40 protein-coding genes are annotated in these 49,400 nt (G+C 74.4%); 19 read left to right on the forward strand and 21 right to left on the reverse strand.

Translation table 11 applies throughout. The features are described from left to right. Window positions 1–289: 289 nt before the first annotated feature. From ACZ4XJ_RS36200 to ACZ4XJ_RS36220, 5 genes are read right to left on the reverse strand one after another with little or no spacing between them, the layout of a single operon-like run. Window positions 290–1,462: an acyl-CoA dehydrogenase family protein gene (locus ACZ4XJ_RS36200; RefSeq protein ID WP_468498718.1), complete on the reverse strand. Its 1,173-nt coding sequence runs from the start codon at window positions 1,460–1,462 to the stop codon at window positions 290–292. Further along, on the reverse strand, window positions 1,459–3,378 hold the full coding sequence (locus ACZ4XJ_RS36205) for an acetyl/propionyl/methylcrotonyl-CoA carboxylase subunit alpha (RefSeq protein ID WP_468498719.1): 1,920 nt from the start codon (window positions 3,376–3,378) through the stop codon (window positions 1,459–1,461). Before ACZ4XJ_RS36205 ends, ACZ4XJ_RS36200 begins: the two co-directional genes overlap by 4 nt. An 8-nt stretch (window positions 3,379–3,386) precedes the next feature. Continuing rightward, complete coding sequence (locus ACZ4XJ_RS36210) at window positions 3,387–4,985, reverse strand: acyl-CoA carboxylase subunit beta (RefSeq protein WP_468498720.1); 1,599 nt, start codon at window positions 4,983–4,985, stop codon at window positions 3,387–3,389. Next, window positions 4,982–6,811, reverse strand: coding sequence for an acyclic terpene utilization AtuA family protein (locus ACZ4XJ_RS36215; protein WP_468498738.1), 1,830 nt, complete (start codon window positions 6,809–6,811; stop codon window positions 4,982–4,984). Before ACZ4XJ_RS36215 ends, ACZ4XJ_RS36210 begins: the two co-directional genes overlap by 4 nt. A gap of 59 nt (window positions 6,812–6,870) precedes the next feature. Continuing rightward, window positions 6,871–7,674, reverse strand: a complete 804-nt coding sequence (locus tag ACZ4XJ_RS36220) for a TIGR03084 family metal-binding protein (protein ID WP_468498721.1) — start codon at window positions 7,672–7,674, stop codon at window positions 6,871–6,873. A 373-nt stretch (window positions 7,675–8,047) separates the two neighbouring features. On the opposite strand from ACZ4XJ_RS36220, the gene ACZ4XJ_RS36225 reads away from it, so the two are divergent. After that, window positions 8,048–9,742 carry a CocE/NonD family hydrolase gene (locus ACZ4XJ_RS36225; RefSeq protein ID WP_468498722.1) on the forward strand — a complete coding sequence of 565 codons (1,695 nt, stop codon included), beginning with the start codon at window positions 8,048–8,050 and terminating at the stop codon, window positions 9,740–9,742. Between the two features lie 60 nt (window positions 9,743–9,802). Here the strand turns inward: ACZ4XJ_RS36225 and ACZ4XJ_RS36230 are convergent, their stop codons facing one another. Genes ACZ4XJ_RS36230 through ACZ4XJ_RS36240 form a run of 3 tightly spaced genes read right to left on the reverse strand, consistent with a single transcriptional unit; the run spans window position 9,803 to window position 13,985 of the window. Then, window positions 9,803–10,192 (reverse strand): DUF1801 domain-containing protein, encoded by a 390-nt coding sequence (locus ACZ4XJ_RS36230; RefSeq protein ID WP_468498723.1) that lies wholly within the window; start codon window positions 10,190–10,192, stop codon window positions 9,803–9,805. Continuing rightward, entirely contained in the window at window positions 10,192–11,205 is a 1,014-nt protein-coding gene (locus tag ACZ4XJ_RS36235; RefSeq protein WP_362876734.1) for an EamA family transporter, read from the reverse strand. Before ACZ4XJ_RS36235 ends, ACZ4XJ_RS36230 begins: the two co-directional genes overlap by 1 nt. Before the next feature lie 47 nt (window positions 11,206–11,252). Further along, complete coding sequence (locus tag ACZ4XJ_RS36240; protein ID WP_468498724.1) at window positions 11,253–13,985, reverse strand: FAD-binding and (Fe-S)-binding domain-containing protein; 2,733 nt, start codon at window positions 13,983–13,985, stop codon at window positions 11,253–11,255. An 85-nt stretch (window positions 13,986–14,070) separates the two neighbouring features. Between ACZ4XJ_RS36240 and serC the strand changes: the two genes are divergently transcribed. The 4 genes from serC (at window position 14,071) to ACZ4XJ_RS36260 (ending at window position 20,196) form a co-directional block, all read left to right on the forward strand. Then, the gene (gene serC, locus ACZ4XJ_RS36245) at window positions 14,071–15,189 is read left to right on the forward strand and encodes a phosphoserine transaminase (protein ID WP_468498725.1); all 1,119 of its coding nucleotides are present in this window, start codon (window positions 14,071–14,073) and stop codon (window positions 15,187–15,189) included. Window positions 15,190–15,491: 302 nt separating this feature from the next. After that, window positions 15,492–16,307: a hypothetical protein gene (locus tag ACZ4XJ_RS36250; protein ID WP_468498726.1), complete on the forward strand. Its 816-nt coding sequence runs from the start codon at window positions 15,492–15,494 to the stop codon at window positions 16,305–16,307. After that, on the forward strand, window positions 16,300–16,959 hold the full coding sequence (locus ACZ4XJ_RS36255; RefSeq protein WP_362876730.1) for a class F sortase: 660 nt from the start codon (window positions 16,300–16,302) through the stop codon (window positions 16,957–16,959). Before ACZ4XJ_RS36250 ends, ACZ4XJ_RS36255 begins: the two co-directional genes overlap by 8 nt. 75 nt (window positions 16,960–17,034) lie before the next feature. Continuing rightward, window positions 17,035–20,196: a sacsin N-terminal ATP-binding-like domain-containing protein gene (locus ACZ4XJ_RS36260; RefSeq protein ID WP_468498727.1), complete on the forward strand. Its 3,162-nt coding sequence runs from the start codon at window positions 17,035–17,037 to the stop codon at window positions 20,194–20,196. 42 nt (window positions 20,197–20,238) lie between these two features. Here ACZ4XJ_RS36260 and ACZ4XJ_RS36265 read toward each other — a convergent pair whose 3' ends face one another. Both ACZ4XJ_RS36265 and ACZ4XJ_RS36270 read right to left on the reverse strand, forming a co-directional pair. After that, on the reverse strand, window positions 20,239–22,692 hold the full coding sequence (locus ACZ4XJ_RS36265; RefSeq protein ID WP_362876728.1) for an HAD-IC family P-type ATPase: 2,454 nt from the start codon (window positions 22,690–22,692) through the stop codon (window positions 20,239–20,241). A gap of 122 nt (window positions 22,693–22,814) precedes the next feature. After that, window positions 22,815–23,090, reverse strand: a complete 276-nt coding sequence (locus ACZ4XJ_RS36270; RefSeq protein ID WP_362876727.1) for a DUF2530 domain-containing protein — start codon at window positions 23,088–23,090, stop codon at window positions 22,815–22,817. 139 nt (window positions 23,091–23,229) lie between these two features. Here ACZ4XJ_RS36270 and ACZ4XJ_RS36275 point away from each other — a divergent pair, with 139 nt between their 5' ends. Further along, entirely contained in the window at window positions 23,230–24,657 is a 1,428-nt protein-coding gene (locus ACZ4XJ_RS36275) for an NCS2 family permease (protein ID WP_362876726.1), read from the forward strand. Between the two features lie 35 nt (window positions 24,658–24,692). Here ACZ4XJ_RS36275 and ACZ4XJ_RS36280 read toward each other — a convergent pair whose 3' ends face one another. Beyond that, entirely contained in the window at window positions 24,693–24,875 is a 183-nt protein-coding gene (locus ACZ4XJ_RS36280; protein ID WP_266574969.1) for a ribbon-helix-helix protein, CopG family, read from the reverse strand. Window positions 24,876–25,020: 145 nt separating this feature from the next. On the opposite strand from ACZ4XJ_RS36280, the gene ACZ4XJ_RS36285 reads away from it, so the two are divergent. From ACZ4XJ_RS36285 to thpR, 3 genes are read left to right on the forward strand one after another with little or no spacing between them, the layout of a single operon-like run. Beyond that, window positions 25,021–25,458, forward strand: coding sequence for a MarR family winged helix-turn-helix transcriptional regulator (locus ACZ4XJ_RS36285; RefSeq protein ID WP_362876725.1), 438 nt, complete (start codon window positions 25,021–25,023; stop codon window positions 25,456–25,458). Between the two features lie 25 nt (window positions 25,459–25,483). Further along, the gene (locus tag ACZ4XJ_RS36290) at window positions 25,484–26,821 is read left to right on the forward strand and encodes an MFS transporter (protein WP_362876724.1); all 1,338 of its coding nucleotides are present in this window, start codon (window positions 25,484–25,486) and stop codon (window positions 26,819–26,821) included. 46 nt (window positions 26,822–26,867) lie between these two features. Continuing rightward, window positions 26,868–27,422 (forward strand): RNA 2',3'-cyclic phosphodiesterase, encoded by a 555-nt coding sequence (gene thpR / locus ACZ4XJ_RS36295; RefSeq protein WP_468498728.1) that lies wholly within the window; start codon window positions 26,868–26,870, stop codon window positions 27,420–27,422. Window positions 27,423–27,517: 95 nt separating this feature from the next. On the opposite strand, the gene ACZ4XJ_RS36300 is transcribed toward thpR, so the two are convergent. The 3 genes from ACZ4XJ_RS36300 to ACZ4XJ_RS36310 form a co-directional block, all read right to left on the reverse strand. After that, window positions 27,518–27,919, reverse strand: coding sequence for an MmcQ/YjbR family DNA-binding protein (locus ACZ4XJ_RS36300; RefSeq protein ID WP_468498729.1), 402 nt, complete (start codon window positions 27,917–27,919; stop codon window positions 27,518–27,520). A gap of 292 nt (window positions 27,920–28,211) precedes the next feature. Then, on the reverse strand, window positions 28,212–29,201 hold the full coding sequence (locus ACZ4XJ_RS36305) for an aldo/keto reductase (RefSeq protein ID WP_362876721.1): 990 nt from the start codon (window positions 29,199–29,201) through the stop codon (window positions 28,212–28,214). Between the two features lie 59 nt (window positions 29,202–29,260). Next, on the reverse strand, window positions 29,261–29,953 hold the full coding sequence (locus tag ACZ4XJ_RS36310; RefSeq protein WP_468498730.1) for a GDSL-type esterase/lipase family protein: 693 nt from the start codon (window positions 29,951–29,953) through the stop codon (window positions 29,261–29,263). 76 nt (window positions 29,954–30,029) lie between these two features. Between ACZ4XJ_RS36310 and ACZ4XJ_RS36315 the strand changes: the two genes are divergently transcribed. Continuing rightward, window positions 30,030–31,070, forward strand: coding sequence for a WD40 repeat domain-containing protein (locus ACZ4XJ_RS36315; RefSeq protein WP_468498731.1), 1,041 nt, complete (start codon window positions 30,030–30,032; stop codon window positions 31,068–31,070). Window positions 31,071–31,120: 50 nt separating this feature from the next. Here ACZ4XJ_RS36315 and ACZ4XJ_RS36320 read toward each other — a convergent pair whose 3' ends face one another. After that, on the reverse strand, window positions 31,121–32,038 hold the full coding sequence (locus tag ACZ4XJ_RS36320; RefSeq protein ID WP_362876718.1) for a DUF3027 domain-containing protein: 918 nt from the start codon (window positions 32,036–32,038) through the stop codon (window positions 31,121–31,123). 315 nt (window positions 32,039–32,353) lie between these two features. Here ACZ4XJ_RS36320 and ACZ4XJ_RS36325 point away from each other — a divergent pair, with 315 nt between their 5' ends. The 4 genes from ACZ4XJ_RS36325 (at window position 32,354) to ACZ4XJ_RS36340 (ending at window position 35,955) form a co-directional block, all read left to right on the forward strand. After that, complete coding sequence (locus ACZ4XJ_RS36325; RefSeq protein WP_362876717.1) at window positions 32,354–33,727, forward strand: MFS transporter; 1,374 nt, start codon at window positions 32,354–32,356, stop codon at window positions 33,725–33,727. A gap of 105 nt (window positions 33,728–33,832) precedes the next feature. After that, window positions 33,833–34,324, forward strand: coding sequence for a DUF2771 domain-containing protein (locus tag ACZ4XJ_RS36330; protein WP_362876716.1), 492 nt, complete (start codon window positions 33,833–33,835; stop codon window positions 34,322–34,324). A gap of 13 nt (window positions 34,325–34,337) precedes the next feature. Continuing rightward, on the forward strand, window positions 34,338–35,063 hold the full coding sequence (locus tag ACZ4XJ_RS36335; RefSeq protein ID WP_362876715.1) for a futalosine hydrolase: 726 nt from the start codon (window positions 34,338–34,340) through the stop codon (window positions 35,061–35,063). A 64-nt stretch (window positions 35,064–35,127) separates the two neighbouring features. Further along, the gene (locus tag ACZ4XJ_RS36340) at window positions 35,128–35,955 is read left to right on the forward strand and encodes a 1,4-dihydroxy-6-naphthoate synthase (protein WP_468498739.1); all 828 of its coding nucleotides are present in this window, start codon (window positions 35,128–35,130) and stop codon (window positions 35,953–35,955) included. A gap of 70 nt (window positions 35,956–36,025) precedes the next feature. Here the strand turns inward: ACZ4XJ_RS36340 and ACZ4XJ_RS36345 are convergent, their stop codons facing one another. After that, the gene (locus tag ACZ4XJ_RS36345) at window positions 36,026–36,409 is read right to left on the reverse strand and encodes a cold-shock protein (protein ID WP_136225748.1); all 384 of its coding nucleotides are present in this window, start codon (window positions 36,407–36,409) and stop codon (window positions 36,026–36,028) included. A 200-nt stretch (window positions 36,410–36,609) separates the two neighbouring features. Between ACZ4XJ_RS36345 and ACZ4XJ_RS36350 the strand changes: the two genes are divergently transcribed. Then, on the forward strand, window positions 36,610–36,864 hold the full coding sequence (locus ACZ4XJ_RS36350; RefSeq protein WP_362876714.1) for a hypothetical protein: 255 nt from the start codon (window positions 36,610–36,612) through the stop codon (window positions 36,862–36,864). A 96-nt stretch (window positions 36,865–36,960) separates the two neighbouring features. On the opposite strand, the gene ACZ4XJ_RS36355 is transcribed toward ACZ4XJ_RS36350, so the two are convergent. After that, window positions 36,961–37,614: an HAD family hydrolase gene (locus ACZ4XJ_RS36355; RefSeq protein ID WP_362876713.1), complete on the reverse strand. Its 654-nt coding sequence runs from the start codon at window positions 37,612–37,614 to the stop codon at window positions 36,961–36,963. A 189-nt stretch (window positions 37,615–37,803) separates the two neighbouring features. Continuing rightward, a complete protein-coding gene (locus ACZ4XJ_RS36360) occupies window positions 37,804–38,826 on the reverse strand; it encodes a hypothetical protein (protein ID WP_468498732.1) in 1,023 nt (340 codons plus the stop codon). An 86-nt stretch (window positions 38,827–38,912) separates the two neighbouring features. On the opposite strand from ACZ4XJ_RS36360, the gene ACZ4XJ_RS36365 reads away from it, so the two are divergent. Beyond that, on the forward strand, window positions 38,913–41,384 hold the full coding sequence (locus tag ACZ4XJ_RS36365) for a helicase C-terminal domain-containing protein (RefSeq protein WP_468498733.1): 2,472 nt from the start codon (window positions 38,913–38,915) through the stop codon (window positions 41,382–41,384). A gap of 287 nt (window positions 41,385–41,671) precedes the next feature. Then, window positions 41,672–42,265 carry a DUF4291 domain-containing protein gene (locus ACZ4XJ_RS36370; protein WP_468498734.1) on the forward strand — a complete coding sequence of 198 codons (594 nt, stop codon included), beginning with the start codon at window positions 41,672–41,674 and terminating at the stop codon, window positions 42,263–42,265. A gap of 41 nt (window positions 42,266–42,306) precedes the next feature. On the opposite strand, the gene ACZ4XJ_RS36375 is transcribed toward ACZ4XJ_RS36370, so the two are convergent. Continuing rightward, entirely contained in the window at window positions 42,307–42,783 is a 477-nt protein-coding gene (locus ACZ4XJ_RS36375) for an N-acetyltransferase (RefSeq protein ID WP_468498735.1), read from the reverse strand. Between the two features lie 140 nt (window positions 42,784–42,923). On the opposite strand from ACZ4XJ_RS36375, the gene ACZ4XJ_RS36380 reads away from it, so the two are divergent. Then, window positions 42,924–44,570: a DNA repair helicase XPB gene (locus ACZ4XJ_RS36380; protein ID WP_362876708.1), complete on the forward strand. Its 1,647-nt coding sequence runs from the start codon at window positions 42,924–42,926 to the stop codon at window positions 44,568–44,570. 181 nt (window positions 44,571–44,751) lie between these two features. Here the strand turns inward: ACZ4XJ_RS36380 and ACZ4XJ_RS36385 are convergent, their stop codons facing one another. Beyond that, window positions 44,752–45,657 (reverse strand): glycosyltransferase family 87 protein, encoded by a 906-nt coding sequence (locus ACZ4XJ_RS36385; RefSeq protein WP_362876707.1) that lies wholly within the window; start codon window positions 45,655–45,657, stop codon window positions 44,752–44,754. Window positions 45,658–45,948: 291 nt separating this feature from the next. After that, entirely contained in the window at window positions 45,949–46,134 is a 186-nt protein-coding gene (locus ACZ4XJ_RS36390) for a hypothetical protein (RefSeq protein WP_468498736.1), read from the reverse strand. 345 nt (window positions 46,135–46,479) lie between these two features. On the opposite strand from ACZ4XJ_RS36390, the gene ACZ4XJ_RS36395 reads away from it, so the two are divergent. After that, entirely contained in the window at window positions 46,480–48,549 is a 2,070-nt protein-coding gene (locus tag ACZ4XJ_RS36395; RefSeq protein WP_468498737.1) for a HelD family protein, read from the forward strand. Window positions 48,550–49,400 lie beyond the last annotated feature (851 nt).

Consider the following 49,400-nt stretch of genomic DNA (forward strand, 5'->3'; position numbering starts at 1 on the left):
GGGGGGGGGGGGGGGGGGGGGGGGGGGGGGGGGGGGGGGGGGGGGGGGGGGGGGGGGGGGGGGGGGGGGGGGGGGGGGGGGGGGGGGGGGGGGGCCGGGGGGGGGGGTGCCGTCCGGGATGGGCATGATTTATGGCGCCCTTTCCGGGTCTGAGTGTGCGGGCGGCACCGGGCGCCAACAAATCACGTTTTACATCCCGGACGGCACCCCACCCCGTCCCCGCCCTCGGGTACGGGTCGAGCCCGGGGGGCGGGTCGCTTCGTCCCCGCTTCGGGCGCTGGTTGGGGGGTCAGTAGGACTTGGGGAGGCCCAGGGTTTGGTGGGAGATGAAGTTGAGGATCATTTCGCGGCTTACCGGGGCTATGCGGGAGACGCGGGCGGCGGTGATCAGGGAGGCCAGGCCGTACTCGCGGGTGAGGCCGTTGCCGCCCAGGGTGTGGACGGCCTGGTCGACCGCCTTGACGCAGGCTTCGGCGGCGGCGTACTTGGCCATGTTCGCCGCCTCGCCCGCGGCCATGTCGTCGCCCTCGTCGTAGAGGTGGGCGGCCTTCTGCATCATGAGGCGGGCGAGTTCGAGTTCGATGTGGGCGACCGCGAGCGGGTGCGCGATGGCCTGGTGGCTGCCGATGGGCTCGCGCCAGACCTGGCGGGTCTTCGCGTAGTCGACGGCCTTGGTGAGGGCGTGGCGGCCCATGCCGATGGCGAAGGCCGCCGTCATGATCCGCTCGGGGTTGAGGCCGGCGAAGAGCTGGAGGAGGCCGGCGTCCTCGTCGCCGACGAGGGAGGCCGCGGGCAGGCGGACCTCGTCCAGGGTGAGTTCGAACTGTTTCTCCGCCGCCTGGAGTTCCATGTCGATGACGGTCCGGCCGAAGCCGGGGGTGTCGCGGGGGACGATGAACAGGCACGGCTTGAGGGCCGGTGCGGCCCCGCTGGATGACGCGGTTTCGGTGCGACCGACGATCAGGGTGGCGTCGGCGATGTCCACGCCGGAGATGAAGACCTTGCGGCCGGTGAGGATCCAGTCGTCGCCGTCGCGGCGGGCGGTGGTGGTGATGCGGTGGGAGTTGGATCCGGCGTCGGGTTCGGTGATGCCGAAGGCCATCGTGCGGGTGCCGTCGGCGAGGCCGGGGAGCCAGGTCTGCTTCTGGTCGGCGGTGCCGAAGCGGGCGATGACCGTGCCGCAGATGGCGGGCGAGACGACCATCATGAGGAGCGGGCAGCCCGCCGCGCCGAGTTCTTCGAGGACGATGGAGAGTTCGGCGATGCCGCCGCCCCCGCCGCCGTACTCCTCGGGCAGGTTGACCCCGAGATAGCCGAGGCCGGCGGCGTCGGCCCACAGTTCGTCGGGGTGACCGCCCTCGCGGGCGACGCGGGCCAGGTAGTCGCGGCCGTACTTGCGGCCGAGGGCGGCCACCGCCGTGCGCAGGGCCTGGTGTTCCTCGGTTTCGACGGTGGGGCTCATGGCTGCGTTTCCTCCTGGACTACGGCGAGCAGGGCACCGAACTCGACCTGTTGGCCGGGGGCGGCGTGGAGCGCGGTGAGCGTGCCGGAGGCGGGAGCGAGGACGCGGTGCTCCATCTTCATGGCCTCCAGCCAGAGCAGGGGCTGCCCGGCGGTGACGGCGGTACCGGGGGCGAGGCCCTCGGCGACGCGGACGACGGTGCCGGGCATGGGGGCGAGCAGGGAGCCGGGCGCGGTGTGGTCCTCGGGTTCGGGGAACCGGGGGACGGGGAGCAGGGTGTGCGCGCCGAGGGGTGAGTCGACGTGGATCTCGCCGGTGTGCGGATTGTGTTTCACGTGAAACACGCGGCGGATCCCGTCGAGTTCGAGGGTGACGAGGGTGGGTCGGGCGGCGAGGACCGTGATGTCGGGGTGGTCGACGAGGACGCCGCCGTGTTGGTAGCGGGCCGTGTACGTGGCGCCGGCCACCGTGTAGCGGCGGGTCTGCGGTTGGGAGCGGACGTTGCGCCAGCCGCCGAGACGGCCGGCGAGGGAGGCGTCCGGGGCGGGGGCCGCCTCGGCGAGGGCGGCGGCGAGGACGGCCGTGGTGGGGTCCGGGGTGCCCGCGGTGAGGGCGGTGAGGTGGCGCTCGTAGAAGCCGGTGTCGGGCTGTCCGGTGGTGAACTCCGGGTGCCGCAGGGAGCGTACGAGGAGGTCCCGGTTGGTGGTCAGGCCGTGGACGCGGGCCCCCGCCAGGGCGTGGGCGAGGACGCGGACGGCTTCGGCGCGGGTCGGGGCGTGGGCGATGACCTTGGCGAGCATCGGGTCGTAGTGCACGCCGACGGTGTCCCCGGCGGCGAAGCCGGTGTCGACACGGAGGCCGCCGGGGACGTCCAGGGTGTGCAGGACGCCCGTCTGGGGCCGCCAGTCGTGGGCCGGGTCCTCGGCGTAGAGGCGGGCCTCGACGGCGTGGCCGGTGGGCTCGGGCGGGGTGGGCGGCAGGGCGGCGCCCTCGGCGACGCGCAGTTGGTGGGCCACCAGGTCGAGGCCGAAGACGGCCTCGGTGACGGGGTGTTCCACCTGGAGGCGGGTGTTCATCTCCAGGAAGTACGGGCGGCCGTCGGCGGTGACGAGGAACTCGACGGTACCGGCGCCCTCGTAGGACACGGCGCGGGCGGCGGCGACGGCGGCCTCGTGGAGGCCGGCGCGCAGGGCGTCGGACAGGCCGGGTGCGGGGGCCTCCTCGATGACCTTCTGGTGCCGGCGCTGGAGGGAGCAGTCGCGGGTGCCGAGCGCCCAGACGGTGCCGTGGGCGTCGGCGAGGACCTGCACCTCCACGTGCCGGCCGCGCTCCACGTACGGCTCGGCGAAGACCTCGCCGTCCCCGAAGGCGGAGAGGGCTTCGGCGGAGGCGGCGTCCAGGGACTCCTTGAGCGTGTCGAGGTCCCGTACGACGCGCATGCCGCGGCCGCCGCCGCCCGCCGCGGCCTTGAGCAGGAGGGGCAGGTCGGCGGCAGTGGCGGCGGCCGGGTCGACGGGGTCGAGGAGGGGGACGCCGGCGGCGCGCATGAGGTCCTTGGCCCGGGTCTTGGAGGCCATCGCCTCGATCGCCTCGGGGGGCGGGCCGATCCAGGTCAGGCCGGCGGCGCGGACCCGGCGGGCGAAGTCGGCGTTCTCGGAGAGGAATCCGTAGCCGGGGTGGACGGCGTCGGCGCCGGCCGTGCGGGCGGCCTCGATCAGCAGGTCGGCGCGCAGGTAGGTGTCGGCGGGGGCGGCGCCGGGCAGCCGGACGGCGGCGTCGGCGGACCGGACGTGCAGGGCGTCGGCGTCGGGGTCGGAGTGGACGGCGACGGTGGCGAGGCCGAGGGCGCGGGCCGTGCGCAGGATCCGTACGGCGATCTCGCCCCGGTTCGCGACGAGGAGGGAGGTGATGGTCATCTGCGGGCTCACATCCGGAAGACGCCGAAGCCGCCACGGGCGCCCTCGACGGGGGCGTTGTGGACGGCCGACAGGCACAGGCCGAGGACGGTGCGGGTGTCGCGGGGGTCGATGACGCCGTCGTCGTACAGCCGCCCGGACAGGAACGTCGGCAGGGACTCGGATTCGATCTGGGCCTCCACGAAGGCGCGCATCCCGGCGTCCTGTTCCTCGTCGTACGGGAGGCCCTTCGCGGCGGCGGACTGCCGGGACACGATGGACAGGACGCCGGCGAGTTGGGCCGGGCCCATGACGGCGGACTTCGCGCTGGGCCAGGCGAAGAGGAAGCGGGGCTCGTAGGCCCGGCCGCACATGCCGTAGTGGCCGGCGCCGTAGCTGGCGCCGATGAGGACGGACAGGTGCGGGACGCGGGAGTTGGAGACCGCGTTGATCATCATCGAGCCGTGTTTGACGATGCCGCCCTGCTCGTACTCCTTGCCGACCATGTAGCCGGTGGTGTTGTGGAGGAACACGAGCGGGATGTCGCGCTGGTTGGCGAGCTGGATGAACTGGGCGGCCTTCTGCGACTCGGCGCTGAACAGCACGCCCTGGGCGTTGGCGAGGATGCCGACCGGGTAGCCGTGCAGCGTGGCCCAGCCGGTGACGAGGCTGGGTCCGTAGAGGGGCTTGAACTCGTCGAAGTCGGAGGCGTCGACGATGCGGGCGATGACCTCGCGCGGGTCGAAGGGCGTCTTGAGGTCCGGCGGGACGATCCCGAGGAGTTCCTCCGGGTCGTACAGGGGCTCGGCGGCGGCCGGCGGGTCCTGGTACGGCTTGCGGTGGTTGAGGCGGGCCACGATGCGGCGGGCCTGGCGGATCGCGTCGTACTCGTCGAGGGCGTAGTGGTCGGCGAGGCCGGAGGTCCGGGCGTGCATGTCGGCGCCGCCGAGGGACTCGTCGTCGCTCTCCTCGCCGGTGGCCATCTTGACCAACGGCGGACCGCCGAGGAACACCTTCGAACGGTCCTTGATCATGACGGTGTGGTCGGACATGCCGGGGATGTACGCGCCGCCCGCGGTGGAGTTGCCGAAGACGACGGCGACGGTCGGGATGCCGGCGGCGGAGAGCCGGGTGAGGTCGCGGAAGATCGCGCCGCCCGGGATGAAGATCTCCTTCTGGGAGGGCAGGTCGGCGCCGCCGGACTCGACGAGGCTGACGCAGGGCAGCCGGTTCTGCCGGGCGATCTCGTTGGCCCGCAGGGCCTTCTTCAGGGTCCAGGGGTTGCTGGCGCCGCCGCGGACGGTGGGGTCGTTGGCGGTGATCAGGCACTCGACGCCCTCGACGGTGCCGATGCCGGTGACCATGGAGGCGCCGACCGGGTAGTCGCTGCCCCACGCCGCGAGCGGCGACAGCTCCAGGAACGGGGTGTCGGGGTCGAGGAGCAGCTCGACGCGTTCGCGGGCCAGGAGCTTGCCGCGGTCGCGGTGGCGGGCCGTGTACTTCTCGCCGCCGCCCGCGAGGGCCTTGTCGTGTTCGGCGCGCAGGGCGTCGAGGCGTTCCAGGGCGGCCGTACGGGCCGTCGCGTGCTCGGGGCTACGGGGGTCGACGGTGGTACCGAGGCGGGTCATGGACGGGTCCCCTCCGGGGCGGGCGGGAAGTCGGTCGGAGCGGCGGGGCCCTCCGGGGGCGGCGGGGGGTCGGTCGGAGCGGCGGGGCCCTCCGGGGGCGGCGGGAGGTCGGTCGGGGTGGCGGGCCGGGGGGCGTTCGGGGGTGGCAGGAGGTCGGTCGGGATGTCGAGTCGGCGGGCGCGGAGCCATTCGCCGAGGGCCTTGGCCTGCGGGTCGAATCGGTGGCCGGAGGCGACGCCGGCGCCGAGGATGCCGGTGACGGTGAAGTTCAGGGCGCGCAGGTGGGGCAGTACGTGGCGGGTGACGGGGAGCTGCGCGGTCTCGGGGAGCAGGGCGCGCAGCACGTCCACGGTGAGCGTGCGGAGCAACCAGTCCCAGGCGGGGTCGCTCTCCACCCAGACGCCGATGTTGGCGTCGCCGCCCTTGTCGCCGCTGCGCGCGCCGGCGACCGCGCCGAGGGGGGCGCGGGTGGTGGGGGGCGGCGGGGTGCGCGGGCGCGCCGGGCTCTCCGGGTGTTCCGGACTCGGCGGGGGTGTGGAGTCCGGCGGGTTCTCCCCCGCCGGGGCGGGGGGTGCTTCCGGTGGCTGTGGTGCCGGGCGCCGTCGCGGGGGGCTCGGGATGGGGAGGCGGGTGCCATCGGGGAGGACGGCGGTGTGGGGGACGGCGTCGGCCGCGATGGGGGCCGAGGTGAAGACCCCGTACGGCTGGGCCGGTCCCGGTGGGGCGGTGACGTGGAACCCGGGGTAGCTGCCGAGGGCGAGTTCCACGGCCGCCGAGGTCAGCGCGCGGCCGACCCGGTCCGGGGACGGGTCGCGGACGACCAGGCGCAGCAGGGCGCTCGCGGTCTCCTCGGTGTCGGCGTCCTCGTGGTCGGTACGGGCGAGGGTCCAGGTGGCGCTCTCCACCCCCGCGAGGAGCTCCGCGAGTTGTTCGCGGACCAGGGCGGCCTTGGCTTCGATGTCCAGGCCGGTCAGGACGAAGACCACCTCGTTGCGCCAGCCGCCGATGCGGGTCACGCCCACCTTGAGGGTGTCCGGCGGGGCCTCGCCGCGGACCCCGCTGACCCGGACCCGGTCGCGCGCCGCGGCGGTGAGGCGGACGGTGTCCAGGCGGGCCGTCACGTCCGGGCCGAGGTAGCGGGCGCCCTGGGTCTCGTACAGGAGTTGCGCCGTCACCGTGCCCGGGGTGACGGCTCCGCCGGTGCCCGGGTGTTTGGTGATGACGGCCGACCCGTCCTCGGAGATCTCGGCGAGGGGGAAGCCGGGCCGGCGGACGTCGTGGGCGGTGAAGAAGGCGTAGTTGCCGCCGGTGGCCTGGGTTCCGCACTCCAGGACGTGGCCCGCGACGACCGCGCCGGCCAGTCGGTCCCAGTCGTCGGCCGCCCAGTCGAACCACCAGGCGGCCGGCCCGCTGACCAGGGCCGCGTCCGTCACCCGGCCGGTGACGACGACGTCGGCGCCGGCCCGTAGGCAGGCGGTGATGCCGGCCCCGCCGAGGTAGGCGTTGGCGGTGAGCGCGCCCTCCTCGTACGGCGTCAGGTCGTCGCCCTCGACGTGCGCGACGCGGACGGGGACGCCCGCCTCGGCCGCGAGGCCGCGGACGGCGTCGGCGAGACCCGCCGGGTTGAGGCCGCCGGCGTTCGCGACGATCCGTACGCCCCGCTCGTGGGCCAGGGCCAGGGAGTCCTCCAGCTGGCGGACGAACGTCTTCGCGTAGCCGAGGCCGGGGTCCTTCAGGCGGTCGCGGCCGAGGATCAGCATGGTGAGTTCGGCGAGGTAGTCGCCGGTCAGGACGTCGAGGGGGCCGTCGGTCAGCATCTCGCGCATCGCGGCGAAGCGGTCCCCGTAGAAGCCGGAGGCGTTGCCGATGCGCAGGGGGCCGCGGCTCACCGCGACCCGGTCCGGGGACCGCGCCCGGGGCCGGCCGGGCCGGCGAAGGCCTGCGCGATGTCCAGCCACCGGTCGGCGTCGGCGCCGGTCGCCGTCAGCGCGAGGTCGTCACCGTGGGCACGCTGGGTGACCAACAGGCAGAAGTCCAGGGCCGGTCCGGTGACCCGCTGGTCCGCGTCCGGCGGGCCGTACGTCCAGGGTTCGCCGCCGTCCGGCGCCCGCAGTTCCACCCGGAACTCCGCCGGGGGCGCCGGCAGGCCCCGTACCGCGTACGCGTAGTCGCGGGCCCGTACGCCGATCCGGGCGACGTGCCGCAGCCGGCCGGTCGGGACGCGGCTCACGCCGAGGGCGTCGGCGACGTCCTGGCCGTGGGCCCAGGTCTCCATAAGGCGGGCGCCGGCCATCGAGTTGGCCTTCATCGGCGGCCCGTACCAGGGGAACCGGGCGTCGGGCGAGGCCGCGTCGAGGGCGGCGTCGAGGGCGACCCGGCCGGCCCGCCAGCGGTCGAGCAGTTCGTCGGGCGGCAGCGCGGCGCCCTCGGCGGCGCCGTCGTCGACGAAGGAGTCGGGGGCCTTGAGGGCCTCCCGCACCAGCTCACCGAAGCCGTCGGCGTCGGTGAGGGCGAGCAGCGAGGCCCGGTCGGTCCAGTGCAGGTGGGCGATCTGGTGGGCGATGTCCCAGCCGCTCGCGGGCGTGGCCCGCGCCCAGTCGGCGGCGGGCAACTCCGCTACGAGGGAGTCGAGTTCACCACCCTCCGCCCGGAGATCGGCGAAGACGGCGACGGCGGACGGATCGGGCACGGTTGCGCTCCCCTGCTCGGCGTGGGGGGAAGCCTGGCACTCGCGGCAGAAACAATCAAGCATGCTTGCATGATTTCTTGGAGCGACCCCGTCCCGCCCCGCGGACCGACCCCGTCCGGCCGCGCGGACCGCCCCCTTCCCGCCAACCGGGCCAACCGGGCCGCACGGGAAGGGATTTGCCCTAAGGGTCGGTCCGGCCGGGCCAGGGCCCGCCGCGGGCTCCGGGGCGGGTGGAGGGGTTTCGGTCGGGGCGGTCGGAGGGCCGGGGGCGCGCGTGCCGGCGCGTCGATACTGGGGGCTTCGCTCCGGGCCCGGGAGTGCGTCGTCGCAGCCGAACACGTCCATGTCACCTCGACGAAGAGGATGAACCGCCGTGAAGCCAGCCGACCCGTCCGACCCGGCCACCCCGGAAACCCCGCACGCCCCGCACGCCCCGCACGCCCCGCACGCCCCGCACGCCCCGCACGCGGACTCCCTCTACCCCGAGCTCGACGCCGTCGCGCTCGGGGCCTTCGCCGCCGCGCTGGAGAGCGGGGACGCCGGCGGGTTGCCGCCCGCGCGGGCCGCCGAGGTGGCGGCCGTCCGGTCCGTCGCCGTCTTCAGTCGGGGCCGGGTGACCGGCGCCGGCGGGGTACTGCTCGACGCCGCGCTGTGGCGGCGCAAGGGCTCCGGGCCGCGGCCGGTCGTGGTGATGCCCGCGCCGTGGACGAACCTGGGCTGGGTCGCGTACGCGGTCCGGGCCGGCGCGTTCGCGGCCCGCGGCTACGACGTCCTCGCCTACACCCCCCGCGGCTTCGGCGCCTCCGCGGGCCGGGCCGACGCCGCCGGTCCGCTCGACGTCGCCGACGGCAGCCGCGCTCTGGACCACCTGCTGGAACGCGCCGCCGGGCCCGTCACCCGGATCGGGTTCCTGGGCGTCTCCTACGGCGCCGGCATCGGCCTGCTCGTCGCCGCGCACGACCCCCGGGTGGACGCGGTCGGCGCGTTCAGCGGCTGGGGCGACCTCGGCGAGGTCCTCGTGGAGAACGCCACCCGGCGCGTCGGCGCCGTACGGGCCCTGCTGACGGCGGCCGGCCGGGCCCGGCTGAGCCCGGGGACGGAGCGCGCGCTGGAGGACGTACTGGCCGGCCGCGACCTCGACGGCGCCCTGCGCTGGGCGGAGGAACGTTCCCCCTTCGGTCACGTCAAGGAGTTCAACCGGCGCCGGCTGCCGGTCTTCCTCTCCCACGCCTGGCACGAGACGCTCCTCCCGGCGAACCAGACCCTCAAGCTGTTCGACGAACTCACCGGCCCCAAGCGCCTCGTCCTGTCGGTCGGCGACCACGCCGGTCCCGGCGCCGGCGGCCTGCTCGGCCTCCCGGACCGGGTCTGGACGGACGCCCACCGCTGGTTCGACCACCACCTCCTGGGCCGCGCGGCCGGCGGCGCCGACGAGGGTCAGATCGCGGCCGAGGTGATGTGGAGCGGGACCGTCGAGCACCGGCCCACCCGCCACGCCCTCACCCGGCGGACGAGGCGGCTGCACCTGACCGGCGGCGGCCAACTCGCCGACCGGCCCGAGGCGGGCTGGACCGCCGGCCTGCTGTGCGGGGTGGACACCCCGACGGCCGTCGCCGACGAGGTCGTCCGCTCCGGCTACGCGGAGATGGCGGGCCGCCCCAAGGTCTACCCGGCCGGCGACATCGACCGCGCGGTGGCCGCCGTATGGGTCGGCGCCCCCGCCGAGGACACCCTGCGGCTGCGCGGGATCCCCCGGCTGCGGGTCACCTACCGGGCCGCGAACCCGGGTTCCAGTTTCGTCGCCCACCTCATGGACCTGGCGCCCGACGGCTCGGCCCGCCTGGTTACGCACGCGCCGTTCAGCGACCTCCGATCGGCCCCGGACAGCCTGGTCGGCGCGGACATCGAGCTCCAGGCCACCGCGTACGACGTCCCGCGCGGGCACCGCGTGCTGCTGGTGATGGTCGGCCGCGACGCCCTCTACGCCGACGCCAACCTGCCCCGCGCCTCCCTCGCCTTCACCTCGCCCGAGGCCACCCCGTCCTACCTGGACCTCCCGCTGGGCTGAGCCCGGCGCCCCCGGCCCGGCCCCGCCGGGTCCGGGCCGGGGCCGATCGGCCGGAGCGGGTCAGCAGACCTGTCCGGGGCCGGCGGCCGTGGCGCGCAGGAGGTCGCGCAGCAGGTCGAAGTCGATCCGGTCCGGGTGGCGGAAGCGCAGGCAGGCCTTGCCCATGTCGTGCCCGGCGAGGCGTTCGGCGAAGGCGTCCCGGACGTCGGTGCGCATCAGGTAGACGGACACGTACTGCTTCTGGTCGGCCCAGGCGACCTCGCCGGCGGGCTCGCCGGGCCGGACGTACGCGGGCATCCCGTACGCGATGACCTCCTCGAAGCCGGTCAGCTCGGCCCGGCACAGCTCCCGCAGCCGGGTCAGGGCCGGGCGGCGCGCGTCGGGGGCGGCGTCGAGGTAGGCGGCGACGGGGTCGGCGGGGGCCGGGTCGGCGGGTGCGGCGGGGTCCATCAGGACACCCCTTCCTTGGAGCCGGGCTGCGCGCGTCGGCCGAGTTGGGAGCGGACCGCGCCCATGCTGGCCGCGATCACCAGGGCGATGGCGAGGGCGTCCAGGGGCGACATCGCCTGGTTCAGGACCAGGAAGCCGGCGGTCGCCGCGATGGCGGGTTCCAGGCTCATCAGGATGGCGAAGGTGGGGGCGGGCATCCGGCGCAGGGCCAGCAGTTCCAGCGTGTACGGCAGCACCGAGGACAGCACGGCCACGCCGAGGCCCAGCGCCAGGGTGCTCGGCACGAGCAGGGCGGAGCCGGACTCGAAGACGCCCAGCGGCAGTGAGATGACCGCGGCGACGGCCATGGCCAGGGCCAGTCCGTCGGCCTGCGGGAACCGCCGGCCGGTGCGCGCGCTGAAGACGATGTACGCGGCCCACATCGCGCCCGCCCCGATCGCGAAGGCGGCGCCCGCCGGGTCGAGGGAGCCGAACCCGAAGCCGCCCCCGCCGTGTCCGGAGAGCAGGACGACGCCGCCGAGGGCGAGGCCCGCCCACAGCAGGTTCACCAGGCGCCGCGAGACGATCACCGACAGGGCCAGCGGGCCGAGGACCTCCAGGGTCACGGCGGGGCCGAGCGGGATGCGGTCGATGGACTGGTAGAAGAGGCCGTTCATGCCGGCCATGGCCACGCCGAAGGCCACGACGGTGCCCCAGTCGGAGCGGCTGTAGCCGCGCACCTTGGGCCGGCAGATGAGCAGCAGCACCAGTGCGGCGGCGGCCAGCCGCAGCGTGACGACGCCGGCCGCGCCCGCCCTCGGCATGATCATGACCGCGAGGGCGGCCCCGAACTGCACCGAGATCCCGGCCGACACCACCAGCGCCACCGGCCCGAACCGGGCCCGGGCGGACGTCGGGGCGGGCCCGGCGGGGGCCGGCCGCGCGGCCCCGGTGGCGGACGCGCCCGCGGTGGCGGTGGCGGATGTTTCCGGGGAGGACGGTGAGGTCGTCGGGGACGAGGAGGGTGCGGGCATGAAACCAGCCTAAGGGGTACGTAAGGGCCGTGACGCGGTGTCCTTCCTTACAGCCCTTGCGCCAGGAGTTCCGCCAGGTGCCGGGCCCGGTGCCCGCCGAGCTGGGCGATCTGGGTCCGGCAGGAGAACCCGTCGGCGAGGACCGCCGCGTCGGGTCCGGCGGCGCGCAGCGACGGCAGCAGTTGTTCCTCCGCGCACGCCACCGACACGGCGTGGTGGCCCGGCTCGAAGCCGAAGTTGCCCGCCAGGCCGCAGCAGCCGCCGCTGAGCCGGCCGGTGAGTCCGGCCCGCTCCCGCAGCCGCCGGTCGGCGGCGTCGCCGAGGACGGCGTGCTGGTGGCAGTGGGTCTGACCGGCGACGGGCCGGTCCAGCCGGGGCGGCGTCCACTGCGGGGCGTACTCCTCCAGGGTCTCCGCGAAGGTGCGCACCGCCGCCGCCAGGCGCCGGGCGCGCGGGTCGTCGGGGAGCAGGGCGGGCAGGTCGGCGCGCAGGGCCGCCGCGCAGCTGGGTTCCAGGACGAGGACGGGTCCGGTCACCTCCCCGAGGGCGTCCAGGGTGCGGCGCAGGACGGTGCGGGCCCGGTCGGGGCGGCCGGTGGACAGCAGGGTGAGTCCGCAGCAGACCCGGCCGCGCGGGACGGCGACGGTGAGCCCGGCCGCCTCCAGGACCCGTACGGCGGCCCGGCCGGCCTCGGGGGCGAGGTGCTCGGTGAACGTGTCGGGCCACAGGGTCACGACGGGCCCCGCACCGGCCCCGGGTCCCGGCCTCCGCCCCCACCACCGGGTGAACGGGGTCCGGGCCACCGCCGGCAGGGGCCGTTCGCGGGTGAGCCCGGGGACGGGCAACAGCCGGGCGGCGGCGTTGACCAGCGGCGCCGCGCGCAGCGCCGCGACCGGCCGGAGCAGGTCGGGGAGGCCGCCGAGCAGGTAGTGGGCGAGCGGGCGGATCCGGCCCGCCCAGTGATGGTGCAGGAACTCGGCCTTGTACGCGGCCATGTCCACGCCGACCGGGCAGTCGCTGCGGCAGCCCTTGCAGCCGAGGCACAGGTCCAGGGCCTCGGCGACCTCGGTGGAGCGCCAGCCGTCGGTGACGATCTCCCCGGCCAGCATCTCGTGCAGCAGCCGGGCCCGGCCGCGCGTGGAGTGCCGTTCGTCGCCGGTGACCCGGTACGTCGGGCACATCACCGACGGCCCGCCGGCCGCCTCGGTGCGGCACTTGGCGACGCCGACGCAGCGGGCGACCTCCCCGGCGAACGGGGTGTCGGGCAGCACGGCGAAGCGGAGGTTCTCGTCGAGCCGGGCGGGCCGCACCAGCATCCCCGGGTTCATGCCGCCGGCCGGGTCCCACAGGTCCTTGTAGGCGCCGAAGAGCCGGATGACCTCGGGGCCGTACGTCTTCGGCAGCAGTTCGGCCCGGGCCTGCCCGTCCCCGTGCTCCCCCGACAGGGAGCCGCCGTGCGCGGCGACCAGTTCGGCGAGTTCCTCCGAGAAGGTCCGGAAGCGGGCCACGCCGGCGGTGGTGACCAGGTCGAAGTCGATCCGGACGTGGACGCAGCCCTCCCCGAAGTGTCCGTACGGGGTGCCGCGCAGCCCGTGCTCCGCCAGCAGGGCGCGGAACGCGCGCAGGTAGGCGCCGAGCCGGGCGGGCGGTACCGCGCAGTCCTCCCAGCCGGGCCAGGCCATGGTGCCGTCGGGCATCCGGGTGGCCGTCCCGGCCGCGTCCTCCCGGATCCGCCACAGGGCGCGCTGCGCCGCCGGGTCGGTGACGAGCAGCGCGTCGACGGTGTCGGCGGCCCGCAGCAGGGTGCGGGCGGCGCCCTCGTCGGGCATCTCCACGAACAGCCAGGCGCCGCCGGCGGGGAGCCCCGGGGCCCCGCGGACCAGGTCCCGGGCCATCCCCTCGACGGTGAGCGGCCCGTACGGCAGGAGCCCGGCGGCGGCGTCGGCGGCCGCGCCCTCGTCGGCGTACCCGAGGACGGCGAGGACGGGCGCGGGCGGCAGTGCGACGAGGCGCACCACCGCCTCGGTGACCACGCCGAGGGTGCCCTCGCTGCCGCAGAAGGCGCGGGCGGCGCCGACGCCGCGTTCGGGCAGCAGCGCGTCCAGGGCGTAGCCGGAGATCCGCCGGGTGAAGCGGGCGCCGTCCGGGGCGCCGGACGCGGCCGAACCGCCGAAACCCGTACGGAGCACCGCGAGGTTGCCCCCGACGAGTTCCCGCAGCCCGGCGGGCGTGCCGGCCCAGCCGGTGCCGAGCCGGTGGCCGGCGCCCCCGTACGCGGTGACGGACAGCTCGATGACGTTGTCGGCGGTGGTGCCCCGGGCGACGGAGTGGGCGCCGCAGGCGTTGTTCCCGATCATCCCGCCGAGGGTGCAGCGGGAGTGCGTGGAGGGGTCGGGGCCGAAGGTGAGCCCGTGCGGGCGGGCCGCTTCGGTCAGCCGGTCGAGGACCAGCCCGGGTTGGACGACGGCCGTCCGGGCCGCGGGGTCGAGGGAGACGAGGGCGTTCATGTGCCGGGTGAGGTCGAGGACCACGCCGGTGCCGGTCGCCTGCCCGGCGATGGAGGTGCCACCGCCGCGCGGCACGACGGGGACCCCGGCGTCGGCGCAGATCCGCAGGGCGGTGGCCACGTCCTCGGCGTCGCGCGGGGTGACCACGCCGACCGGGACGCGGCGGTAGTTCGAGGCGTCCATGGTCACCAGTGCGCGGGCGGCGGCCCCGAAGTCGACCCCGCCGCGCAGGTTCGCCCGCAATGTCCGTTCCAGTTCCCCGGGTGTCGTCACGGCGCCCACCCTGCCACCGCGCCGGCGTGTCTCATTCGCTGGACGCGTTTCCGGTGCGCGGACCCGGACCCGATACGCTCCGCTCGTGGCTGAGATCCAGATTCCCGCTGACATCAAGCCCGCCGACGGACGCTTCGGCGCGGGCCCCTCCAAGGTGCGGACCGAGGCGCTGGACGCCCTCGCCGCCACCGGTACCTCCCTGCTCGGAACCTCCCACCGCCAGGCCCCGGTCAAGAACCTGGTCGGCTCGGTGCGCGAGGGCCTGCGGGACCTCTTCTCCCTTCCCGAGGGCTACGAGGTGATCCTGGGCAACGGCGGCTCCACCGCCTTCTGGGACATCGCGACCCACGGACTGATCGAGCAGAAGTCCCAGCACCTGACCTTCGGCGAGTTCTCGTCCAAGTTCGCCAAGGCCGCCAAGCTCGCGCCGTGGCTGGACGCGCCGTCCGTGATCTCCTCCGACCCGGGCACGCACCCCGAGCCGGTCGCCGAGGCGGGCGTGGACGTGTACGCGTACACGCACAACGAGACCTCGACGGGTGTCGCGGCGCCGATCAAGCGCGTCGCCGGCGCCGACGAGGGGGCGCTCGTCCTGGTGGACGCGACCTCGGGCGCCGGTGGCCTGCCGGTGGACATCACCGAGTCCGACGTCTACTACTTCGCGCCGCAGAAGTCCTTCGCCTCCGACGGCGGCCTGTGGCTGGCGGCGTTCTCGCCGGCGGCCCTGGAGCGCGCGGCCCGCGTGCACGCCTCCGGCCGGCACGTCCCGGAGTTCTTCTCGCTGCCGACGGCGATCGACAACTCGCTGAAGAACCAGACGTACAACACCCCGGCGCTGTCCACGCTCTTCCTGCTGGACCAGCAGCTGCGGTGGATGAACTCCCAGGGCGGCCTGGAGTTCACGACCGGCCGTACGGCGGCCAGCGCGCGGAACCTGTACGGCTGGGCCGAGGCCTCGAAGTACGCGAGCCCGTTCGTCCAGGACGTCGCCAAGCGGTCCGCCGTCATCGGCACGATCGACTTCTCGGACGACATCGACGCGGCCGCGGTCGCCAAGGTGCTGCGCGCGAACGGCGTCGTGGACACCGAGCCGTACCGCAAGCTCGGCCGCAACCAGCTGCGCGTCGCGATGTTCCCGGCCATCGACCCGGCGGACGTGCAGGCGCTGACCGCGTGCGTCGACTACGTGATCGAGCAGCTCTGACCCGACCGACGGGCCCACCGGCCCGCCCCGCCCGGAGCCCCCGGTGACCTCGCGTCACCGGGGGCTCCGGCGTTCCCGGGGCGCCCGCAACCCACTCCTCCGTCGGGACCAAGGTCCCAAAAATGGGGGCAAAGCCGCAGTAAACAACGGCCCCTTGGAGGCCCTGCCGCCTGCCGCTTCGCGCCGGGGGACCTTCGACCACCCCCTCCCCCGCCCCTCGGGAGCCCTGCAACCGGGCGCCCCGGATGTCCCTCATGTCTGGTGTGCCGGGAAACATCCCGGCCCGTTCACGAGGAGATTTCATGCGCAAGGCACTCAGCATCTCGGCGATCGTCCTCGCCTCGTCGATGGCCCTCGGCGGCACCGCGACCGCCTTCGCCGCCGACACCACCTCGCCGGCGACCGACTCCAGCCCCACCGCCCGCCCGACGCAGACCGGCCTGAAGCTGTCGACCTCGGCGGCCAAGCCCGGCGACTCGATCTCGTTCGAGATGCGGGTGCCGGACGGCTCGACGCACCTGTCCGTCTCCTCCGAGGCCCTGGGCGACGTACGGATGACGGACGGCCGGGGCGGCACCGCCAAGGTCGCCGACGTCAAGGAGGGCAGCTACGGCGTCTCCCTGACCGGCACCGGCCCCGACGGGGCCGGGCTCCAGGCCACCGCCCGGATCGTCGTCAAGGCGGCCGCCCCGAAGCCCACCCCGGCGCCGTCCACCCTCCGGTTGTCCCAGGACTCCGGCCGGCCCGGCGACCGGATCACCGTCACCGTGCGGACCACCGCGAAGGACGCCGCCGTCAAGTCCGCGGCGTTCACCGGCGGACAGGTCGACCTGAAGGGCGACGGCAAGGGCACCTTCACCGGCACCGCCACCGTCGCCCCGGACGTCAGGACCGGCTACTACGGCGTCGACGCCTACGCGGGCGGCAACAAGTTCGACACCGTGAAGTTCTCCACCGAGGGCAAGACCACCCCGGAGGTGAAGCCCGTGAAGCCGGACGTGAAGCCCGTCCAGCCGCTGCGCCCCAGCGAGCACCGGACGCCCAAGGGCTCCGTGAACACCGGCCAGGCCCCCGCCGGCTCCCCCGTCGGCGCCGACGCCGAGCCCTTCCGTGGCTGAGCGCACCTCCCTCCGCCCGGGCGGCCGGCGCACCCACCGTGCGGCCGCCCGGGCCGGGGCCCGGCCCCTTGCCCTCGTCCCCGCCCTCGTCCTGGTGCTCGGCGCCGCGTCGGCCGGCTGCTCGGGCGGCGCCGGCGCCGCGCGGGCCGCCGGACCCAGTGGCCCCGCCGCCCCGGCCGCCTCCGTCCTCGGGCCTGCCGTACCGGACCGGATCGAGATCCCCGACCTCAAGGTCGACGCCCCTCTCGACACCGTGGACCTCGACGCCCGGGGCGTCATGCGGGAACCCGACTTCGCCAAACCCGACGACGCCGCCTGGTACCGGCAGGGCCCCACCCCCGGCGAGCGGGGCGCCGCCGCGATCGTCGGCCACATGGACACCCCGCAGACCCCCGAGGCCGTCTTCTTCAACCTCAAGGAACTGAAGAAGGACCAGAAGATCGAGGTCCACCGCACCGACGGCACCACCGCCGTCTTCGCCGTCGACGCGGTCGACACCTTCAAGAAGGACGCCTTCCCCACCGACCGCGTCTACGGCGACACCCACGGCCGGGCCGAACTGCGCCTGATCACCTGCGGTGGCGACCTCACCGCCGACCGCCACTGGGACGCGAACGTCGTCGTGTTCGCGCACCTCACGGGCAAGGCCTAGCCCCGTACGCGATACCTTCAGCAGTTCGGGGCAGGCTCGGGGGTTCCGGGCCGGCGAGTTCTTGGAGGCAGCGGCGTGAGCGTGCGAGTGACGGCGGCACAAAGTGGCGTGGACCCCTTCGGGACCGCACGACTGCGGCGCGGGGTGCTCGACGCCTGGGGCGCGGGCCCGGCCCGGTTCCGGGAGGACGCCAACGCCGAGGAGGACCTTGCGCTCGGCGGCTACCGGGACCGGCTCGTCGTCGAACTGGCGCAGAACGCCGCCGACGCGGCCGCCCGCGCCAAGGTCCCCGGCCGGCTGCGGCTGACCCTGCACCCCGGCGAGGGCGGCCACGCCGTGCTCGCCGCCGCCAACACCGGGGCCCCGCTGGACGCGACGGGCGTGGAGTCGCTGAGCACCCTGCGGGCCTCCGCCAAACGCGAGGCGGGCGGCGCCGGCGAGACCGTCGGCCGTTTCGGCGTCGGCTTCGCCGCCGTCCTGGCCGTCTCCGACGAACCGGCGGTGCTCGGCCGGCACGGCGGCGTGCGCTGGTCCCTCGCCGAGGCCCGCGAAATGGCCCGGGACGCCTCCAACGGCAGCCCCGGCCTCGGCGACGAACTGCGCCGCCGCGACGGCCACGTCCCGCTGCTGCGACTGCCGTTGCCCGCCGAGGGCACCGCGCCCGAGGGCTACGACACCGTCGTCGTCCTGCCGCTGCGCGACGCCGCCGCCGAGGAACTGGTGGAGCGGCTGCTGGCCGGCATCGACGACGCCCTGCTCCTCACCCTGCCCGGGCTGCGCGAGGTCGTCGTGGAGACCCCGGCCGCCGGACACCGCGTGCTGTACCGCACCACCGACGGCCCGTACACCGTCATCGAGGACTCCACCTCCGGCACCCACCGCTGGCGCACCGTGCGCCACAGCGGCCCCATCGAGCGGGAACTCCTCGCGGGCCGGCCCGTCGAGGAACGGCTGCGCCCCGTCTGGACGGTGACCTGGGCCGCCCCCGTCGACGCCGACGGCGCCCCCCGGCGTCCCCGTACCGCGCCCGTCGTGCACGCGCCGACCCCCACCGACGAACCGCTCGGCATCCCCGCCCTGCTCATCGCCTCGCTGCCGCTCGACACCTCGCGCCGGCACCCCGCCCCGGGGCCCCTGACCGACTTCCTGGTGGAGCGGGCGGCCGACGCGTACGCCGAACTCCTGGGCGCCTGGGACCCGGTGACCACCGCCCTCGTGGACCTGGTGCCCGGCCCCCTCGGCAAGGGCGAACTCGACGGGTCCCTGCGCGCGGCCGTCCTGCGGCGCCTGCCCCGCACCGCCTTCCTCGCCCCGGCGGTCCCCGCCGAGGAGAGCGCCGCCGAGGACGCTGAAAACGCCGAGGGTGCCGAACCCGGCGGCCGGGCCGCCCTGCGCCCCTTCGAGGCCGAGGTCGTCGAAGGGGCGGGCGCCGACACCGTACGGGTCCTCGCCGAGGTGCTGCCGACCCTGCTGCCCGCCGGGCTGGAACGCCGCCCCGAGCTGCGCACCCTCGGGGTCGGCCGGCTGCCGCTGGGGGACGCCATCGAGCGGATCGCCGGCATCGAGCGCACCCCGCGGTGGTGGCACCGGCTCTACGACAGCCTCGCCGGCGTCGACCCCGACCGGCTCTCCGGGCTGCCCGTCCCGCTCGCCGACGGCCGCACCGCGATCGGCCCGCGCCACCTGCTGCTGCCCGGCACCGACACCCCCACCGACCTGGCCCGGCTGGGCCTGAAGGTGGCCCACCCGGACGCCGCGCACCCGCTGCTGGAGAAGCTCGGCGCCCTGCCCGCGACCCCGCGCGCCGTCCTGACGACCCCGCAGATCCGGGCGGCCGTCGCCGGCTCCCTCGACGTCGGGGAGATTTGGGACGAGGACGCCCTCGACGCCGACGAACTCGCCGAGGTCGTCCTGACCCTGGTCCGCGACGCCGGCCTGGCCGCCGGCGACGAGCCCTGGCTGGGCGCGCTGGCCCTGCCCGACGAGGACGGCGAACTCACCCCGGCCGGCGAACTCCTGCTCGCCGGCAGCCCCTTGGCCTCCGTACTGCGCGAGGACGAAATCCCCTACCTGGACGCCGAGTTGGCCGAGCGGTGGGACGCCGAAACGCTGGCCGCCTGCGGGGTACTGACCGCCTTCCAGCTGGTCCGCGCCACCGACGTCGTCCTCGACCCCGACGAAATGGAGCCCCGCGACGGGGACTTCGCCGAGCCTGACGACGTCGGCCTGCTGGACGCCGTCGATGTCTGGTGCGAGGACCTCCTCGACCAGTTCCCCGACACCCCCGTCCCGCCGGTGGCCACCGAGCTCGTCGCCGTCCGCGACCTCGACCTCGTCGACGACGACCGCTGGCCGCAGGCCCTGGCGATGCTGGCGCAGCCCCCGCTGCGCGACGCCCTCGTCCAGCCGGTGCGGATCCTGCTCCCCGACGGCACGACGCAGTCGGTGCGCCCGTACACCGCCTGGTGGCTGCGCGACCACCCGGTGCTCGACGGCCGCCGCCCCGCCGGACTGCGCGCGGCGGGCGGGGATCCGCTGCTGGAGGGGCTGTACGCGCCGGCCGACGCGACCGGCTTCGAGGACGAGCAGGTGCTGCGGGCACTCGGCGTACGCACCACCGTGCGGGCCCTGCTGGAGGAGCCCGGCGGCGCGGCCGAGCTGCTGGCCCGGCTCGCCGACCCGGACCGCGAGGTGACGGGCGGCCGGCTGCACGGCCTGTACGGGGCGCTGGCCGATCTGGACCCGGAGCAGGTGACGCTGCCGGACGAGCTGCGGGCCGTGGTGGACGGCGAGGTCGTCGTGGTCGACGCGGCGGACGCGCTCGTCGCGGACGCCCCCGACCTGCTGCCGCTGACCGCCGGCCTGCCGCTGCTGCCGGTGGCACCGGCCCGGGCGGCCGACCTGGCGGACCTGCTCCAGGTGCGGCGCCTTTCGGACACCGTCCCGGCGGAGGTGACCACCCCGGGCGAGGAGCACGAGGTACCGGAGTCCGTACGGGTCCTGCTGGGGCCGGCGACCCCGCCGACGTACCTGGAGCACGAGGAGCTGATCGCGGGCGGCGTCGAGCTGGACTGGCGCCGCACCCCGGACGGCACCCTGCACGCGGCCACCCTGGAGGGCGTCGCGGCCGGCCTGGCCTGGGCGGCGCACCAGTGGCCCCGCCGCTTCGAGGTCGCGGCCCTGCTGGAGGACCCGTCGCGCACGGCGGAACTGGCCCGCGACCGCTGGTTCGACTGACGCCCGTACGGCGGCCCGGACGGTGACGCCCGGGCCGCCGCGCTACGCCGGGAACCTGCGGTCGACCCAGCGGAACCCGCACTCGATCAGGGCCGCGGCCCCGACGGCGATGGCGACCGCGATCCACGGCATGGTCACGCCCACCAGCTTGAGCTGGAAGAACTCCTGGAGCCACGGCACGACCAGGACGATCAGGAAGGCGCCGCCCATCGCGCCGACCAGTCCGACGCGCCACCACGTGTACGGGCGGGCGATGATCGCCAGGACCCACATCGAGGTCAGGAACAGGGTCAGCGTCGCCGCGCTGGTCTCGGCGTTCAGGGCGTCCGGGCCGGTGTAGTGGGCGCGGGCGACGACGTAGGTGATGAAGGTGGCCGTGGCCGCGATGACGCCGCCGGGGATGGCGTAGCGCATGACCCGTTTCACGAAGTGCGGCTTGGCGCGCTCCTTGTTCGGGGCCAGCGCGAGGAAGAACGCCGGGATGCCGATGGTCAACGTCGACAGCAGGGTCAGGTGGCGCGGCAGGAACGGGTACTCGACCTGCGAGCAGACCACGAGGACGGCCAGCAGCACCGAATAGACCGTCTTGGTGAGGAAGAGCGTGGCGACGCGGGTGATGTTGCCGATGACGCGGCGGCCCTCGGCGACCACGGACGGCAGGGTGGCGAAGCTGTTGTTGAGCAGGACGATCTGGGCGACGGCCCGGGTCGCCTCGGAGCCGGAGCCCATGGAGACGCCGATGTCGGCGTCCTTGAGGGCGAGGACGTCGTTGACGCCGTCGCCGGTCATGGCGACGGTGTGGCCGTTGGACTGGAGGGCGCCGACCATGTCCCGCTTCTGCTGCGGGGTGACCCGGCCGAAGACCGAGTTCCCGTCGAGGACGGCGGCCATCCCGGTGCGTTCGGTGGGCAGCCCCCGGGCGTCGACGGTGTTCTGGGCGCCGGGCAGGCCGAGCTTGCCGGCGACCGCGCCGACGGAGACGGCGTTGTCACCGGAGATGACCTTGGCCTTGACGTCCTGGTCCTCGAAGTAGCGCAGGGTGTCGGCGGCGTCGGGGCGCAGCCGCTGTTCGAGGACGATCAGGGCGGTGGGCCGGGCGCCGGCGGCGACGGCGGCGTCGTCGAGTTCGCGGGTGGCGCGGGCCAGCAGCAGGACGCGCAGGCCCTGCTCGTTGAGGCCGTCGATCTCCTCCAGCGCGGGGTCTCCGGCGGGCAGGAGGACGTCGGGGGCGCCGAGCAGCCAGGTGTTGTTCTCGCCGTCGCCCTCGCTGAAGCTGGCGCCGCTGTACTTGCGGGCGGAGGAGAACGGCAGCGACTCGGTGCAGCGCCACTCGGCGCTGTCGGGGTAGGCGTCGATGATGGCCTGGAGGCTGGCGTTGGGGCGGGGGTCGGACTCGCCGAGGGCGCCGAGGACCTTCTTGACGTGGCCGGGGTCCGCGCCGCCGAGCGGACGGAGCTCGGTGACGTCCATGCCGCCCTCGGTGAGGGTGCCGGTCTTGTCGAGGCAGACGACGTCGACACGGGCGAGGCCCTCGATGGCGGGCAGTTCCTGCACGAGGCACTGCTGGCGGCCGAGCCGGATGACGCCGATGGCGAAGGCGACGGAGGTGAGGAGGACGAGCCCCTCGGGGATCATCGGGACGATGCCGCCGACGGTGCGGGCGATGGCGTCCTTGAGGTTGTTCTCCTTGACGACGAGCTGGCTGATGATCAGCCCGATCGAGGTCGGGATCATCATCCAGGTGACGTACTTGAGGATGGTGGAGATGCCGGAGCGCAGCTCGGAGTGGACGAGGGTGAAGCGGGAGGCCTCTTCGGCCAACTGGGCGGCGTAGGCCTCGCGGCCGACCCTGGTGGCGGTGAAGGCGCCGCCGCCGGCGACGACGAACGAGCCGGACATGACCTGGTCGCCGGGCTTCTTCAGGACGGGGTCGGCCTCGCCGGTGAGCAGGGACTCGTCGATCTCCAGGCCGTCGGCCTCGCCGACGACGCCGTCGACGACGACCTTGTCGCCGGGGCCGAGTTCGATGACGTCGTCGAGGACGATCGCGGAGGTGGAGATCTCCGCGGTGGCTCCGTCGCGCCGGACGCTGGGTTTGGCCTCGCCGATGAGGGCGAGCCCGTCGAGGGTCTTCTTGGCGCGCAGTTCCTGGATGATGCCGATGCCGGTGTTCGCGATGATCACGAAGCCGAAGAGGCTGTCCTGGATGGGCGCGACGATCAGCATGATCACCCACAGGACGCCGATGATGGCATTGAAGCGGGTGAAGACGTTCGCGCGGACGATCTCGGTGGTGGAGCGCGAGGAGCGGACGGGCACGTCGTTGACGTCCCCGCGGGCGACCCGTTCGGCGACCTGCGCCGCACTGAGCCCCTCCGGTGTGAAGCGGGGTGCGGGCGGTTTGACGGGGTGCACCGGATCGAGTTCGGCTCCCGCGTCGATGGCGGCGCCGGCCCGCTCCGGCCCGCCCTGCTCGGTCTTCGCCCGCTGCGTCATGCTTCCGACCGTAAACGGGGTGCGAACGGTTCACCCGCCGAGCGGTCGGAAGATCCGACCTGAGGATGAGCCGAATCCTCCCCTGGTCGCCCGGTGCGCCGCCCGTGTCTCCCCCGCCGCGGCTACCGGTCGGCGTCGGGGTCGGCGGCCGCGGCGGCGGCGTGCCTCTTGAGGGCGGCGTCGCGACCGCGGACGTACCAGACGCCGATGAGGCCGAGGCCGCCGCCGGCCGCGCAGGTCCACAGCCACCACAGCAGCTCGCGGTCGGCGAACCAACCGTAGAACGGGAGCTGGACGACGAAGAGGGCGAACCAGAGGATCGTTCCGCCCGTGACGGTGGCCACCACCGGACCCTCAAGGGGCTCGGGCGCCTCGTGTGTCGCTGTCCACTTCGCCATGCCGACCAGTCTAGGTGGCCCCTTTCCGGGTCTACGCGCGGAGATGGACTGGCCTCCAGTGATGTGTTCATACTGAAACGGTTTGCCTAAGGCCTGATTCGTTCGTACGAACCACCTAATAGACCAGTTTGAGGACCGCATGAGCACCTCGGCACCCGCCGCGGCCCCCACCACCGGCCTGGACCGCTACTTCAAGATCTCGGAGCGCGGTTCGACCGTCGCCCGCGAGGTCCGGGGCGGTCTGGCCACCTTCTTCGCGATGGCCTACATCATCGTGCTCAACCCGATCATCCTGGGCAGCGCGAAGGACATGTACGGGCACCAGCTCGACGGCGGCCAGCTCGTCACCGCCACCGTCCTGACGGCCGCCTTCACCACCCTGCTCATGGGCGTGATCGGCAACGTCCCGATCGCGCTGGCGGCCGGTCTCGGCGTCAACACCGTCGTCGCCCTCCAGCTCGCCCCCCGGATGAGCTGGCCGGACGCCATGGGCATGGTCGTCCTCGCCGGCTTCGTGGTGATGCTGCTGGTCGCCACCGGCCTGCGCGAGCGGGTCATGAGCGCCGTCCCCCTGGGCCTGCGCAAGGGCATCGCGATCGGCATCGGCCTGTTCATCATGCTGATCGGCCTGGTCGACTCCGGGTTCATCTCCCGCATCCCGGACGCCGCGCACACCACCGTCCCGCTCCAGCTCGGCGGCAACGGCCACCTGCACGGCTGGCCGGTACTGATCTTCGTGGTCGGCGTCCTGCTCACGCTGGCCCTGCTGATCCGCAGGACGCCCGGCGCGATCCTGATCTCCATCGTGGTCATGACCGCGATCGCCGTCGGCGTCCAGCTGATCACCGACCTGCCGGGCCTCGCCTGGGGCCTGACCGTGCCCGAGTGGCCGGGCAACCCGGTGGCCGCGCCCGACTTCGGGCTCGTCGGTCAGGTCAGCCTGTTCGGCGGCTTCGGCAAGGTCGGCCTGGTCACCGGCATCCTGTTCGTCTTCACCGTGCTGCTGTCCTGCTTCTTCGACGCGATGGGCACCATCCTCGGCGTCGGCGACGAGGCCAAGCTGATCGACGCCGACGGCAACTTCCCCGACATCAACAAGGTGCTGCTGGTCGACGGCCTGGCCGTCGCCGCCGGCGGCGCGACCTCGTCCTCGGCCACCACCTGCTTCGTCGAGTCCACGGCGGGCGTCGGCGAGGGCGCCCGGACGGGCCTGGCCAACGTGGTGACGGGCGGCCTCTTCGCCGTCGCGCTGTTCCTCACGCCGCTCGCCACGATGGTCCCCTCCCAGGCCGCCACCCCCGCCCTCGTCGCGGTCGGCTTCCTGATCCTGGCCGGCTCGGTCAAGGACATCGACTGGAGCGACTTCACCATCGCCGTCCCGGCCTTCCTGGCCATGGTGACGATGCCCTTCACCTACTCGATCACCAACGGCATCGGCATCGGCTTCATCAGCTTCTGCGTCCTGCGGGCGGCGACGGGCCGCGGCCGCGAGGTCCCGGTCGCGATGTACGCCGTGTCGGCGGTCTTTGTCTTCTACTACGCGATGCCCGCCCTCGGCCTCACGTAGAGCCCCGCCCTCACGCGGTACCCCGCCCCACGGCCTCACGTGAGGCCGTAGAACTTCTCCGTCTCGTCGACCGCGGTCTTGAACCGCTCGTCGAAGTCATCGCGAATGAGCGTCCGGACGACATAGTCCTGGACGCTCATTCCGCGTTTGGCGGCATGGTGCCGGAGCCGCTCCAGCAGCTCCCCGTCTATGCGCATGCTCAGCACATGTGTCCCCATGCCGAAAGAGTCGGGCCACAGGGTGCGGACGCGGGTCGCTTTCCGCCGCCGGCTCACCCGTACGAGTGACTCGATCCGTGCGGTGTGTCCCACGGCTCCCTCCCCCCGGTGTTCCTTAGGGAGAGTAATGAGTTACTCTAAGGACATGCATGACCTTTCCCACGGCGACGACGCTGCCGCCGTGAACGATCTCCGCTCCGCCGTCATGCGGCTGGGCCGGCGCCTCAAGCACCAACGCGTCGACGAGTCGCTGAGCCCCACCGAGATGTCGGTGCTCGGCACCCTCGCCCGCTGCGGCCATGCCACCCCCGGTGAGCTGGCACGCCGTGAGCACGTCCAGCCGCCGTCGATGACCCGCATCGTCGCGCTGCTGGAGGCCAAGGGACTGGTCACGCTGGAGCCGCACCCCGACGACCGCCGCCAGAAGGTGGTCCGCCAGACCGAGGTGGCCGAAGCGATGCTCGAAGAGAGCCGTCGCAAGCGCAACGCCTTCCTGGCCGGGCTCGCGGCCGAGCTCACCGAGGACGAATGGGCCAAGCTCCGCGAGGCCGCTCCCGTCCTGGAGAAGCTCGCGCACCTGTAGGAACGACGCCTGGAGGCGAACGCTTTTGAGTACGGGAACCGGAGCAAACTCCGCACCCGGCCACACATCCACTCCCACCACCCCCGCGGGCAAGAACTCCATGTTCAGCTCGCTGAAGATCCGGAACTACCGGCTCTTCGCCACGGGCCAGGTCGTCTCGAACACGGGCACCTGGATGCAGCGCATCGCCCAGGACTGGCTGGTCCTCTCGCTGACCGGCTCCGCCTCGGCCGTCGGCATCACCATCGCCCTGCAGTTCCTGCCGATGCTGATGTTCGGCCTCTACGGCGGCGTCCTCGCCGACCGGCTGCCCAAGCGGCCGCTGCTGCTGGCCACCCAGAGCGCCATGGGCCTCACCGGCATCGCGCTCGCCGTCCTCACCCTGGCCGGACACGTCCAGGTCTGGCACGTCTACCTGGCGGCCTTCCTCCTCGGCATGATCACCGTCGTGGACAACCCGGCCCGCCAGACGTTCGTCCCCGAAATGGTCGGCACGGACCAGGTCGCCAACGCGATCAGCCTGAACTCCGCCAACTTCCAGTCCGCGCGGCTGGTCGGCCCGGCGATCGCCGGTGTGCTCATCACCGCCGTCGGCTCCGGCTGGGCCTTCCTGCTGAACGGACTGTCCTTCGCCGCGCCCATCGCCGGCCTGCTCATGATGCGGACCCGGGACCTGCACCCCGTCGCACCGCGGCCCCGCGCCAAGGGACAGCTGCGCGAGGGACTGCGCTACGTCGCGGGCCGACCCGAGCTGATCTGGCCCATCGCCCTCGTCGGCTTCATCGGCACCTTCGGGTTCAACTTCCCGATCTGGCTGTCGGCGTTCGTCAGCGACGTCTTCCACGGCGACGCCGGCACCTACGGACTGTTCAACACCCTCATCGCGGCCGGCTCCCTCGCCGGAGCCCTGCTGGCCGCCCGTCGCGGCCACTCCCGGCTGCGACTGCTGGTGACGGCGGCCGTGCTGTTCGGCGCGCTCCTCACCGTGACCGCCTTCGCCCCCGGGTTCTGGCTGTTCGCGGCGCTGCTCGTGCCCATCGGGGTCTTCGGCCTGACCGTCAACGTCACCGCCAACTCCAGCGTCCAGATGGCCACCGACCCCGAGATGCGGGGCCGGGTCATGGCCCTGTTCATGATGGTCTTCACCGGCGGCACCCCCCTCGGGGCCCCGCTGCTGGGCTGGATCACCGACACCTGGGGCGCCCGCGTCGGCATGGCCGCCGGCGGCCTGATCTCCCTCGTCGCCGCGCTCGCCATAGCCCTCGTCCTGTCCCGGATCGGCAACCTCCGCCTCCGGGTCGGCCGCCGCGGCGTCACCTTCGTCCCCGCGGCCCCGCGCCGCGAACTCGCCACCGCCGCGTGACCCGGCCGGGGGCGGGGTACGGGCTCCCGGCCCTAGGGTCGGGGGCATGAGGCTGTTCGCCGCCGTACTGCCCCCCGCCGGGGCCGCCGCCGAACTGCGCGCGGCCCTCGCGGCGGCCCCCCGACCCGACGGACTGCGCTGGACCGCCCAGGCGGGATGGCACTTCACCCTCGCCTTCCTGGGCGAGGTCCGCGACGAAGTGCTCCCCGACCTGTACGAGCGGCTCGGCCGGGCCGCGGCCCGCACCGCCCCGTTCCCGCTGCGCCTGCACGGCGCCGGGCACTTCGGCGACCGCGCCCTGTGGATCGGCGCCGCCGGCGGGCTCGACACGCTGCGCCTGCTCGCCGAACGCGCCGACGCCGCCGCCCGTCGCGCCGGCGTCCCGATGGAGCAGCACCGCCGGTACACCCCGCACCTGACCCTGGCCCGCAGCCGCGCCGGCGGTGACCTGCAGCCCTGCCTCGACGCCCTCGCCGGCTTCGAGGGCGCCCCCTGGCGGGTCGACACCCTCAGCCTGGTGCGGAGCAACCTGCCCGTGAGCGGCGTACCGGGCGAACGGCCCCGCTACGAGGTCGTACGGGCCTGGCCGCTGTCCCCCTGACCGGCGGCGTCCCGTTCGACGGCCTGATCGTGGGGCGGGCGTCCTCCCACCACTCCGGCGCCCCCTACCGCGCCACGGTCTTCGGCCTCACCGGCTCACCTTTCCCGGCCCCCGACACCACCACCCCGCGCGGGGTCCGACGCCTCCCCCGAGGCCCCGCCCGCCAGGTGCTCGCGGGCCACCCGGGCCGGTACGCACATCCGCCATGCCTCGGTGACCAGCTCCGCCAGCTCCGTCGGGCCGAGGGCGGCCATCCGGGCGTGGACCCAGTTCCAGCGCATGTCCCCGGCCCCCGGCAGGCTGAACGTGCCGGGCTCGGAGGCGACCAGCGCCGCCCGCTCCTCCTTGGGGAAGGCGAAGCCCAGCTCGGTCTCGTCGCGGGACAGGGCGAGGTAGACGATCCGCCCGATGCGGAACTTCACCCGGTCCCGCACGAGGTGTTCCTCGGTGCGCGGCAGCGCGAGCGCCAGCCGCCGTACGTCCTCCACGGTCACCATGACGGCAGTGTCCCGTACCGCCCCCGCCCGTGGGGGCGGGGGCCGTACGCGGGGTCGGCCGGCGCCGCGTTAGTCTCGACGGGTGGATCCCAAGACCAGAAACCGTGTCATGGCCGGTGTGCTCGTGCTGATGTTCCTCGTCGTCGCCGTGGCGGCCGCCGTCGGCCAGTAACCGGCCGTCGCCCCGCCCCACCCGTCACCAGGCGAACGCCTCCGGCGACGGGCTCGGGCCGGGGCTGTGCCGGCCCGGGGGACCACCCCCGGACCCCCGGCGAACAGACGGCCCCGCCCGTCACCAGGCGAACGCCTCCGGCGACGGGCCCGGGCCGGGGAAGATCTCGTCGAGGCCCGTCAGGACCTCCTCCGGGAGTTCCAGCTCCACCGCCCGCAGCGCGGACGCGAGCTGCTCCGGCGTGCGCGGGCCCACGATCGGGCCGGTGACCCCGGGGCGGGTCAGCAGCCACGCCAGGGCCACCTCGCCGGGCTCCAGGCCGTGCTTGGCCAGCAGGTCCTCGTACGCTTGGACCTGCCCGCGGACCGTGCTGTTGTTCAGCGCGTCCGCCGACCGCCCGGACGCGGTGCGCCCCGACTCGGCCGCCTTACGGATCGCGCCGCCCAGCAGGCCGCCGTGCAGGGGGGACCAGGGGATGACGCCGAGCCCGTACGCCTCGGCGGCCGGGATGACCTCCATCTCGGCCCGCCGCTCGGCGAGGTTGTACAGGCACTGCTCGCTGACCAGTCCGAGCCGCCCGGTGCGCGCGGCCGTCTCGTTGGCCTGGGCGATCTTCCAGCCGGGGAAGTTGGAGGAGCCCGCGTAGAGGATCTTGCCCTGCTGGATCAGGACCTCGACGGCCTGCCAGATCTCCTCGAAGGGGGTCCGCCGGTCCACGTGGTGGAACTGGTAGACGTCGATGTAGTCGGTACCGAGCCGCTTGAGGCTGGCGTCGACGGCCCGGCGGATGTTCAGCGCCGAGAGCCGGTCGTAGTTGGGCCAGGTCTCGCCCTCGCGGGACATGGAGCCGTAGACCTTGGTGGCGAGGACTGTCTTCTCCCGGCGGTCGCCGCCCCGGGCGAACCAGGTTCCGATGATCTCCTCGGTGCGGCCCTTGTTCTCGCCCCAGCCGTACACGTTGGCCGTGTCGACGAAGTTGATGCCGGCGTCGAGGGCGGAGTCCAGGAGGGCGTGACTCTCCGGTTCCCCGGTCTGGGGGCCGAAGTTCATGGTTCCGAGTACGAGGCGGCTGACCTTGAGGCCCGTGCGTCCGAGCTGCGTGTACTTCATGGGGCACTAGCCAACTGCTTCGAGTGCGCTCCAGGCAAGCCCCCGCCGTGAAGGGCGTGTTACGGCCCGTCCGCCGGCCGGTAGGGGCCTCCGAGGCCCCATGCCTGGTGCAGGACGGCCGCGAACTCGCCGGCCAGCCGGTGCTCGCCCGAGGCGTTGGGGTGCGTGCCGTCGTAGGTGTCGTGGCGGATGTCGTACCCCTGCGGGCGGGCGGCCAGCAGGATCGGCGAGGCGTCCGTCGACAGGTCGGCGACCGCCTTCGCGAGGAGTTCGTTGAAGCGGACGACCTGCGCCGCGAACGGGGCGTCGTCCTCGGCCCGGACGTTCGCGATGACCGGCAGCAGCACCATCCGGATGCCGGGGCGGGCGGCGCGGGCCGCGGCGACGAAGCGGCGGACGTTGGCGGCGGTCCCGTCGGCCTCGGTGTAGAAACCGAGGTCTATCAGGCCGAGGGAGACGAGCAGGACGTCGACCTCGCCCGCGCCCGCGGCGGGCCCGACGAGGGGCGCCATGTGCTGCCAGCCCTCGCCCCAGCCGGCCAGGTGCCGGCGGGCGTGCTCCGGGAAGTCGGGGGCGGCGTACGCGCGGCTGGTGGCCGCCTCGGTGGCGGGGTCGTGGAGCGCGGTGCGCGGGCCGACGATCTCGTAGGGGCCGTCCAGGGTGGCGCACAGGTGCTGCCACATCCGGTAGCGCCAGGTGTAGTCGCCGGCGCGTCCGATGGTCATGGAGTCGCCGACGAACATGAAACGCATCCGGTCATCATCGCGGATCGCGTGACGGAAACCCCTGTGACGCCGGACACGCGCGACGGGCCGGCAGGCTTGGGGGATGCGCCTGCTCCCCCGGCCGTCCGCCGCCCTCGCCGTCACCGTCGTCACCGCCCTCGCCGTGCTGCCGACGGCGGCCCTCGCCGCGGAGACCCCGGGCGCGGCCGGGTTCACGATCACCGACCCGCGGATCCGCGAATCGAGCGGCCTCGCGGCGAGCCGGCTGCACCCGGGCGTGTACTGGACGCACAACGACAGCGACGACGGCCCGTACGTGTACGGGGTGGACGCGGCGACGGGGAGGACCGTGGCGCGGGTGACGCTGACCGGGATCGGCACGCCCCGCGACGTGGAGGCGATCTCCGTGGGGCCCGACGGGCAGATGTACGTCGGTGACATCGGCGACAACCGCGACGGGACCTGGGACCACGTGTGGGTCTACCGCTTCCCGGAGCCGAAGCGGCTCGCCGACACCACGGTGAAGGCGGAGCAGTTCACCGTCACGTACGCCGACGGGCCGCGCGACGCCGAGGCCCTGATGGTCCATCCGGTGACGGGCCGGGTGTACATCGCGAGCAAGCACGAGCGCACGGCCGGCCTGTACGAGGGACCCGAACGGCTGTCGGCCGGCGGGACCAACGTGTTCCGTCGGGTCGCCGACGTGCCCTGGGTGACGGACGGGGCGTTCTCCCCCGACGGCGGCCGGCTCACGCTGCGCGGCTACTTCACGGCCCGCACCTGGCCGTGGAAGGACGGCCGCCCGCAGGGCGCCGGCACCCGGGTGAGCGCCCCGTTCCAGGGGCAGGCCGAGTCGGTGACGTACACGGCGGACGGCAAGACGCTGATGTTCGGCTCGGAGGGCGCGGGCAGCCGGGTCATCGCGGTCCCGGCGACCCCGGACGACGGCTCCTCCGCGGCGGACCCGGCCGCCTCCGCACCCGCCCCGTCCGGCGCGGCCTCCGGCCGTCCCGGCTCCCCGCCGCAGGCCGGCGACCCGGCCGGACAGGACGGCGGCTTCACCAAGGGCGCCCTGGTCCTCGTGGTGGGCACCGCCCTGGTGTTCGGCGCCAAGCGCCTGCTGCGGCGCACCCCGAAGGACTGACGGGCGGCGGCCCCCTTCCCGTTCACGGGCCGGGGGCGACCGCGTACGCCCTACGAGTGGCCGAGGTCGGACGTCGCGAGGTCCGCGGCCGGGACCGAGCCGGTGTCGGCGGCCGGGCGCAGCGGGAACTCGTCCGTCGCCATCGAGTCGAGCACCGGCGGCGCGGGCCGCAGCGGCTTCGGCATGACGGCGGCCTCCGAGTGGCCGCCGCAGCCGTACGAGAGGGAGACCAGCCGGCCGTCGGCCGGTCCGAACTCGTTGGCGCAGACCCCGAAGGCCTGCCCCAGCGAGCCGCCGATCTTGACGAGGAACCCGCAGGACACGCACGACGCGGGCGCCGCCTGCGCCATCGGGGTCTTCGCGCCGAAGGACTCGTCCCAGCGGTCGGCCGCGCTGTGCAGCCCGTACCGCGACAGGACGCGGGCGCGCCGCATGCCCAGTTCCTCGGCGACCGAGGTGATGGAGCCGCGCGCCGGGACGACGACCCGCTCGGTGACGTCGGCGTCCTCGGCCTCGACGAGTTCGGCCATCTCCTCCGAGACGACGGAGTTCGGCGGCGGGGCGTCCTCGTCGGACCAGCCCTGCTCCAGCCGCAGGTCGTCGGCGTCGGTCGGCAGCAGGTCGCCGGGGCCCATGTCACCCGGACGCAGCCGCTCGCTCCACGGCACCCATTCGGGGGCCAGCAGCGCGTCGTCGCCGGGGAGCAGCACCGTTTCGTCGAGGGTGACGTTCTTGGCGCGGGAGGCGCGGGTGACGGTCACCGCCCAGCGCCAGCCCCGGTAGCCGGGTTCCTTGCACTCGAAGAAGTGGGTGACGACCCGGTCGCCCTCCGCCACGACGGAGACGTGCTCGCCCACCACGCCGGGGAAGGCGGCCTCCTCGGCCGCCGCCCGGGCGAGTTCTACCGCCTCGGCGCACACGCGGTCGGGGGTACGCGGGGTACGGCTTCGCGTCGTCGCAGCACTCACAGGTCTCGTTCTCTCCTACGCCGTCTCACGAGTGCGCCGTCCGTACTGTCGTCCACAACGACCCGTCGGTCTCGTCCGTACCCAGCGCGGGCGGAGCGGACCAGGGGGCCGCGTCGACGTCCGCGCCCGATCGGCCTCGGGCGCACCCCACTGCGATCCATTCTGCGGGATCGCGAAGAGGCGCGCGGCCAAGAGCAACCGCCGGTGGCGCGCTACGCACGCTACCTCCTCCGGAGCCTTCGTCCCACATGCGAGGTCCGATTCGCGGACGATGCCGGCACCCCGGACGTGCCGGGAGGGGTCCGGGAGGGCCGAGTGGGGCACTATGGCCACGTGGCACCCGCACGGTCGTCCGATGACGGCTCGGGACCGGCCAAGCGGGCCGGCCGGGCTGTCGGGCGTGCCCTGCACCTGCCCATCACCGGTACGGCGCGCGGGATCCGACGGGCCACGCACGCGCAGGGGGCGGGCGAATCGGGCCTCGGCCGACTGATCGAACTGCACGCCATCAACGGCGCCGGCGACGTGATGATCACGGTGGCGCTGGCCTCGACGGTGTTCTTCTCCGTCCCCACGGACGAGGCACGCGGCCGAGTGGCCCTGTACCTGGCCATCACCATGGCCCCCTTCACCCTGCTGGCCCCGGTGATCGGCCCGCTGTTGGACCGGTTGCCGCACGGCAGGCGGGCGGCGATGGCCGCGGCGATGCTGGCGCGGGCCCTGTTGGCGCTGATGATGTCGGGCGCCGTGGCGACGGGCGGCCTGGAGCTGTACCCGGCGGCGCTGGGCGTGCTGGTGGCGTCCAAGGCGTACGGGGTGGTCCGCAGCGCGGTCGTCCCCCGCCTCCTCCCACCGAGGTTCTCCCTGGTCAAGGCGAACTCCCGGGTCACCCTGGCGGGCCTGCTGGCCACGGGCGCGGCCGCGCCGATCGGGGCCGGCCTGCACACGATCGGACCGCCCTGGCCGCTGTACGGGGCCTGCGCGATCTTCGTGTGGGGGACGTTCGCGGCGTTCCAACTGCCGCACAAGGTGGACGACGCGAAGGGCGAGACCCGCGCCCGGCTCTCCACGCACGAGGCGCACTCGCGGCGGCCGGGCCTGCGGACGATCAGCCGGCCGGTGCTGTGCGGGCTGCTGGCCAACGCGTCGATGCGGGGCCTGTCGGGCTTCCTCATCTTCTTCCTCGCGTTCCTGCTGCGGGAGCACCCGCTGGCCGGGCAGAGCGCGGCGGTGTCGCTGGCGGTCGTCGGCGTCTCGGCGGGCCTGGGCAACGCGTGCGGCACGGCCGTCGGGGCGTGGCTGCGGGCCCGGGCCCCGGAGGCGATCATCGCGACCGTGCTGTGCCTGACGCTCGGCGTGGCGGTGATCTCCGCGGTCCTGTTCAGCGGGGCGATGGTGGCGGTCCTGGGCGCGACGGCCGGCTTCTGCCAGGCCCTCGCGAAGCTGTCCCTGGACGCGATGATCCAGCGGGACATCCCGGAGTCCGTCCGCACCTCGGCCTTCGCCCGCTCGGAAACCCTGCTCCAGATGGCATGGGTGCTGGGCGGCGCGATCGGCATCGTCCTCCCGTTGAACGGCGTCCTGGGCATGGCCGTGGCCGCCACGGTCGTGGCGGCGGGCACCACGATGGCCCTCCGCGGCGCCCTCGCCCCCCATCCCAGGGGCACCACCCACCCCCGCGTGGCCTGACGGGGCCCCCGCGACGGCGCCGCGCGGGGCAAACCGACACCGGCGGAGCCGACCCGCAGGACCCCATGCAGCAACGCGGCCCACCGGCCCGATAGCCTTCGGCTCATGACCGCACCGCTTATCCCGGGTAGGGCCCGCCGCAGCGTCGCGGCCCTCGGAGCCGTGTCCGCCGGCCTCCTCCTCCTCTCCGCCTGCGGGGACAAGCCGACCCCGCTCGCGACCGTGACCGTCGGCACCTCCACCGTCTCCGCGGAGTCCGACTGCCGCGCCGACGGCAAGGACCTCTCCATGGACCGCGTCCAGGAGTGCCTGACGAACCTGAAGAACGCCAAGACCATCGAGTACGGCCGCGGCGACACGCTGCGCCTCGGCGTCGAGCCGGAGGTCGTCGAGGACGGCAGGCAGTGGCAGGCGGTCCTCGACGGACAGCCGATCACCGAGCCGTCCTCTAACACCTACCGCAGCTTCCAGGGCGCCGACGTCTTCGCGACCGGCGGCCAGGGCGAGGCCCCCGCCTCGAAGGTCCTCGGCTTCGTCCAGGTGGGCAAGGACGGCAAGCCGCTCGCCATCTGGTCGTTCAAGCTCAAGCTCAAGTAGCCGGCGGCATCCCGTGCGCGCGCTCGTCGTGACCGCGGTGGCCGCGGAGGCCGAATCCGCGGCCGCCGGTCTCACCCCTCATCCGGACCCGGTCACCCCGGAGCCGCGCACCCTGCCCGGCGGGTACCTCATCACCCGCCGGGACCTGCCGGGCCTCGCCGTCGACGTGCTCGTCGGCGGGGTCGGCCCGGCCGCCGCCGCGGCCGCCACGGCCACCGCGCTCGCGCTGGCCGACTACTCCCTCGTCATCTCCGCCGGCATCGGCGGCGGGTTCGCGCCCGCCGCCCCGCTCGGCTCGCTGGTGGTCGCCGACGCGCTCGTCGCCGCCGATCTGGGCGCCGCGACCCCCGACGGGTTCCTCAGCGTCACCGAACTCGGCTTCGGTCACGGCGTGCACCTGCCGCCCGCCGAACTGGCCGCGTCCGCCGCGCAGGCCACGGGGGCGCTGCTCGCCCCCGTGCTGACCGTGTCGACCGTCACCGGGACCGCGGCCCGCGCCGCCGAACTCGCCGCCCGGCACCCCCTCGCCGGCGCGGAGGCCATGGAGGGCTTCGGGGTGGCGGAGGCCGCCGCCGCGCACGGGCTGCCGGTCCTGGAGGTCCGTGCCGTGTCCAACGCCGTCGGGCCGCGCGACCGTTCCGCCTGGCGCATCGGGGAGGCCCTGGCCGCACTCGCCGACGGCTTCCGCGCGCTGGGACCCGTACTCGTCAACTGGGGAGAACGCCATGAGCACCGGTGACCGTGACCTCGGCCGTGACCACGACCGCGACCACAACCGCGACCGCGACCGTTCGACGCTGGAGATCGCCTTCTCGCCCTGCCCGAACGACACGTTCGTCTTCGACGCGTGGGCGCACGGCCGGGTGCCGGGGGCGCCCGCCCTGGACGTCACCTTCGCCGACATCGACGTCACCAACGGCATGGCCGAGCGCGGCGAGCTGGACGTGCTGAAGGTGTCGTACGCCGTCCTCCCGTGGGTGTTGGAGGAGTACGCGCTGCTGCCCTGCGGCGGGGCCCTGGGGCGCGGCTGCGGCCCGTTGGTGCTGACCCGGGAGCCGGGCGTGGACCTGGCCGGGAAGACCGTGGCCGTGCCGAGCGAACGGTCCACCGCCTACCTGCTGTTCCGGCTGTGGGCGGCCGACGTGCTGCCCGAGGGCGTCGGGAAGGTGGTCGTGCTGCCGTTCCACGAGATCATGCCGGCCGTCCGGGACGGCCGGGTGGACGCCGGACTGGTCATCCACGAGGCCCGCTTCACCTACCGGGACTACGGGCTGCACTGCCTGGCGGACATGGGTGAGCACTGGGAGTCCACGACGGGCCTGCCGATCCCGCTCGGCGCGATCATCGCGAAGCGTTCGTTGGGCGCCGGGACGTTGCGCGCGCTGGCCGAAGCGGCCCGCACGTCGGTCCGGATGGCGTGGGAGGACCCGCAGGCGTCCCGCCCGTACGTACGGGCGCACGCGCAGGAGCTGGATCCGGCGGTCGCCGACCAGCACATCGGGCTGTACGTCAACGAGTTCACCGCGGACCTCGGAGACGCCGGCTACGCGGCCGTCCGCGGGCTGCTGACCAGGGCCGCAGCCGAGGGTCTTGTTCCGGCCATCCCCGCGGACGCGCTCGTCTTCCCGTAGCGTCCCGGGCCGCGCGCGCCGGTGCCCCGCGGCTCGTACGAGCGGCGGGGCACCGGGGTCGGACGCGGGCTCAGACGTCGAGCTGGTCGGCCACCGCGCGGAGCAGTCCGGCGATCTTCGTGCCGTGCACCCGGTCGGGGTAGCGACCGCGTTCCAGCATGGGCGTGATGTTCTCCAGCAGCGTCGTCAGGTCCTGCACGATCGACGCGAGCTCGTCGGGCTTGCGGCGCTGCGCGGCCGCGACCGAGGGCGCCGGATCGAGCACCGTCACCGAAAGTGCCTGGTCACCGCGTTGTCCCGCGACGACGCCGAACTCGACCCGCTGGCCGGGCTTGAGGGCGTCGACCCCGGCGGGGAGCACCGACGAGTGGACGAAGACGTCGCCGCCGTCGTCGCGGGAGAGAAAGCCGAAGCCCTTCTCGCTGTTGAACCACTTCACCTTGCCGGTAGGCACGTCCGTCCTCTGTCCTTGTGCTCGTCGGGTCCGGTCGGCCGCGATGTTCGGCTCCGGATAGCAGTGCGGCAGGTCCTTCGACCCGCCTCCTCCAGGCTAGTGGTCCAGAAACGGGAGACAAGACGTTCCCCGGTCCTTCCCCGGGGCCCTTCCGCCGTCCTTCCGGTTCACCGCGTCGGCCAGGGAACTACCCTGGTCGGGTGACTGTTACTCCTCTTCCCGACGATGCCCGGCCCGGCGACGGACTCGTCAAGGCCGGCGGCATCGTGTTCATCGCCGGCGCCGTGGCGACCGTCGTGACGATGGCCCCGCTGTTCCTGGGCACCGATCCGTTCCCGTCGTACGCGTGGGCCGTGTGCATGCTCATGGGCGTCGGTTTCGCCATCTCCGCGGCGGGCGTGTTCCGCTCGGCCGCGGCGCAGCGAAAGGCGGCCCGGGCGTCCCAGGCCGCCTGACGGATGCCGTACGGGCCGCGGTCGGTCGCCGGCCGCGGTGCCTCGCCCGCCGCGGTGCCCCTCGGCGTCGCCGTGCGCCTCGGGCCGCCGCGCGTCTCAGGCCGCCGCGCGCGTTCGGTCGTACTCCGCGAGCCACTGCGGCAGCGCGGTGAGGTCGGCGAGGACGACGTCCGCGCCGGCGGCGCGCAGATCGGCCTCCGAGCACGGGCCGGTGGGCACCGCCACGGACAGCGCGCCGGCCGTGCGGGCGCCGCGCACGTCGCCGACGTGGTCGCCGACGTAGACCTGCGCGCCGTACTCGCGCAGGGCCTCCGCCTTGGCCTCCGCCCACAGCCAGCCGATCACGGCGTCGGCCTCGATGCCGAGGTGCTCCAGGTGGTGGCGGGCGTTGGGCTCGTTCTTCGCGGTGACAACGATGGCACGACCGCCGAGGGCCTGGACGGCGGCGATGGCCTCGCGGGCGCCGGGCATCGCGGGGGTGGGCTCGATGGCGTGGTCGACGTAGATCTCCCGGTAGCGGTCCCGCATGGCGGGGATCTCCGCGTCGGTGAACCAGTACGCAAGCTCCTCCTCCAGCGGCGGCCCGAGCCGGGTGACGGCCTCGTCGGCGTCGATGAAGGCACCCGTCTCCGCGGACAGCGCCCGGTAGGTGGCCCGGATGCCGGGACGGGAGTCGATGAGGGTCATGTCGAGGTCGAACCCGACCGTCAGGGGGGCGGGTTGGATCTTGGTGTGGGGGTCGGAGGTCATGCCTCCCATTGTGCCGAGGCAGGTCCAACTAAACGGAACGTGGGCTTGGCTTTCGCTTTCCAGACCATGAAATCCCGGCACATTCCACCCCACGTTCTCGGGCGCCATTCCAGACGTTCTCCAACGCCCCACCGACCTACGTGGCAGAACCACACATCGATGCGTGGCGGACCCAAGCATCACCGGCGGCTACCGGCGCCGGCGCGCGCGCCACAGCAGGTACAGCGCCGTCGCGACGGCGGCCCACCGGATCACGCCCGGCCACAGCTCCTGGAACGCGGCGCCCATCCCGTCATCGGCGAGCTCCTCGCCCCAACGGCCCACCCGCCGCCCCCACAGCCACAGCACCGCCGCGGTGAAGAACCCGCCGGGCAGCCCGAAGACGACCCACTTGCGTTCGGACGGCCCGAGCACGCGGGACCCGTACGCCACCAGCCAGCCGAGGGCGATCAGCATCCAGTACCCGGTGAGCGCCCCGGCGGCGAGCAGCGCCGCCGCCAGCAGCAGGAACGCGTGGGGGCGGGTACGGCCGGGTGCCACCGCCTCGGGGGCGGCCGCGGCGGCCTCCCGCTGCCGGCGGCGTTCCCGCCGCGCCCGCAGGACCCGTACGGCCCGGCGCGTGCGGGACGGTGACGGTTCCGCCGGTGCCGCGGGGCCGGCCGCGTCGCCGGCGCCCTCCTCGGCGTCGTCCTCGCCCGGCGGTCGGCGCAGGAAGTCCGGGAACTCGATGCCGCCCGCGAAGCCGTCGACCTGCGGCCCCGAACCGAGCGACGCCGCGCCCGAACCGACGCGCCACCAGTCCGGCTCCACGCCGTCGGGGGTGCCGAGTTCGTCGAGACCGGCCAGGTGCGGCGGCACGTTCCGCGGCTCCTCCGCCGGCTGCGGGGCCGGCTTGCGGCGCAGCCGCCCGCGCTGGACGGGCACGGACTGCGGCGCGACCGTCGGGGCGGGCGTCCGGGCGGACCCGGACCCGGCGGTGCGGGCCGGTCGGCCCACCGAGTCCAGGAGTTCCTCCGGCGTGCCGAGCCGGTCCAGGATGCCCCGTACGGCCGCCGTGGTCTCCGGTTCGTACGTGGCGCGCCGACGGTCGATCTCGTCCCGGAGCCCCGACACCAACCGCATCCGGTCACCCGACGACAGCTGCCGGCGCTGCGCCAAGTCCCCGACCCGGCTCAGATATTCGTAGACCAGATGGTCGCTCTCGATCCCCACGCCCCGGCTCCTCACGTCCCGCCTGCCCCGAAGGTAGCGCGTGCGCCCGTGGAGCGGCCGTCGGCGCAACGGATACCGTTGACCGGATGGGGACCGGCCGACGGACCGGCCGGCGCGACCAGGAGGCGACCACCGTGCCCGAGGCAAGCACCGCTGCGGGAAATGCCCCGCGCTCCCTCGCCGAGGCGCTGCGCGCCCGTGACGACGTGGGGCTCGCGGCCCTGCTGCACGCGCGGCCGGACCTGCTGAACCCGGTGCCCGGCGACGTCACCCAGCTGGCCACCCGCGCCGGCACCCGCGCGTCGGTGGTGCGCGCCCTGGACCGGCTGGACCGGTTCGCCCTCCAGACGGCCGAGGCGCTCGCGGTGGCGCCCGACCCGTGCCCGTACCCGGTGTTGGAGTCGCTGCTGACGGGCGGCGAGAACGAGGCCGCCCGCGTCGAACTGCCCCGGGCGCTCGGCACGCTGCGCGACCAGGCCCTGGTGTGGGGCGACGAGGACCGGCTGCGGCTGGTGCGCACCGCCCGGGAACTGCTCGCGCCGTCCGCGCAGCGCCCCTCACCCACCGGGCTCGGGCCGACGGTGTCCGAGGCGACGGCCGGCATGTCGCCGACGCGGATCCAGGAGATCGTGGCGGCCCTCGGGCTGCCCGCCACCCACGACGCGGTGTCCGCCGTGACCGCCCTGACCGGCCTGTTCACCGACCCGGAGCGGATGTCGGCGCTGCTGGACGAGGCCCCGGCGGAGGCCCACCAGGTCCTCGGGCGGCTCGTGTGGGGGCCGCCGTACGGGGAGGTCACCCCGCAGCCGACGGCGCCGGTGCGCTGGCTGCGCGACCGGGGGCTGCTGTTGCCCGCCTCGGCGCGGACGGTCGTCCTGCCCCGCGAGGTGGCGCTGCACCTGCGCGGCGGGCTGGCGCACCGACTGACCGCCCCGCTGGCGCCGCCGGTCGGCGCGCGCCGCGAGCACCGTCCACAGCTTGTGGACGCGAACGCGGCCGGTCAGGCGCTGGCCGCCCTCGACACCGTCGAGGAACTCGTGAAGTCCTGGGAGCACGCCGGGCCGGCCGTCCTGCGGGCCGGCGGGCTCGCCGTACGGGACCTCAAGCGGGCGGCGACGCTGCTGGACACCACCGAGCCGTCGGCCGCGTTCTGGATCGAACTGGCCTACGCGGCCGGGCTGCTGGCGAGCGACGGCGAGGCCGACGAGCGGTACGCGCCGACCCCCGCCTTCGACGACTGGTGCGAACTGCCGCCCGCCGAACGGTGGTCGGTCCTGGCCGCGGCCTGGCTGTCGGCCACCCGCACGGCCGGACTCGTCGGAGAACAGGACGCCAAGGGGCGCACCCTGTCGACGCTCGGCCCCGAACTCGACCGGTCGGCGGCGCCCGAGGTGCGCCGCCGCGTCCTGGACCTCATCGCCGAGCTGCCCGAGGGCGGTTCACCCGACCCGGACGCGCTGCTGGACCGGCTCGCCTGGGAGCGTCCCGTACGCGGCACCAGCGACCTGCGGGCCCGCCTCGCGCACTGGACGCTGACGGAGTCGGAGGTCCTCGGCGTCACCGGGCGCGGCGCGATCAGCGCGTTCGGCCGCGCCCTGCTGGAGCACCGGGACCCGGCGCCGCTGCTGGCCCCGCTGCTGCCCGAGCCGGTCGACCACGTCCTGCTCCAAGCCGACCTGACGGCGGTCGCTCCCGGCCCGCTGCGCCGCCCCCTCGGCGACACCCTGGCCGTGCTCGCCGACGTCGAGTCCAAGGGCGGGGCGACCGTGTACCGCTTCACCCCCGGCTCGGTGCGCCGGGCCCTGGACGCCGGACACACCGCCGTCGACCTGCACGCCTTCCTCGCCGAGCACAGCCGCACCCCCGTACCGCAGCCGCTCTCGTACCTCATCGACGACGTGGCGAGACGGCACGGGCACCTGCGCGTCGGCGCGGCCTCCTCGTACGTGCGCTGCGACGACGACGGCATGCTGAACGAGATCCTCGCCGACAAGCGGTCCGCCGGACTCGGGCTGCGCCGCCTCGCGCCGACCGTCCTGGCCGCGCAGGCCGAACCGGGGGCGCTGCTCGACGGGTTGCGGTCGATGGGCTACGCCCCGGCGGCGGAGTCCCGTACCGGCGACGTCCTGGTGGCGCGCGCCCACGCCCACCGCACCCCGGCCCGCTCGGCACCGGTCCCCGTCCCGGACGGACCGCCGGTCCCGGACGCCACGCTGCTCGGCGCGGCCGTACGGGCCATCCGCGCGGGCGACCTCGCGGCGACGGCGGTCCGCAAGGAACCCGCCTCGGCGGCGGGCTCACCGCCCCCGGCGGCCGGCGAACTCCCGCGCACGAGCGCGGCGGAAACCCTGGCGACGGTCCAGGCGGCAGCCCTGACCGGCTCGGCGGTGTGGATCGGCTACGTCAACGCGGAGGGCGCGGCGAGCCAACGCGTCATCGCCCCGGTCCGCGTGGAAGGCGGCTTCGTCACCGGCTACGACCACACGGCGGACGAAGTCCGCACGTACGCCCTGCACCGCATCACGGGCGTGGCAGAACTGGCGGAGGACCAGGTCTGACCCGCCGGGCACCGGGCATTCCAGCCCCGCCGGCGTTCGAGGCGCGGGGGCCCGGAGGCGCCGCCCCCGGCGCGACCCGACCCGATACCAGCCCCGCCGGCGTTCGAGGCGCGGGGCCCGGGGGCGGCGCCCCCGGGCAGGGCGCCGCACGCGCACGGGTCCGGGCTCGGCCCGGGGAACGGAGGAAGGGCGGGGCGGGGAGACGCCCCGCGCAGCGGCACCCGTCAGGAACGGTCCGCCCCGGAAAACCGCCGGCCCCCCGCCCCCCGATCCGGCAGGGTGACGACATGCCCACCCCACCCCCCACCCGCCAAATCCGCGCCGCCCACACCGACACCACCGTCACCGTGTACCAGGCCTACTCCCCGCGCCTGGGACTACCCGCCGCCCGCGACGGTCGCTTCCCGCCCGACTGGAAGCGCGACCGCATGACCTGGATCAAACCGTCGTTCCTGTGGATGATGTACCGCTGCGGCTGGGCCACCAAGGAAGGCCAGGAGACGGTACTGGCCGTCGAGATCACCCGCGAGGGCTTCGACCGGGCGCTCGCCGGGGCCTGCCTGTCGCACTACGCCCGGGGCGTCCACCCGGACCGCACGAGCTGGCAGCGGGCGCTGAGGGCCGCCCCCGCCCGCGTCCAATGGGACCCCGAACGCGACCCGCACCTGAACCCGCTCCCCCATCGCGCGCTCCAGCTGGGCCTGTCCGGCCCCGCCTCCCGCGCGTACGCCGACGAGTGGACGGTCTCCATCCGCGACGTCACCCCCCTGGCCCGCCGCCTCCACACCCTGATCCGCTCCGGCCACGAGGACGACGTACGCGCCCTGCTCCCGACCGAACCCCCGTACCCGACGGGCCCCCTGACCCACCTCGGCGCATAGCCGCCCCGCCACCACCCGACCCGGCCCGCAGCGGCCCCGCCTCACGCCCCGACGTAGTCGACCCGCCCCGCGTCGAACGGCCACCCCTCGCGGAGCCACCGGCCCACCGCCGCGCGCACGCCCGCGTCCAGGTACGCCCGATCCGCCCGTACCCAGGAACTGACGCGCACCCGCCCCGGCTCGTCGTTGCGGGGATACACGTACACGCACCCGATGACGTCACCCGCGCCCGCGCCCTCCAGCACGCTGTACGTGAACCCCCGTCGCTCCTCGAAGTCCCGCGCGTGCCGCACCAGGTCGGCGAGGTTCGCCTCGGCGCTCATGCCCTCCGCCGGCGGCCACCCGCCCGTGAACCCGGAGGTCGCGCGGACGTGCGCGATGCTCCCGCTCCACGCGGCGAGGTCCCGCTCGTTGTGCTGCGGCCCGAGCGGCTCCAGCCGGAACCCGTCCCCGGCGAAGGCGCGCGGCACCTCGAAACCGTCCGGTACGAACCCCGAACCCCGCTGATCGTCATCCATACCCGGAACGTATCCGCCGTCCCGACCCGGCGCCGGCCCGTTCCCAGCGCCCCGCCCACGTCCGCGCCGACGCCCTCACCACCCGGAAACCGCTGGCCATGCGGCACACTGGAGGTTTGGCCGAACGGAAAGGTGCTCCCGTGAACTCAGGCCCACTCATCGTCCAGAGCGACAAGACCCTCCTCCTGGAGGTCGACCACGAGCTCGCCGGGGCCGCGCGCCGCGCCATCGCCCCGTTCGCCGAGCTGGAGCGGGCTCCCGAGCACATCCACACCTACCGGATCACCCCGCTCGGCCTGTGGAACGCCCGGGCCGCCGGGCACGACGCCGAGCAGGTCGTCGACGCGCTCGTCGAGTTCTCCCGTTACCCCGTCCCGCACGCGTTGCTCGTCGACGTCGCCGAGACCATGGCCCGCTACGGCCGCCTCACCCTGTCCAAGCACCCCGTGCACGGACTGGTCCTGACCAGCACCGACCGTCCGGTGCTGGAGGAGATCCTGCGGTCCAAGAAGGTCGCCCCGCTGGTCGGCGCCCGGCTCGACCCGGACACCGTCGCGGTGCACCCCTCCGAGCGCGGTCAGATCAAGCAGACCCTGCTCAAGCTGGGCTGGCCCGCCGAGGACCTCGCCGGGTACGTCGACGGCGAGGCCCACCCCATCGACCTCGTCGAGGACGGTTGGGCACTGCGCCCCTACCAGCAGCAGGCCGTCGAAGGCTTCTGGCACGGCGGCTCCGGCGTGGTCGTACTGCCCTGCGGCGCGGGCAAGACGCTGGTCGGCGCCGGCGCGATGGCCATGGCGCGGGCGACCACGCTGATCCTCGTCACCAACACCGTCTCGGCCCGCCAGTGGAAGCACGAGCTGATCAAGCGGACGACGCTGACGGAGGAGGAGATCGGCGAGTACTCCGGTACCCGCAAGGAGATCCGGCCCGTCACGATCGCCACGTACCAGGTCCTGACGACGAAGCGGAAGGGCATCTACCCGCACCTGGAGCTGTTCGACTCCCGGGACTGGGGCCTGATCCTCTACGACGAGGTCCACCTGCTGCCCGCGCCGGTCTTCAAGTTCACCGCCGACCTCCAGGCCCGCCGCCGGCTCGGTCTGACCGCCACGCTGGTCCGTGAGGACGGCCGCGAGTCCGACGTGTTCTCCCTCATCGGGCCGAAGCGCTTCGACGCGCCGTGGAAGGAGATCGAGGCGCAGGGCTACATCGCGCCGGCCGACTGCGTCGAGGTCCGGGTCAACCTCACCGAATCGGAGCGGCTCGCGTACGCGACCGCCGAGACGGAGGAGAAGTACCGCTTCTGCGCGACGACCGCGACGAAGCGGAAGGTCACCGAGGCGCTGGTGCGCAAGCACCAGGGCGAGCAGACGCTGGTCATCGGGCAGTACATCGACCAGCTCGACGAGCTCGGCGAACACCTGGACGCGCCCGTCATCAAGGGCGAGACGTCCAACGCGCAGCGCGAGAAGCTGTTCAACGCGTTCCGCGAGGGCGAGATCAGCGTGCTGGTCGTCTCGAAGGTCGCGAACTTCTCCATCGACCTGCCCGAGGCCACCGTCGCCATCCAGGTGTCCGGCACCTTCGGCTCCCGCCAGGAGGAGGCGCAGCGCCTGGGCCGGGTGCTGCGCCCGAAGGCGGACGGGCACGAGGCACGGTTCTACTCGGTCGTCGCGCGCGACACGATCGACCAGGACTTCGCCGCCCACCGCCAACGATTCCTCGCCGAACAGGGCTACGCCTACCGCATCCTGGACGCCGACGAACTCCTGGCCGACGACTGACCACGCCCGGCCCCGCCCCGGCCGGGGCGGGTCCGGGCGTGGTTGGTGTCCGACGGGTCCGGTACCGCGCGGCGTGCACCCGCCCGAACATCGGGTGGCCGGAAGCCGACGAGCCGTACGCGACAGGGACCTCGGGTCCCGGACGACGCGGAACGCATGCCGGAGTATCGGCGGACGGGGTTCACGAGCTCAGCCAGAACCGCTTCGAGGCCGACCCGGAGCCGGACGCCGAAGCGGACTGCCGACCCCCGTCCGGCACGGCCGCCGGGGCCGCGCCGTCTGCCGGAACGGACCGCACCCCGGAGTCCGGGAAGGGGTCCGGGGCCAAGGTCGGTTCGGGCTCGGGGCGGCGGGCGCGGCGGCGTAGGAGGGCTGCGGACGCTGCGGTCAGGAGCGGTACGGTCCACACCCACAGGTGGGGCCAGTGGTGCAGGAGGTCACGGCCGGTGCCGGTGCCGAGGTGGCGGGCCCAGAAGTCGGCGGAGGCCTGCGGGAGCACCAGCAGGCCGAGCAGGCCGGTCCCGGTGAACCCCGCCAGGGCGGTGAGCCCGGCCCGGACCCGGCCGGTCAGCAGCAGGTACGGGACGAAGACGGCCGGTGTCAGCGTGATTCCGGCGGCGACACCCAACGCGAAGCCCCTACCGAGGGCGCTGCGCGCCCGGCCCAGGTCCCAGACGGCCAGGCAGGCGAGCGCCAGGTTGATCTGACCGGACACCGGGTTCTGGAACAGCGGCTCCAGCCACAGCCCCCCGATGGTGGCGGCCAGTACGGGTCCGGGCCGCGCCCGCAGTCCCGCGAGGCGGCAGGAGAGCAGGATCAGCAGGGCGAGCAGGCAGGCGTTGCCGAGGAGCAGCACGACCTTCAGCACCCCGGACGGCAGCCACGCGGCCGGCGTGAACAGGATCGCCGCGAACGGAGGATAGGCGGCGGGCGGATGCCACTCGGCGGCGGACATGCCGTGGACGAGGGCCTCGGCCATCGGCAGGCGCAGGGCGATGCACAGCACGCCCAGGGCCAGCAGCGAGCCCGTGACCAGCAGGCCGGCAAGGAACGACGGCGAGCGGGCGGGATCGGAGCTCCGGGTCACGCGCGTGACCCTAGTGGATCAGCCCCCAGCCCCCACCGGGATCCGGCCACGCCCACCCCGGAACCCGGCCGAAAGCCCCGTCCCGAAGGCCCGACCACGACCACCCGGACAGCCCCCCGCCCGCCGGCGTCCCACGGCACTCACATCGGCACCACGCCCACGCGGCGCCCACACCCGCGCGGCAGCCCTGCCCACGCACCCGCACCCGCACCCGCGCCCACGCGGCAGCGCCCCTCACGCCCGCGCCACGGCGGACGTCGACCCGTGCCCGCGCTGCCCGCGCCGGCAGGGTCAGCGGCGTATGACGCCCGCGTCCTCGGCGTATTCGCCCAGGACGACGACGCTCACGGCGGTCGCAGCGAAGACTTTCGCGGCGCGCAGGACGTCACCCACGCGGTAGCGGGAACGGTGGTCGGAGGTGGCGGTGGCGCCGCTCGGGCGGCCGCCCGGGATCGGGGTGAAAGTTGCGGTGCTCATGTATCCATGGTCCGTTTTCCCGCCTTCCACCACATCGCTCTGCGGAGGGAACATTCGCGCCCCCGCGGTCCTCCTCACGACCCACCCCACCCCCTAGGGGCCCCCTCCCAGGTCTGACACTCCCCGGTACGACACCCACACCGTGCTCCCGCCGAACACCGGCCATCCACCCGTTCGGAGCCCCGGCCCCCTCCCCGGTCCCCACCCCCACAATCCGTTCGCGCGGCGCCCGCACCCTGACTAGAATCTCCGCTCTTGCCGCCTCCCGCCGCGCATCGGGGAGAGCCGTCCGCCGCTCGGAAACCGGCGGGCATCAGTTCCTTACCAGCAGCTGGAGGCAGTCCCGTGCCCGCGCACGCCCCCGAATCCACCGACCCGCTCGCCCGCGAGCGGTCCCACCTGGCCGCCTCCCGTTCCGCCCTCCGCGCGATGCGCGAGGACGTCGAGGCCCTCGACATCCGCGACGTCACCGCGAACTGGGTCAACGCCGTCGTCCTCCAGGCCCAGATCGACGACCGGATCAAGGCCCTCGCCGACCTCTCCCACACCCCGCTCTTCTTCGGCCGCCTCGACTACCTGCACGCCCCGGGCGCCGAACTGGCCGAGGGCGCGGAGGGCGAGCAGTTCTACATCGGCCGCCGCCACGTCCACGACTCCGACGGCGACCCGATGGTCATCGACTGGCGCGCCCCCGTCTCCCAGCCGTTCTACCGCGCCTCCAAGACCGACCCGCAGGACGTGGCCCTGCGCCGCCGCTTCGGCTACACCGGCGGCGAACTGACCGCGTACGAGGACGAGCACCTCTCCGACCCGGCCGAGGCGGCCGCCGTCAGCAAGCTCCTCCAGCAGGAGATCGAGCGCCCCCGCGTCGGACCCATGCGCGACATCGTCGCCACGATCCAACCGGAGCAGGACGAAATCGTCCGTTCCGGACTGTCCGGATCCGTCTGCGTACAAGGGGGTCCCGGCACCGGGAAGACGGCCGTCGGCCTGCACCGCGTCGCGTACCTGCTGTACGCGCACCGGGACCGGCTCGCCCGCACCGGCACCCTCGTCATCGGGCCGAACCGTTCCTTCCTCCACTACATCGAACAGGTCCTGCCGGCCCTGGGCGAGCTGGAGGTCAAGCAGGCCACCGTCGACGACCTGGTCGCCCGCCCCGGCCTGGAGGTGCGCGGCGCCGACGAGGCCGCGACGGCCGTCGTCAAGGGCGACGCCCGCATGGCCCGCGTGCTGCGCGCCGCTGTCCGCTCGCACGTGACCGCGCCCACCGAACCCCTGATGGTGGTGCGCGGATCGCGGCGCTGGCGGGTGCCGGCGTACGAGCTGGCGGAGATCGTCGAGGAGCTCCAGCAGCGCGACATCCGCTACGGCGCGGCCCGCGAGGCGCTGCCGCAACGGATCTCCCACCAGATCCTCGTCCGCATGGAGCAGGCCGGCGAGGCGCCGGACGACCGCGTGCAGGACGCGGTGGCCCGCAACGCCGCCGTGAAGGCGGCCGTCAAGGAGATCTGGCCGCCCGTGGAACCGGCCAAGCTGGTGCTGCGCCTGCTCTCCGACCAGGACTTCCTGGCGGTCCACGCCGAGGGCGTCCTCACCGCCGACGAGCAGAAGCTCCTCCTGTGGCCCAAGCCGTACCGCAGCGTGAAGTCGGCGAAGTGGTCGCCGGCGGACCTCGTCCTCATCGACGAGGCCGCCGACCTGGTGGAACGTACGCACTCCCTCGGTCACGTCGTCCTCGACGAGGCGCAGGACCTGTCCCCTATGCAGTACCGGGCCGTGGGCCGACGCTGCACGACCGGCTCGGCGACGGTCCTCGGCGACCTCGCGCAGGGCACCACACCCTGGGCCACGCGCAGTTGGGACGAGGCCCTCACCCACCTGGGCAAGCCGGAAGCGGTCCTGGAGGAACTCACGGCGGGCTTCCGCGTGCCGCGCGAGGTCATCGCGTACGCCTCCCGGCTGCTCCCGGCGATCTCCCCCGGGCTGGCCCCGGTCTCCTCGGTCCGCGAGACGCCGGGCTCCCTGACGGTCACGGAGACGGCCGACCTCACCCCGGCCGTGATCGACGCCTGCCGGGACTCGCTCGCGCACGAGGGCTCGATCGGCCTGATCGCGGCCGACGCGCGCATCCCGGACCTCGGACGGGCCCTCCTGGAGGCGGGCCTGCCGTACCTGTCGCCCGGCGAGGAGACCACGGCCGAATCGCGGCTGACACTGGTGCCGGCGTCGCTGGCGAAGGGCCTGGAGTACGACTACGTCGTCCTGGACGAGCCCGCCGCGATCGTGAGCGGTGAGCCGGACGAACGCACCGGCCTGCGCCGCCTGTACGTCTGCCTCACCCGAGCCGTCTCAGGCCTCACGACCCTCCACGCGACCCCCCTCCCCGAGGCCCTGTCCCCGCCCCCCTCCTGACCCCGCTGCACAGGACCACCACCCCACCCCGGCACCCCCGTTCCCCGCTGCGCGGGGCCACCGCCCCACCCCAGCACACCCGTTGCCCGCTGCGCGGGGCCGCTCCCCTCCCCGCCCTTCCCCCGTTCCCGCCTCAACGCCGGCGAGGCTCACCCCGAACCCCCGGGGCTCCGCCCCGAACCCCGCGCCTCAAACGCCGGCGAGGCTGGGTGATCGGGCCCCGTCAGCTCCAGCAGAGCGGGCCCAACCCCCCGGGGCTCAAACGCCGGCGAGGCTGGATCGCTAACCCCGACGAACCGGATCGGCATCCGTCAGCGACCCGGATCGGCATCCGTCAGCGAAGCCGTATGAACCTCAGCGCCGACGGCCCCGCAGGGCCGGCATAGCAAGCCGGGCGGGCAGGACAGGCAGGGGGCCAGCGGAACAGGACGGGACGATGTGATGTGCCGCGAGTCGGGGACGCGGTGCCGCAGGTCGGGGACGGGCTCGGGTGCCGCAGGCCGGGAACGGGGTGGGGACGGGTGCCACACGCCGGGGACGAGGACGGAGTGCCGCAGGCCGAGAACGGGAACGGGGACGGATGCCGCAGGCCGGGAACGGCGACGGCAACGGGAACGGGAACGGGTGCCGCAGGTCGGGGACGGGGACGGGGTGGGGTGTCGTCCGGGGCTAAAACGTGATTTGTTGGCGCGCGGTGCCGCCCGGCAAACGAAGCTGCGGACAGGGCGCCATAAATCATGCCCGCCCCGGACGACACCCCCCCCCCGCCCCCCCCCCCCCCCCCCCCCCCCCCCCCCCCCCCCCCCCCCCCCCCCCCCCCCCCCCCCCCCCCCCCCCCCCCCCCCCCCCCC

The organism is Streptomyces sp. NPDC029836 (assembly GCF_055574495.1).

What these genes read in the sequence shown, in the direction of transcription:
- ACZ4XJ_RS36200 (WP_468498718.1), bottom strand. Translation starts at nt 1,462, where the DNA reads ATGAGCCCCACCGTCGAAACCGAGGAACACCAGGCCCTGCGCACGGCG.
- ACZ4XJ_RS36205 (WP_468498719.1), bottom strand. Translation starts at nt 3,378, where the DNA reads ATGACCATCACCTCCCTCCTCGTCGCGAACCGGGGCGAGATCGCCGTA.
- ACZ4XJ_RS36210 (WP_468498720.1), bottom strand. Translation starts at nt 4,985, where the DNA reads ATGACCCGCCTCGGTACCACCGTCGACCCCCGTAGCCCCGAGCACGCG.
- ACZ4XJ_RS36215 (WP_468498738.1), bottom strand. Translation starts at nt 6,811, where the DNA reads ATGCGCGAGATGCTGACCGACGGCCCCCTCGACGTCCTGACCGGCGAC.
- ACZ4XJ_RS36230 (WP_468498723.1), bottom strand. Translation starts at nt 10,192, where the DNA reads ATGGACCCCGCCGCACCCGCCGACCCGGCCCCCGCCGACCCCGTCGCC.
- ACZ4XJ_RS36235 (WP_362876734.1), bottom strand. Translation starts at nt 11,205, where the DNA reads ATGCCCGCACCCTCCTCGTCCCCGACGACCTCACCGTCCTCCCCGGAA.
- ACZ4XJ_RS36250 (WP_468498726.1), top strand. Translation starts at nt 15,492, where the DNA reads ATGCGCAAGGCACTCAGCATCTCGGCGATCGTCCTCGCCTCGTCGATG.
- ACZ4XJ_RS36265 (WP_362876728.1), bottom strand. Translation starts at nt 22,692, where the DNA reads ATGACGCAGCGGGCGAAGACCGAGCAGGGCGGGCCGGAGCGGGCCGGC.
- ACZ4XJ_RS36270 (WP_362876727.1), bottom strand. Translation starts at nt 23,090, where the DNA reads ATGGCGAAGTGGACAGCGACACACGAGGCGCCCGAGCCCCTTGAGGGT.
- ACZ4XJ_RS36275 (WP_362876726.1), top strand. Translation starts at nt 23,230, where the DNA reads ATGAGCACCTCGGCACCCGCCGCGGCCCCCACCACCGGCCTGGACCGC.
- ACZ4XJ_RS36280 (WP_266574969.1), bottom strand. Translation starts at nt 24,875, where the DNA reads ATGGGGACACATGTGCTGAGCATGCGCATAGACGGGGAGCTGCTGGAG.
- ACZ4XJ_RS36285 (WP_362876725.1), top strand. Translation starts at nt 25,021, where the DNA reads ATGCATGACCTTTCCCACGGCGACGACGCTGCCGCCGTGAACGATCTC.
- thpR (WP_468498728.1), top strand. Translation starts at nt 26,868, where the DNA reads ATGAGGCTGTTCGCCGCCGTACTGCCCCCCGCCGGGGCCGCCGCCGAA.
- ACZ4XJ_RS36300 (WP_468498729.1), bottom strand. Translation starts at nt 27,919, where the DNA reads ATGGTGACCGTGGAGGACGTACGGCGGCTGGCGCTCGCGCTGCCGCGC.
- ACZ4XJ_RS36305 (WP_362876721.1), bottom strand. Translation starts at nt 29,201, where the DNA reads ATGAAGTACACGCAGCTCGGACGCACGGGCCTCAAGGTCAGCCGCCTC.
- ACZ4XJ_RS36310 (WP_468498730.1), bottom strand. Translation starts at nt 29,953, where the DNA reads ATGCGTTTCATGTTCGTCGGCGACTCCATGACCATCGGACGCGCCGGC.
- ACZ4XJ_RS36315 (WP_468498731.1), top strand. Translation starts at nt 30,030, where the DNA reads ATGCGCCTGCTCCCCCGGCCGTCCGCCGCCCTCGCCGTCACCGTCGTC.
- ACZ4XJ_RS36330 (WP_362876716.1), top strand. Translation starts at nt 33,833, where the DNA reads ATGACCGCACCGCTTATCCCGGGTAGGGCCCGCCGCAGCGTCGCGGCC.
- ACZ4XJ_RS36355 (WP_362876713.1), bottom strand. Translation starts at nt 37,614, where the DNA reads ATGACCTCCGACCCCCACACCAAGATCCAACCCGCCCCCCTGACGGTC.
- ACZ4XJ_RS36365 (WP_468498733.1), top strand. Translation starts at nt 38,913, where the DNA reads ATGGGGACCGGCCGACGGACCGGCCGGCGCGACCAGGAGGCGACCACC.
- ACZ4XJ_RS36370 (WP_468498734.1), top strand. Translation starts at nt 41,672, where the DNA reads ATGCCCACCCCACCCCCCACCCGCCAAATCCGCGCCGCCCACACCGAC.
- ACZ4XJ_RS36375 (WP_468498735.1), bottom strand. Translation starts at nt 42,783, where the DNA reads ATGGATGACGATCAGCGGGGTTCGGGGTTCGTACCGGACGGTTTCGAG.
- ACZ4XJ_RS36390 (WP_468498736.1), bottom strand. Translation starts at nt 46,134, where the DNA reads ATGAGCACCGCAACTTTCACCCCGATCCCGGGCGGCCGCCCGAGCGGC.